Annotated in this window: 46 protein-coding genes and 1 tRNA gene (2 of these 47 only partly in view); 22 read left to right on the top strand and 25 right to left on the bottom strand. The window is 62.1% G+C overall.

All coding sequences use genetic code 11. The features are described 5' to 3' along the window. Positions 1–2 carry a 2-nt sliver of an LPS assembly lipoprotein LptE gene (gene lptE, locus ACI2I1_RS11325; protein ID WP_224812622.1) on the top strand. The gene continues 511 nt to the left of window position 1, outside the view, so a 2-nt sliver of its 513-nt coding sequence is all that appears in the window; its start codon lies off the left edge, out of view; the stop codon is cut by the window's left edge — 2 of its three bases fall inside, at positions 1–2. Continuing rightward, positions 1–1,042, top strand: the 3' portion of a protein-coding gene (holA, locus tag ACI2I1_RS11320; RefSeq protein WP_404679213.1) for a DNA polymerase III subunit delta. The gene continues 2 nt to the left of window position 1, outside the view; 1,042 of the gene's 1,044 nt are visible here — the last part of the coding sequence; its start codon straddles the left edge of the window (only 1 of its three bases is visible, at position 1); it ends in the stop codon at positions 1,040–1,042. Before lptE ends, holA begins: the two co-directional genes overlap by 4 nt. Before the next feature lie 33 nt (positions 1,043–1,075). Here the strand turns inward: holA and ACI2I1_RS11315 are convergent, their stop codons facing one another. From ACI2I1_RS11315 to ACI2I1_RS11305, 3 genes are read right to left on the bottom strand one after another with little or no spacing between them, the layout of a single operon-like run. Then, positions 1,076–1,630, bottom strand: a complete 555-nt coding sequence (locus ACI2I1_RS11315; protein WP_224812620.1) for an LptA/OstA family protein — start codon at positions 1,628–1,630, stop codon at positions 1,076–1,078. After that, on the bottom strand, positions 1,627–2,295 hold the full coding sequence (lptC, locus tag ACI2I1_RS11310; protein WP_224812619.1) for an LPS export ABC transporter periplasmic protein LptC: 669 nt from the start codon (positions 2,293–2,295) through the stop codon (positions 1,627–1,629). Before lptC ends, ACI2I1_RS11315 begins: the two co-directional genes overlap by 4 nt. A gap of 25 nt (positions 2,296–2,320) precedes the next feature. After that, the gene (locus ACI2I1_RS11305) at positions 2,321–2,938 is read right to left on the bottom strand and encodes a ribonuclease D (protein WP_404679212.1); all 618 of its coding nucleotides are present in this window, start codon (positions 2,936–2,938) and stop codon (positions 2,321–2,323) included. Positions 2,939–3,109: 171 nt separating this feature from the next. Between ACI2I1_RS11305 and ACI2I1_RS11300 the strand changes: the two genes are divergently transcribed. Together ACI2I1_RS11300 and ACI2I1_RS11295 are read left to right on the top strand one after the other, a co-directional pair. Further along, positions 3,110–3,808: a uracil-DNA glycosylase gene (locus ACI2I1_RS11300; RefSeq protein ID WP_404679211.1), complete on the top strand. Its 699-nt coding sequence runs from the start codon at positions 3,110–3,112 to the stop codon at positions 3,806–3,808. 123 nt (positions 3,809–3,931) lie between these two features. After that, positions 3,932–4,252 (top strand): WYL domain-containing protein, encoded by a 321-nt coding sequence (locus ACI2I1_RS11295; RefSeq protein WP_221544059.1) that lies wholly within the window; start codon positions 3,932–3,934, stop codon positions 4,250–4,252. Between the two features lie 192 nt (positions 4,253–4,444). Here the strand turns inward: ACI2I1_RS11295 and ACI2I1_RS11290 are convergent, their stop codons facing one another. The 3 genes from ACI2I1_RS11290 to ACI2I1_RS11280 form a co-directional block, all read right to left on the bottom strand. After that, the gene (locus ACI2I1_RS11290) at positions 4,445–5,881 is read right to left on the bottom strand and encodes a glutamate synthase subunit beta (RefSeq protein WP_404679210.1); all 1,437 of its coding nucleotides are present in this window, start codon (positions 5,879–5,881) and stop codon (positions 4,445–4,447) included. Next, entirely contained in the window at positions 5,881–10,554 is a 4,674-nt protein-coding gene (gltB, locus tag ACI2I1_RS11285; RefSeq protein WP_404679209.1) for a glutamate synthase large subunit, read from the bottom strand. The genes ACI2I1_RS11290 and gltB overlap by 1 nt, the downstream gene beginning before the upstream one ends. A gap of 234 nt (positions 10,555–10,788) precedes the next feature. Beyond that, positions 10,789–11,910, bottom strand: coding sequence for a hypothetical protein (locus ACI2I1_RS11280; protein ID WP_404679208.1), 1,122 nt, complete (start codon positions 11,908–11,910; stop codon positions 10,789–10,791). Between the two features lie 235 nt (positions 11,911–12,145). On the opposite strand from ACI2I1_RS11280, the gene ACI2I1_RS11275 reads away from it, so the two are divergent. From ACI2I1_RS11275 to ACI2I1_RS11260, 4 genes are all read left to right on the top strand, one after another. Beyond that, positions 12,146–12,595: a MaoC family dehydratase gene (locus tag ACI2I1_RS11275; protein ID WP_221544063.1), complete on the top strand. Its 450-nt coding sequence runs from the start codon at positions 12,146–12,148 to the stop codon at positions 12,593–12,595. Positions 12,596–12,649: 54 nt separating this feature from the next. After that, on the top strand, positions 12,650–13,828 hold the full coding sequence (locus tag ACI2I1_RS11270; protein WP_224812614.1) for an acetyl-CoA C-acyltransferase: 1,179 nt from the start codon (positions 12,650–12,652) through the stop codon (positions 13,826–13,828). A gap of 159 nt (positions 13,829–13,987) precedes the next feature. Further along, a complete protein-coding gene (locus tag ACI2I1_RS11265; RefSeq protein ID WP_404679207.1) occupies positions 13,988–15,067 on the top strand; it encodes a catalase family protein in 1,080 nt (359 codons plus the stop codon). Between the two features lie 68 nt (positions 15,068–15,135). Beyond that, positions 15,136–15,744, top strand: coding sequence for a DUF4126 domain-containing protein (locus ACI2I1_RS11260; protein ID WP_404679206.1), 609 nt, complete (start codon positions 15,136–15,138; stop codon positions 15,742–15,744). Here the strand turns inward: ACI2I1_RS11260 and metW are convergent. The 3 genes from metW to ACI2I1_RS11245 are packed head-to-tail and all read right to left on the bottom strand — an operon-like array spanning position 15,734 to position 17,840. Then, positions 15,734–16,318, bottom strand: a complete 585-nt coding sequence (gene metW, locus ACI2I1_RS11255) for a methionine biosynthesis protein MetW (protein WP_404679205.1) — start codon at positions 16,316–16,318, stop codon at positions 15,734–15,736. The two genes, ACI2I1_RS11260 and metW, sit on opposite strands and share 11 nt — an antisense overlap. Next, positions 16,315–16,740 (bottom strand): GNAT family N-acetyltransferase, encoded by a 426-nt coding sequence (locus tag ACI2I1_RS11250; protein WP_404679204.1) that lies wholly within the window; start codon positions 16,738–16,740, stop codon positions 16,315–16,317. The genes metW and ACI2I1_RS11250 overlap by 4 nt, the downstream gene beginning before the upstream one ends. Next, the gene (locus tag ACI2I1_RS11245; RefSeq protein WP_404679203.1) at positions 16,737–17,840 is read right to left on the bottom strand and encodes a homoserine O-acetyltransferase; all 1,104 of its coding nucleotides are present in this window, start codon (positions 17,838–17,840) and stop codon (positions 16,737–16,739) included. The genes ACI2I1_RS11250 and ACI2I1_RS11245 overlap by 4 nt, the downstream gene beginning before the upstream one ends. A gap of 69 nt (positions 17,841–17,909) precedes the next feature. Here ACI2I1_RS11245 and hisC point away from each other — a divergent pair, with 69 nt between their 5' ends. Further along, on the top strand, positions 17,910–19,007 hold the full coding sequence (gene hisC, locus ACI2I1_RS11240) for a histidinol-phosphate transaminase (RefSeq protein ID WP_404679202.1): 1,098 nt from the start codon (positions 17,910–17,912) through the stop codon (positions 19,005–19,007). Here hisC and ACI2I1_RS11235 read toward each other — a convergent pair. The 4 genes from ACI2I1_RS11235 to ftsE are packed head-to-tail and all read right to left on the bottom strand — an operon-like array spanning position 19,004 to position 21,927. Continuing rightward, on the bottom strand, positions 19,004–19,684 hold the full coding sequence (locus ACI2I1_RS11235) for a lysophospholipid acyltransferase family protein (RefSeq protein WP_224812608.1): 681 nt from the start codon (positions 19,682–19,684) through the stop codon (positions 19,004–19,006). The two genes, hisC and ACI2I1_RS11235, sit on opposite strands and share 4 nt — an antisense overlap. Further along, on the bottom strand, positions 19,668–20,270 hold the full coding sequence (locus ACI2I1_RS11230) for a YdcF family protein (protein WP_404679201.1): 603 nt from the start codon (positions 20,268–20,270) through the stop codon (positions 19,668–19,670). Before ACI2I1_RS11230 ends, ACI2I1_RS11235 begins: the two co-directional genes overlap by 17 nt. Continuing rightward, the gene (locus ACI2I1_RS11225; protein ID WP_404679200.1) at positions 20,267–21,199 is read right to left on the bottom strand and encodes a cell division protein FtsX; all 933 of its coding nucleotides are present in this window, start codon (positions 21,197–21,199) and stop codon (positions 20,267–20,269) included. The genes ACI2I1_RS11230 and ACI2I1_RS11225 overlap by 4 nt, the downstream gene beginning before the upstream one ends. Then, positions 21,196–21,927 carry a cell division ATP-binding protein FtsE gene (gene ftsE / locus ACI2I1_RS11220; RefSeq protein ID WP_221544074.1) on the bottom strand — a complete coding sequence of 244 codons (732 nt, stop codon included), beginning with the start codon at positions 21,925–21,927 and terminating at the stop codon, positions 21,196–21,198. Before ftsE ends, ACI2I1_RS11225 begins: the two co-directional genes overlap by 4 nt. A 159-nt stretch (positions 21,928–22,086) precedes the next feature. On the opposite strand from ftsE, the gene ACI2I1_RS11215 reads away from it, so the two are divergent. The 4 genes from ACI2I1_RS11215 to ACI2I1_RS11200 all read left to right on the top strand — a co-directional run bounded on the left by ACI2I1_RS11215 (position 22,087) and on the right by ACI2I1_RS11200 (position 26,877). Continuing rightward, complete coding sequence (locus ACI2I1_RS11215) at positions 22,087–23,103, top strand: zinc-ribbon domain-containing protein (protein WP_404679199.1); 1,017 nt, start codon at positions 22,087–22,089, stop codon at positions 23,101–23,103. Positions 23,104–23,220: 117 nt separating this feature from the next. Continuing rightward, a tRNA-Leu gene (locus tag ACI2I1_RS11210) sits at positions 23,221–23,307 on the top strand. Between the two features lie 128 nt (positions 23,308–23,435). Beyond that, positions 23,436–25,541: a glycosyl transferase family protein gene (locus tag ACI2I1_RS11205; RefSeq protein ID WP_404679198.1), complete on the top strand. Its 2,106-nt coding sequence runs from the start codon at positions 23,436–23,438 to the stop codon at positions 25,539–25,541. A gap of 163 nt (positions 25,542–25,704) precedes the next feature. Continuing rightward, complete coding sequence (locus tag ACI2I1_RS11200; RefSeq protein WP_404679197.1) at positions 25,705–26,877, top strand: hypothetical protein; 1,173 nt, start codon at positions 25,705–25,707, stop codon at positions 26,875–26,877. Positions 26,878–26,883: 6 nt separating this feature from the next. On the opposite strand, the gene ACI2I1_RS11195 is transcribed toward ACI2I1_RS11200, so the two are convergent. Then, complete coding sequence (locus tag ACI2I1_RS11195; protein WP_404679196.1) at positions 26,884–29,658, bottom strand: phosphoenolpyruvate carboxylase; 2,775 nt, start codon at positions 29,656–29,658, stop codon at positions 26,884–26,886. A 231-nt stretch (positions 29,659–29,889) separates the two neighbouring features. On the opposite strand from ACI2I1_RS11195, the gene mtnP reads away from it, so the two are divergent. The 4 genes from mtnP (at position 29,890) to ACI2I1_RS11175 (ending at position 36,050) form a co-directional block, all read left to right on the top strand. Then, the gene (gene mtnP / locus ACI2I1_RS11190) at positions 29,890–30,762 is read left to right on the top strand and encodes an S-methyl-5'-thioadenosine phosphorylase (protein WP_221544078.1); all 873 of its coding nucleotides are present in this window, start codon (positions 29,890–29,892) and stop codon (positions 30,760–30,762) included. Beyond that, positions 30,759–32,252: a glycerol-3-phosphate dehydrogenase gene (glpD, locus tag ACI2I1_RS11185; protein ID WP_404679195.1), complete on the top strand. Its 1,494-nt coding sequence runs from the start codon at positions 30,759–30,761 to the stop codon at positions 32,250–32,252. The genes mtnP and glpD overlap by 4 nt, the downstream gene beginning before the upstream one ends. A gap of 83 nt (positions 32,253–32,335) precedes the next feature. Next, a complete protein-coding gene (putA, locus tag ACI2I1_RS11180) occupies positions 32,336–35,476 on the top strand; it encodes a bifunctional proline dehydrogenase/L-glutamate gamma-semialdehyde dehydrogenase PutA (RefSeq protein WP_404679194.1) in 3,141 nt (1,046 codons plus the stop codon). Between the two features lie 46 nt (positions 35,477–35,522). Next, positions 35,523–36,050: a hypothetical protein gene (locus tag ACI2I1_RS11175; RefSeq protein WP_404679193.1), complete on the top strand. Its 528-nt coding sequence runs from the start codon at positions 35,523–35,525 to the stop codon at positions 36,048–36,050. Between the two features lie 134 nt (positions 36,051–36,184). Here the strand turns inward: ACI2I1_RS11175 and ACI2I1_RS11170 are convergent, their stop codons facing one another. From ACI2I1_RS11170 to ACI2I1_RS11130, 9 genes are all read right to left on the bottom strand, one after another. Then, positions 36,185–39,379: an autotransporter domain-containing protein gene (locus ACI2I1_RS11170; protein WP_404679192.1), complete on the bottom strand. Its 3,195-nt coding sequence runs from the start codon at positions 39,377–39,379 to the stop codon at positions 36,185–36,187. 85 nt (positions 39,380–39,464) lie between these two features. Continuing rightward, positions 39,465–41,771: a TonB-dependent receptor gene (locus ACI2I1_RS11165; RefSeq protein ID WP_404679191.1), complete on the bottom strand. Its 2,307-nt coding sequence runs from the start codon at positions 41,769–41,771 to the stop codon at positions 39,465–39,467. A 71-nt stretch (positions 41,772–41,842) separates the two neighbouring features. Next, entirely contained in the window at positions 41,843–42,772 is a 930-nt protein-coding gene (locus tag ACI2I1_RS11160; protein ID WP_404679190.1) for a FecR family protein, read from the bottom strand. A gap of 38 nt (positions 42,773–42,810) precedes the next feature. Further along, entirely contained in the window at positions 42,811–43,362 is a 552-nt protein-coding gene (locus tag ACI2I1_RS11155; protein WP_247710904.1) for an RNA polymerase sigma factor, read from the bottom strand. 200 nt (positions 43,363–43,562) lie between these two features. Beyond that, positions 43,563–46,343, bottom strand: coding sequence for a TonB-dependent receptor (locus tag ACI2I1_RS11150; protein ID WP_404679189.1), 2,781 nt, complete (start codon positions 46,341–46,343; stop codon positions 43,563–43,565). A 109-nt stretch (positions 46,344–46,452) separates the two neighbouring features. Continuing rightward, positions 46,453–47,187, bottom strand: coding sequence for a phosphatase PAP2 family protein (locus ACI2I1_RS11145; RefSeq protein ID WP_404679188.1), 735 nt, complete (start codon positions 47,185–47,187; stop codon positions 46,453–46,455). Positions 47,188–47,515: 328 nt separating this feature from the next. Then, positions 47,516–47,956, bottom strand: a complete 441-nt coding sequence (gene arsN2, locus ACI2I1_RS11140) for an arsenic resistance N-acetyltransferase ArsN2 (protein WP_404679187.1) — start codon at positions 47,954–47,956, stop codon at positions 47,516–47,518. Positions 47,957–47,959: 3 nt separating this feature from the next. Then, a complete protein-coding gene (locus tag ACI2I1_RS11135) occupies positions 47,960–48,496 on the bottom strand; it encodes a YceD family protein (RefSeq protein ID WP_404679186.1) in 537 nt (178 codons plus the stop codon). Beyond that, the gene (locus ACI2I1_RS11130; RefSeq protein WP_404679185.1) at positions 48,493–49,011 is read right to left on the bottom strand and encodes a ubiquinol-cytochrome C chaperone family protein; all 519 of its coding nucleotides are present in this window, start codon (positions 49,009–49,011) and stop codon (positions 48,493–48,495) included. The genes ACI2I1_RS11135 and ACI2I1_RS11130 overlap by 4 nt, the downstream gene beginning before the upstream one ends. Positions 49,012–49,194: 183 nt before the next feature. On the opposite strand from ACI2I1_RS11130, the gene ACI2I1_RS11125 reads away from it, so the two are divergent. From ACI2I1_RS11125 to ACI2I1_RS11105, 5 genes are all read left to right on the top strand, one after another. Next, complete coding sequence (locus ACI2I1_RS11125) at positions 49,195–49,671, top strand: outer membrane protein assembly factor BamE (protein ID WP_404679184.1); 477 nt, start codon at positions 49,195–49,197, stop codon at positions 49,669–49,671. Positions 49,672–49,728: 57 nt separating this feature from the next. After that, positions 49,729–50,289 carry an ATP-dependent protease subunit HslV gene (gene hslV, locus ACI2I1_RS11120; RefSeq protein WP_221544090.1) on the top strand — a complete coding sequence of 187 codons (561 nt, stop codon included), beginning with the start codon at positions 49,729–49,731 and terminating at the stop codon, positions 50,287–50,289. A 63-nt stretch (positions 50,290–50,352) separates the two neighbouring features. Next, positions 50,353–51,654, top strand: a complete 1,302-nt coding sequence (gene hslU, locus ACI2I1_RS11115) for an ATP-dependent protease ATPase subunit HslU (RefSeq protein ID WP_404679183.1) — start codon at positions 50,353–50,355, stop codon at positions 51,652–51,654. Positions 51,655–51,720: 66 nt separating this feature from the next. After that, on the top strand, positions 51,721–53,214 hold the full coding sequence (locus tag ACI2I1_RS11110) for a hypothetical protein (protein WP_404679182.1): 1,494 nt from the start codon (positions 51,721–51,723) through the stop codon (positions 53,212–53,214). 22 nt (positions 53,215–53,236) lie between these two features. Next, entirely contained in the window at positions 53,237–53,617 is a 381-nt protein-coding gene (locus ACI2I1_RS11105) for an ACT domain-containing protein (RefSeq protein ID WP_404679181.1), read from the top strand. On the opposite strand, the gene ACI2I1_RS11100 is transcribed toward ACI2I1_RS11105, so the two are convergent. Both ACI2I1_RS11100 and ACI2I1_RS11095 read right to left on the bottom strand, forming a co-directional pair. Then, the gene (locus ACI2I1_RS11100; protein WP_404679180.1) at positions 53,608–55,101 is read right to left on the bottom strand and encodes a SulP family inorganic anion transporter; all 1,494 of its coding nucleotides are present in this window, start codon (positions 55,099–55,101) and stop codon (positions 53,608–53,610) included. The genes ACI2I1_RS11105 and ACI2I1_RS11100 overlap by 10 nt on opposite strands. Before the next feature lie 109 nt (positions 55,102–55,210). Then, positions 55,211–57,031 (bottom strand): ABCB family ABC transporter ATP-binding protein/permease, encoded by a 1,821-nt coding sequence (locus ACI2I1_RS11095; protein ID WP_404679179.1) that lies wholly within the window; start codon positions 57,029–57,031, stop codon positions 55,211–55,213. Positions 57,032–57,671: the final 640 nt, after the last annotated feature.

The following is a 57,671-nucleotide window of genomic DNA, read 5'->3' as shown; positions in this document are numbered from 1 at the left end:
GAAACTGACCGGCAAGGATTTCGCTGCCAAGGCGCGCGATGTGGCCGCCAGCTGCGGCGTCTTCTTCTTCTGCGGGCAGGACGAGGCCGGCGCCAGCCAGGCCGCCAACGACATGGCCGCCATGCTGCCCGATCCGGGCGAACGGGTGGAAATCCCCGGCGCCGAACTGCGCGCCGATCCGGCGAAGCTGGGGGACGAGGCCCGCTCCAGCTCGCTGTTCGGGGATACGCGCCATATCTGGTGCCGCGTGGCGGGCGACGAGGCGCATGAGGCGATCAAGATCCTGCTGGAAACGGGCGACATGGGGGCGGGCGAGGCCTGCCCGGTGATCGTCGTCGCCACCTCCGCCACCGACAAATCGCGCACCGCCAAGCTGCTGGAAAAGCGGAAAGATGCGGTGGTGGCCATGTTCTATCCGCCCGATCTGCGCTCGGTCACGCAAAGCGTGCGCGCCATGGGCGATGCGGCGGGCGTGCGGCTGGATGGCGCCGTGGCCGAACGCATCGCGCGCGCGGCCAATCTCGACGTGCGGCTGGCGCAGAGCGAGGTGACCAAGCTCGCCACCTATCTCGACGGCAGCCCGCAATCGCCGCGCCCGGCGGAAATGGAACATCTCGACGCCGTGGGCGCGGCGAGCGAGGAGGACGGTTTCGCCGGGCTCGTCAACGCCGTGCTGGCGGGGCAGGGGCCCAAGGTGGCGCAGGAAATCGCGCGGATGAAACAGATCGGGCTGAACCCGGTCGGCACGCTGCTGGCGATCGAACGGCGCGCGGCGCAGCTGGCGCGGATTTCCGCCGCGCTGGGCAATCGCCGCTATCAGGATCTCGACAAGGGCGAGAAGGCGCGGCTGGGCATCTTCTGGAAGGAAGAACGCGACATTGCCGAACAGGTCCAGCGCTGGCGCGGCCCCAAGCTCGACCGGCTGACCCTGCGGCTCACCGAACTGCACCGCGAATTGCTGACCAACAGCCAGGCGTCGGAATTGCTGCTGGCACAGGGGCTGACCGGCATCGCCCGCGTGGCCGGAGCCGGTCGCCGCTAGAGCCCGGCGTTAGAACTGGCCGTTAAAGCGCGCTCAGTTTTCGGGGACGGAGAACGATCCGGTCACGCGCCCGCCCGAAGAAGAACTGTTGCCGGTCACGCCCGACGATCCGCTGGCGCGGCCATCCACGCTCGACACGCCGCTGGCCAGGTCGATCACCAGCCGCCCGCCGTTCAGCGTATCGCCGCCGCGGTTCAGGCGGACATTGCCCGCCATGGTTATGATCCGGCGGTTGAAATCGTAGACCGCCGTATCGCCGCGCGCGCGTTCGTTGCCGCGCGTCACATTCACGCCGCCGGTGGCCATGATCCGCTGGATCTTCAGGCTGCCCGCGTCGGAATAGTTCACGATGGTGCGCGCCGCGTTGAGATTGAGGCCGCCCTGCGTGATCTCGACATTGCCCGACAATACCACGCGGTTCTGCCGGTCCTGCAATTCGATCCGGTCGGCGGCATAGGATACCGGCGCGTTGGAATTGTGCCCGGCGATCGCCTGGGCGGACAGCTGGATGCCGCCCATTGCGGCCGCGGTCAGGGCAAAGCCCGCCAGTGCGCTCTTCGCCATGGTGGGGAACTGGCTCTTGATCATGGCATCCTCAGCTTTCCGGGTTCCATGCGCAGCCGCGCATTGCCGGTCAGGGTAACAGTGCGTTGGTCGAGATCGGCATCGAGCCGGTCGGCGCGGAACGTGCCTGCCGGAACCGCGCCTTCGACGCCGCCCGATCCCTCTAATGTCTTGTCTTTCAGGTCGAGCGAGACGCCGCTCGCGCGCATGCGATAGCCGTCGGCGGCGGCCATCGTCATGGTGCCGTTCACATCGACCACATCATCGCGGATATCGTATTGCCCGCCGGGCGCTTCCACCCGCGCGGGGCCTTCGCTCATCAGCAGGCGGGCGACCAGCTCGTCGAGCCGGACGATCCCCTCCACGCTCGATTTCTGGACCGCTTCCCCCGCCGTCAGCGAGAAGGGGCGGCCCTGCGCATCCTGTCCGCGATACAGCGCATTGTCGACGCGCAGCCGTTCCTGGATCACCGCCACTTCATTGCGGTCGAGCAGGAAGCTGATTTCGCCGCGCGGGCTCAAGGGGGTGATGATCATCAGCGCGGCAACGATCCCCACGCCCATCGGCAGGAACCGCGCGAGGAAGCGCACCAGCCGGTCATGGCTGCCGCCGGGCGCAGCGAAATGCTGGCGGCGCGAGCGTAATTGCTGCGCCTCCTGCGTTTCGATCCTGCGCTTGCCGATGGCCATGATGGGGTTGGTGCTCCGCTAAGCCTTACGCGTGGCTGAAGATGTCGTGATCGGCCCAGCCGAGGATATCGAGATGGGCGCGCGTGGGAAGGAAATCGAAACAGGACTGCGCCAGTTCCATGCGGCCTTCGCGTTCGAGGCGGCGATTGAGCTCTTCACGCATCCGGTGGAGGAAGCGCACGTCGGAGGCGGCATAGTCGCGCTGCGCCTGGTTGAGTTCCGGCCCGCCCCAGTCGGACGATTGCTGCGCCTTGGAGATATTCTCGCCCAGCAATTCCTCGACCAGATTCTTCAGGCCGTGGCGGTCGGTATAGGTGCGGACCAGCTTGCTGGCGATCTTGGTGCAATAGCAGGGCGCCGCCGTGACGCCGAGGTAATATTCGATCGCGGCCAGGTCGAAGCGGGCGAAATGGAACAGCTTGAGCCGGTCCGGATCGGCCAGCGCGGCCTGCAGATTGGGCGCGTCATAGTCGCTGTCCGGCGCAAAGCGGACGAGATGCTCGTCGCCATTGCCGTCGCTGATCTGGACGACGCACAGCCGGTCGCGCGTGGTGACGAGGCCCATGGTCTCGGTATCGACGGCAACGGGGCCATCGGCGAGGACGCCTTCGGGAAGGTCTTCTTCGTGGAAATGAACTGCCATGTCGGCGGCTTTAGGGTTCGCAGAGGGAACTGGCAACGGACCTTCGTCACTTCGCTCGCTGCTCGGGCTGGGGCTTGGGCGCCATAGCCCGGATGCCTGGACCCGGGTGATCGGGGATTGGTGGACCGGGGCGGCTGGTCCTGCCGCGCCGGGACGGGCAAACAGCATGTCATGACCGATCCCGTGCCCGATAGCTGGAAGCCCGCCCTCGATCCCGTTCTGGCCGCGCCCGAAGCGCGCGCGCTGGGCGGCTGGCTGAGAGAGCAGGAGGCATCGGGCAAGGTGGTCTATCCCCCGCGCGGATCGCGGCTGAAGGCGCTGGAACTGACCCCGCTGGACGCGGTGAAGGTCGTGATCCTGGGGCAGGACCCCTATCACGGGCCGGGGCAGGCGATGGGCCTGTCCTTCTCCGTGCCCCAAGGCGTGAAGCTGCCGCCGAGCCTGCGCAATATCTACAAGGAACTGGCCGCCGATCTGGATGTCGCGCCGCCCCAGGACGGCGATCTGACGCCATGGGCGCGGCAGGGGGTGCTGCTGCTCAACAACACGCTGACCGTGGAGCAGGGGCAGGCGGGCAGCCATGCGGGGCGCGGCTGGGACGCGATCACGGATGCCTGCGTGGCGGCGGTGGCGGCGCGCGATGTGCCCAGCGTCTTCATCCTGTGGGGGAGCCATGCGCAGGCCAAGGCGAAACGGATCGCGGGCCTTGGGGCGGCGCGCAGCGGGGCGGGGCCGCATCTGGTGATCGAAAGTGCGCATCCCAGCCCGCTGTCGGCGCATCGCGGATTCTTCGGCTCCAAACCCTTCAGCCGGGCGAATGAATTTCTGCAAAAGCACGGGCGGGGGCCCGTGGACTGGGCCGCCCGCTGATCGAAAATGGGCGCGGTCTGAGCGAAACTTGTGGTGGCCTGATGGAAACTATCGGCTGCATAAAATTGTGACCGCTACCATTAAGCGATTGCATTTTCGGCCCGGATGGTGTGGTTTTGTGCAATGCAGCATCAATCTTCCTTCGAATTCGTCCAGGCGGTGCTGGGCGAGGCCATGCGCGAACGCACCATGATCAGCGCCACCTACAACTCCAGCACGCTGAAGCTGGCGCCGCACCAGATCGTGCTGCGCAACAACGCTTTCTATCTGGGCGCGGTCAATCCGAACAAGAGCCGCCGGGTCGATGAAGATCCCGCGCTCGGCTATTTCAAGATCGATGGCCTGTCGGATATCGCGCTGACCCGGGAAGGCTTCGATCCGATCCCGGCGGAAAATTGCGCCCCGGTGCGCGAAGGCGATCAGGTCATCGTCGCCATTCACTGAGGCTTCGGCTGCTGGCCTGCCGATGGCGGCAGGTGGGTGAAGGGGGGGCGGCAGGGCCTTGGCTCCTGCTGGTTCGGCGTCCCGGCACGGGTGTCCGGCACTGCGACACCCGATCAAGTGGGTGTTCGGAGCCTTTTCCGGAACACTCCAGCGGCGGCAGAAGGGGCTGCCAGCGCAGGCCGCTTCCTGCCCTCAGCAGGGCAGGTCGCTCACGCCCATCAGCGCTTCGTCCACCGCCCGCGCGCACTGCCGACCCTCGCGAATCGCCCAGACGACAAGGCTTTGCCCGCGCCGCATATCGCCGCAGGCATAGACGTTCGGCTCGCTCGTGGCATAGCGATTGGTGTCGGCTTTCACATTGCCGCGCTCGCACAATTCCACGCCCGCCCGGTCCAGCAAACCCCTTCGTTTCGGCCCGGTAAAGCCCATCGCCAGCAGGATGAGATCCGCCTTCAACGTGAATTCGCTGCCCGCAACCTCTTGCATTTTCCCATCTTTCCACTCGACCCGCACGCATTCGAGCCCGGAGACCTGGCCCCCGTCCTCGACCACGCGCTTGGTCAGCACGGCCCAGTCGCGGTCCACCCCTTCTTCATGGCTGGAAGAGGTCCGCAGCTTCAGCGGCCAGTCGGGCCAGGTCAGCGCCTTGTCTTCCTTTTCCGGCGGCTTGGGCATGATCTCGAGCTGCGTCACGGATGCCGCGCCCTGCCGGTTGCTGGTGCCCACGCAGTCGCTGCCGGTGTCGCCCCCGCCGATGACGATCACATGCTTGTCCGTCGCCGTCAGGCTACCACGCGGCGCCGCGCGCACCTCGTCATCGCCCGCATTGCGCTTGTTCTGCTGGGTCAGGAATTCCATGGCCAGCCGCACGCCCGACAGCTCCGAGCCCGGAATATCGAGCTTGCGTGCCTCTTCCGCGCCGCCTGCCAGCACGACCGCGTCGAAATTCTCTTTCAGCGCCTCGAAGCTGACTTCGACGCCCACCTCCGCTGAGGTGCGGAACTGCACGCCCTCGGCTTCCATCTGCACCGCGCGGCGGTTGATGAGATGCTTTTCCATCTTGAAGTCGGGGATGCCGTAGCGCAGCAATCCGCCGATCCGGTCGCTCTTTTCGAAAACGGTCACCGCATGACCAGCGCGCGCCAATTGCTGTGCGGCGGCAAGACCTGCGGGGCCGCTGCCGATTACCGCGACCGACTTTCCGCTCTGCTTTTCAGGCACTTGCGGCTTGACCCAGCCTTCCTTGAAGCCGCGGTCGATGATGGCGCATTCGATGCTTTTGATGGTTACCGGCGCATCGACGATGTTCAGCGTACAGGCCGCCTCGCATGGGGCGGGGCAGACGCGGCCCGTGAACTCGGGGAAGTTGTTGGTCGAATGCAGGACCTCGAGCGCGCTCTTCCAGTCGTCTTCATAGACCAAGTGGTTCCAGTCCGGGATTATGTTGTTCACCGGACAGCCGTTGTGGCAGTAGGGAATGCCGCAATTCATGCAGCGCGCGGCCTGTTTCTGCAGCGCGCCGCGCTCGTGCGGAATCACGAATTCCTTGTAGCTTTTCAGCCGTTCCGCAGGATCGGCATAGGTGCGATCCTCGCGCTCGTATTCGAGAAAGCCGGTTTCCTTGCCCATTACTCTGCAGCCTCCATCGCCGCGTCTTCGCGTTCTTCCTCGAGTGCCTTCAGCGCCTTGGCGTAATCGCGCGGCATCACCTTGCGGAAGTTTTTCAGTTCGTTGGCCCAGTCGTTGAGCAATGCCTTCGCCCGGGCCGAGCCGGTGTGGAGGTGGTGGCGTTCGACCAGCACCTTCAGCCGCTCGGCATCGTGATAGAGCGGATCGCCCATGCCGGGATTATCGACGCTGACCGCGCGTTGCTGAGGCGTGCCCCAGCTCCTTTCCGCGCCTTCCCCGTCGCCGGGTGCGACATCGAGAATATCGACTTGCGCGTGGTTCACGAGGCGGTCGAACGCGCCATCGGGATCGTAGACATAGGCGATCCCGCCGCTCATTCCAGCGGCCACATTGCGCCCGGTCTTGCCCAGCACGCAGACCACGCCGCCGGTCATGTATTCCAGCGCATGGTCGCCCGTTCCCTCGACCACCGCGACCGCGCCGGAATTGCGCACCGCGAAGCGTTCGCCCGCGACGCCGGCGAAATAGGCTTCGCCCGCGATGGCGCCGTAAAGCACGGTATTGCCCACGATGATGTTGTTGGTCGGTTCGCGGGCCACATCCTGCGGCGGCTTGACCACGATACGGCCGCCCGAAAGGCCCTTGCCGACATAGTCATTGGCATCGCCGGTGAGGCTCATCGTGACGCCGTGCGCCAGCCATGCGCCGAAGCTCTGGCCCGCAACGCCGGTCAGGTCGATGCGGATGGTATCCTGCGGCAGGCCCTGATGGCCGTATTCTTCCGCGATCCGGCCCGACAGCATGGCGCCGACGGTGCGGTTCACATTGCGGATCGAGCGGTTGATCTGGACAGCCTGACCGCTTTCGATGGCAGGCTTGCAGGCTTCGATAAGCTCCACGTCCATCGCGGCCGCAAGGCCGTGGTCCTGGGTTTCCGTATTGCGCGGGAGCTGGCCTTCCTTGAGCGGCACGGCATGCAGGATGCGGCCGAGGTCGACGCCATGCGCCTTCCAGTGGCGGCGCACCCGGCGCATATCGAGCTTGTCGACCCGACCGACCATCTCCTCCACCGTGCGGAAGCCCATCTCCGCCATGATCTGGCGCAGTTCTTCGGCGACGAAGAAGAAGTAATTGATCACGTGTTCGGGCGTGCCGGTAAAGCGCTTGCGCAGCACTGGGTCCTGCGTGGCGACGCCGACCGGGCAGGTGTTGAGATGGCACTTGCGCATCATGATGCAGCCCGCCGCAATCAGCGGGGCGGTGGCAAAGCCGAACTCATCCGCACCCAGCAGCGCGCCGATGGCGACATCGCGGCCGGTGCGCAGGCCGCCGTCGACCTGCACCGCGATGCGGCTGCGCAGATCGTTGAGAAGCAGTGTCTGCTGTGTTTCCGCAAGACCGATTTCCCACGGGCTTCCGGCATGCGTCAGGCTGGTCAGCGGGCTTGCACCCGTACCGCCTTCATAGCCCGAAATGGTGAGATGGTCGGCCTTGGACTTCGAAACGCCCGCAGCCACCGTACCCACGCCCACTTCGCTCACCAGCTTGACCGAAATGCGCGCCGAAGGCTGCACGTTCTTCAGATCGTGGATCAGCTGCGCCAGATCCTCGATCGAATAGATATCGTGATGCGGGGGCGGCGAGATCAGGCCCACGCCCGGGGTCGAATGGCGCACCTTGCCGATGCGCTTGTCGACCTTGTGGCCGGGCAGCTGGCCGCCTTCACCGGGCTTTGCGCCCTGCGCCATCTTGATCTGGATATCGTCCGAATTGACGAGATATTCCGCCGTGACGCCAAAGCGGCCCGATGCCACCTGCTTGATCCGGCTGCGCATGGAATCGCCATTGTCCAGCGGCTGGAAACGCTCGGGCTCCTCGCCGCCTTCGCCGGTATTCGAGCGGCCGCCCATGCGGTTCATCGCGATGGCGAGCGTCGAATGCGCCTCGTGGCTGATCGAGCCGAAGCTCATAGCGCCGGTGCTGAAGCGCTTGACGATCTCGGCAGCCGGTTCGACCTCGTCCAGATCGAGCGGACGTGCGGCCTTCTGCAGTTCAATCAGCCCGCGGATCGTCAGCAGCCGTTCGGACTGCTCGTTGATGCTGCGTGCGTATTCCGCGTAATTCTCGGGGTTCGATCCGCGCACGGCGTGCTGCAGATTGGCGATGTTCTGAGGCGTCCAGGCGTGATCCTCGCCGCGGATACGGTACTGATAGATGCCGCCCACATCGAGCATGCCCTTGTAGAGAGGACTGTCGCCAAAGGCCTGCGCATGGCGGCGCACGGTTTCCTCGGCCACTTCCTTCAGGCCAACGCCCTCGATGGTGGTAGCGGTGCCGGCGAAATAGGCATCGACAAATTCGCTCGACAGGCCGACCGCGTCGAAGATCTGGGCGCCGCAATAGGACTGGTAGGTCGAAATGCCCATCTTGGACATGACCTTCAGAATGCCCTTGCCGATGGCCTTGACGAAGTTCTTCTGCACTTCCTCGGGCTCGAGATGCGGCAGCTTGCGGGCGCGCAAATCTTCCAGCGTTTCGATCGCGAGATAGGGGTTGATGCCTTCAGCACCATAGCCCGCCAGCGCGCAGAAATGGTGCACTTCGCGCGCCTCGCCGGTCTCGATGACGAGGCCGGTCTGCATCCGGAGGCCCTGCCGCACCAGCTGGTGGTGGACGGCCGCCGTCGCCAGCAGGGCAGGCATGGCAATGCGCCCCGGCCCCTGATCCCGGTCCGACAGGATCAGGATATTCGCGTCGCCCAGCACCGCCTCGGTCGCGGCCCAGCACATTTCCTTCAGCGCCATGGCGAGCCCGTCAGCGCCCGTGCTGGCATCCCAGGTGATATCGATGGTTGCCGTGCGGAACGCGCCGTCCAGCACCACTTCGACCGAGCGGATCTTGGCCAGGTCGATATTGGTGAGGATCGGCTGCGAAACCTCGAGGCGCTTGTGCGTACCGCCGTCGCGGCCCAGCAGGTTCGGGCGCGGGCCGATCATCGAGAGCAGGCTCATCACCAGCTCTTCGCGGATGGGGTCGATCGGCGGGTTGGTCACTTGCGCGAAGTTCTGCTTGAAATAGTCGTAGAGCAGGCGGCTCTTTTCGCTCAGCACCGCAATGGGCGTGTCGGTGCCCATAGAGCCGATGGGGTCTTCGCCATTGGCGGCCATGGGTTCGAGGAAGCGGCTGATGTCTTCCTGCGTATAACCGAAGGCCTGCTGGCGGTTGAGCAGCGGAATGGTGCTCTCGGCAATCTCGGACAGGTCGGGTTCGATATGGTCGAGATCGGCAAGCTTGTACTGTGCCTTCTCCAGCCACGCCTCATAAGGCTCGGCGGCGGCGAGATCGGCCTTCAGTTCCTCGTCCTCGACGATGCGGCCTTCTTCGAGGTCGATCAGCAGCATCTTGCCCGGCTGGAGGCGCCACTTGCGGGTGATGTCTTCCTCGGCAAAGGGCAGCACGCCGCTTTCCGAGGCGAGAACCACGAGATCGTCCTTGGTCGTGCACCAGCGCGCGGGGCGCAGGCCGTTGCGGTCGAGGCAGGCGCCGATCTGCTTGCCATCGGTGAAGCACACGGCAGCGGGGCCATCCCATGGCTCCATCAGCGCGGCGTGGTATTCGTAGAAGGCACGGCGCGCCGGATCCATCTGCTCGTTTTTCGCCCAGGCTTCGGGCATGAGCATCATCATGGAATGTGCAAGGCTGTAACCGCCGGTCAGGAGCAGTTCGAGCGCGTTGTCGAGGCAGGCGGTGTCCGACTGACCGTGCGGGATCAGCGGCCACATCTTGTCGAGGTCGGCGCCCAAAAGCTCGCTTTCCATCGTGCGGCGGCGCGCTTCCATCCAGTTCACATTGCCGCGGACCGTGTTGATTTCGCCGTTATGCGCCATGAAGCGGTAAGGGTGGGCAAGCCGCCAGCTGGGGAAGGTATTGGTGCTGAAACGCTGGTGGACGAGGCCCAATGCGGACACGCAATCGGGATCGCGCAGATCGTCGTAGAACGTGCCGACCTGATTGGCGAGCAGCAGGCCCTTGTAGACCACGGTGCGGCTGTTGAAGCTCGGGATGTAGGCCTGGCTGAGGCCCGGTATGTCATGCTTGGCTTCCAGCGCGGCGAGCGGGTTTAGCGTCTGCTTGCGGATGACGACCAGCTTGCGCTCGAACGCCTCGCGGCCGGCACAGTTCATCCCGCGCGCGATCACGCACTGGCGGATGACCGGCATGGAGGCGATTACCGCTTCGCCCAGTCCATCGAGGGTGGTGGGCACATCGCGCCAACCGACGACGCGCTGGCCTTCTTTCTCGGCAAAACGTTCCAGCTGGCTTTCGACGAACCGGCGCGCTTCGTCTTCCTGCGGCAGGAAGCACATGGCGAGCGCATAGTCGCCTTCTTCCGGCAGATCGTAGCCCTGCGCTTCGGCCCATTTGCGGATCAATGGATCGGGCGTCTGGATCAGGATGCCCGCGCCATCGCCCAGCAGCGGATCGGCGCCCACCGCGCCGCGATGGTCGAGATTGGCGAGGATGGTCAGCGCCTGTTCGATAATTGCGTGGCTCTTCTCGCCCTTGATATGCGCGACCATGCCGACGCCGCAGGCATCGTGTTCGTTGCGCGGATCGTAAAGCCCCTGTGACCGGGGACCGTTACCGGGTGTATGATGAGCCGGAACCTGCATTCGCCGAAGCGTCCTCCTCCAAGCCCGTTCCCCCTCAGGCCCAACGCCGGGCAGCGGAAACGGATTTTGTGCAGCGCCGCATGCGCGGCCGCAAAATGTCGCGAAAAGGCTTTTTGACGGCAATTAACCGGATTTGCAATGGTGGCCCGGCGAAGCAAAATTTCGCACAGCCCAAGATTTCTCGATTTTTGCCGCGTTGCAGCGGGACGAATTCGTATCCGCTTTCAGTCCGGTTCAGTCGTGCCGGTTGGAAAGTCCCATACGATCGAGCATCTTGCTGACGGCGGAATGGGCTGCGCTCGGCGTGCGTTCCCGGCTGGGCGGTTCGGCCGTATCGCCGGTGCCAGCGTCAGGCACCTGATCCGGCTTGGAGAGCCTGCGATTCGCCTCGCGTTGCAGGAAAGCGACCATGGGATCGTCTTCCGCGCTTTGCGCATCGGAGGCCATGCGCTGAAGCGCTTCATTCTGGATAGGCGCGTTCGGCAGCGGCACCGGCTGCAAGGCAGGCTGGCGCGCGGCGCGCTCGCTCCTCTCCACGGTCTGGCGCCGCGTATCGAGCGCGCCTTCAAGCCTTGCGAGCAGGGAGTCGAGGCTCATGTCGCCGAGCGGTTCGGCCTCCTGCGCGTCTTCGGGCTCTGCATATTCCACCTGCTCGGCGGCTTCGAAAGGGGCCGCTTCTTCCTCCGGCTGCACCTCGAATTCATGGAATTGCTCGGCATCCGCCACCCATTCTTCGGCCTCGGCCTCGAATTCGGGCACGTTTTCGGAAGTATCCAGCTCTTCTTCCGGGTCGCTCTGGATGATCGGTGCATCGAAAGAGGGCTCTTCGTCCTGCTCGATCACCGCCTCGACCAGCTCGAAATCCTCTTCCTCTGGCTCAGCTTGCTCGGGCTCAGCCGGTGCGGCTTCGGTTTCCGCGTGAAATTCTTCGGGTGCGTCGATCGAGGGGGGGATGCCTTCCTCGTCGATATCCTCGCGTGCGGACAGGACGCGGCGGCGGCGCGGTTCCATCGTTTCTTCTTCCGGGCTGCCCAAACGTGCGTTGTCGACCGGGCCGGCATCGGAGGTCAGGACTTTCTGTCTGGCCGGCCTGCCCAGGCGAGCGGCCAGGGCCCAGCCCAGCATTCCGCCGAACAGTGCCAGCGCGGCGCACAATATCGCCGTGCCTGCAGCGCCGATGGGGGCCGCGAACAGCGGCAGCATGCGATCGAGGCCGAGCAAGGATGCAAGCGAATCGTGCACCCGCGGCGGCATGAACCACAACCCGGCGCCCAGCAGCAGCGCGAACCACACGGCAACTGCCGGCCTGAACCATGCCCTGTCGGTGATACCGCTATCTTCCAAATCGTCGCCCATTCGGTTCCAGTCCGCCTCATAGATGCGAAGTCGCCCCGTCAGCTAGGGCTGCTTGGTTAATTTACGGATAATGATGCCCTGAAGCCGCAGCTCGTGCAATTGGCGAAACACTTTGCCCCGCTATGCCGTAACGGCAGATTTCGGGCGGTTGCGCACCCTCTTTCCATAGGCCATGTGTCTGCCCGCACGCGCGAAGAGTCGCGCATATTTGACGTATATTCGAGGAGAGCGAAATATGAGCCCCCAGGACATAGCAGCCAAGGTCGGCGAACAGGTCGGCACCAGCGAATGGGTCGAGATGAGCCAGGAGCGCATCAACCAGTTCGCCGAAGCCACCGGCGACCACCAGTTCATCCATGTGAACGAGGAGGCGGCCAAGATGACGCCCTTCGGCGGCACCATCGCCCACGGCTTCCTGACCCTGTCGATGATCCCCTACCTCACCGCGAACAGCGACGTGCCGCGGGTCGAGGGCATCAAGATGGCCGTCAACTACGGCGGCAACAAGACGCGGTTCATCAACCCGGTGAAATCCGGCAAGCGCATCCGCGGTCACTGGAAGATGCTGGAAATGACCGAGAAGCGCCCCGGTCAGTGGCAGCAGACCATGGAAATCACCATCGAGATCGAAGGCGAGGAAAAGCCCGCGCTGATCTGCGAATGGATGACCATGTATTTCGTCTGATTTTCTCTCCTCCCCGGAAGAAACAGACCATTCAGCTAATTCGAGGAAATTCCCATGCGTGACGCAGTCATCGTTTCCACCGCCCGTACCGGTATGGGCAAGGCCTATAAGGGCGCTTTCAATTCCACTCCGGGCGCAACGCTCGGCTCCTACTCCCTGAAGCCCGCGATCGAGCGTGCCGGCATCGATGCAGGCGAAATCGACGACGTGCTGTGGGGCGCCGCGCTCCAGCAGGGCGCGCAGGCCGGCAACCTCGCCCGCCAGGTGGCGCTGCGCGCCGGTTGCCCGATCGGCGTGTCGGGCATGACCATCGACCGCCAGTGTTCTTCGGGCCTGATGAGCATTGCCACGGCCGCCAAGCAGATCATCACCGACCGCATGCAGATCGTCGCTGCCGGTGGGCAGGAAAGCATTTCGCTGGTGCAGACCAAGGAAATGCGCGTGATGCCCGACCCTGAACTGATGGGCATGCACGGCGCGATCTACATGCCGATGCTGCAGACTGCAGAAACGGTCGCCCAGCGTTACGGCATCAGCCGCGAAGCGCAGGACGAATATGCCCTCCAGAGCCAGCAGCGCACCGCTGCGGCGCAGGAAGCGGGCATTTTCGACGACGAAATCGTTTCGGTGAGCACCAAGCACAAGGTGCAGAACAAGGAAACGGGCGACATCACCGACGAAGACGTGACCATCGCCAAGGACGAAGGCAATCGCCCGTCGACCACGCTCGAAGGCCTGTCCTCGCTCCAGCCCGTCATGGGCCCGGGCACCACGATCACGGCGGGTAACGCCAGCCAGCTGTCCGACGGTTCGGCAGCGGTCGTCGTCATGGAAGCCAAGGAAGCCGAAAAGCGCGGCCTCAATCCGCTCGGCCGTTACATCGGCATGGCGGTTGCCGGTACCGAGCCCGACGAAATGGGCATCGGCCCGATCTTCGCCATTCCCAAGCTGCTCGAACGCTTCGACATGAAGATCGAAGACATCGACCTGTGGGAACTGAACGAAGCCTTCGCGGTGCAGGTACTCTACTGCCGCGACAAGCTGGGCATCGACAATGACAAGCTCAACGTCAACGGCGGCTCGATCTCGGTCGGCCACCCTTACGGCATGACCGGCGCGCGCTGCGTCGGCCACATCCTGCGCGAAGGCCAGCGCCGCAAGGCGAAGTACGGCGTCGTCACCATGTGCGTCGGCGGCGGCATGGGCGCAGCGGGCCTGTTCGAAATCTTCTGATCGCAGCCGATCACGAACTCATTAAAAAAAGGGGCGGTGCCAGCGATGGCGCCGCCCTTTTCATGTCATGCCTCGGCCGGTCGGCGGAACCCTTCGCGCAGGCGGGTGCTTTAAAGCGCAACCATACCCGCATTTCCGCCCCCGCACGTCCGAGGTCTCATGACATATTCCGATCCCATTCCCTTTTCCGCCGAACTCGAAAATATCGAGCCGCAGAAGGAAGCCGATACCATTCTCGATCTCGACGACAAATTCGACGAGATCCTGGAGACGACCTATGAAAACTCGGGCCACGCCATTCGCAGTGTCCATGCCAAGTCGCATGGCATCGCCAAGGGTACGCTGACGGTCGAAGGCGGTCTCAGCCCCGAACTGGCGCAGGGCCTGTTTGCCCATGCAGGGCAGCACGATGCCTATATCCGCATGTCCACCAATGCGGGCGATATCCTGCATGACAATATCCATCTGCCGCGCGGCTTCGCGCTCAAAGTGTGCGATGTGAAGGGCACAAGGCTGCCCGATGCGGCTGGCGACACGCAGGATTTCATCTTCGTCAACGCCCCCGCCTTCGCCGCCCCCAATGCGCAGGCCTTCGCCAAGAACCTGGGCCTGCTCGCCAAGACGACCGACCGGGTCGAATGGCTCAAGAAGATCGCTGCCGACATGTTCAAGCTGGGCAATGACGTGCGCCAGAAGGTCGGGCTCGATCCCGCCCCGGCGCTCGCTTCGATGGGGGGCTTGCCGCAAAGCGAACCGCTGGCGCTCGACTATTTCTCGGCCACCCCGTTTCGCTATGGCCGCTATGTCGCCAAATTCCAGCTGCGCCCGGCGGCGGAGTGGATGAAGGCGCTGGCCGGCGAGACGGTGGAGATCGGCGATGATCGCGACGGCTTGCGCCACCATGTACGCGAACAGTTCATGCGCAATGACGCCGAATGGGATTTCTGCGTCCAGCTGCTGCGCGATGTGGACCGCCAGCCCGTGGAAGATTCCTCGGTCGAATGGCCGCAGGATGTCTCGCCCTTTGAAAAGGTCGCCACGCTGCGCATCCCGAAACAGGATAGCTGGGATGAACAATTGGTGCGCAAGGTCAATGAAACCATGCGGTTCAGCGTGTGGACCGGGGTGATGGATCACCTGCCCATGGGCAATACCAACCGCGCCCGGCAGGAAACCTATCGCCATTCGGCCCGCTTTCGCTCAGAAAAGAACGGGTGCCCGATGCACGAGCCGAGCTGATCCGGCCCGAAATGGGCTGGGCCGGTGCCGGTTGAGCGGCATCATCGCGCACTGACAGGAGGATGGATATGGGCGTGATGGAAATCATCGGGATAGCCGGCAGCGTCAGCCTGTTGGCGGGCTGGCGGCTCTATCTCAGCATCTTTGCCACCGGCCTTGCCATGCGGCTGGGCGCGCTGCCGCTGCCCGAACATCTGCAGAGCCTCGATGCGCTGGCAAACCCCTGGGTGATGGGCATTGCCGCCATTGCCGCGCTGGCCGAATTCTTCGCCGACAAGGTGATGTGGCTCGACAGCGCATGGGACGCGGTACACACTTTCGTGCGGCCGGTGGGCGGCGCGCTGCTGGCGCTGGCGATCGTCGACCCCTCCGATCCGGCCACGCAGGTCGTCGCCTTCCTGCTCGGCGGCGGCGCGGCGCTGACGGCCCATGCGGGCAAGGCCGGCGCGCGCGGGGTGGTCAATGCCAGCCCCGAACCGGTGAGCAATGTGGCGGTGTCTACCGTTGAGGACGTGGCGACCGCGGGCATGCTCTATGCCGCTTATGAATACCCCTATGTCGCGGGCGGTATTGCGGTTGTCCTGCTGGCCGTCATCGTCTGGATGATCTGGCTGGCGCGCAAGATCGTGCGTAGCCTGTTTCGCCGCAAACCCATGGATCCGCCCGTCAGCGGCTGAGCTGGAACACCGCGAATTCGGCGCGCAAATTCACCCCGGCGCGGACAGACGACCCATTGGCGAAGAACCATTCGCGTTCGATATGCGCGCCCTTCTGGCGGGCGAGCTCGCGAAAATCGCTGACCGTGACGTGGTGGATATTGGGCGTTTCGTACCAGCTGACCGGGATCGCGCGGGTCACCGGCATGCGCCCGTGCAGCATCAGCGCCGACCGGGTGCGCCAATGGGCGAAATTGGGAAAGCTGACGAAGGCCTGGCGGCCCACGCGCAGCAATTGATCGAGCATCAGGTCGGGGCGCAGCGCGGTCTGCAGCGTCTGGCTGAGCACGGCATAATCGAACCCCTTGTTGGGATAATCAGCGAGGTCGCGGTTGGCATCGCCCTGAACCACCGACAGCCCCTGCGCCACGCAGCGTTCGACACAGGTGCCGTCGATCTCCATCCCGCGCGCGTCCACCTGTTTGGTATCGCGCAAATTGGCGAGAAGGGCCCCGTCGCCGCAGCCGATGTCGAGCACGCGGCTGCCCGCACCGATCGCCCCGGCGATGGCTTCGAGATCAGGCCGCAGGCTCATTGGTATACGTCCGGGAAATGGCGCTGCATCATGATCGAAGGGTCCGGCACGTCGGTCCAGCCCATGCCGCGATAAAGGGTGTGCGCATCTTTCGTCGCCAGCAACCACCGGCGGAGGCCCTGAAGATCGGGGTGCTCGTGCAGGCGGGCGACCATGGCTTGAGCCATTCCCTTGCCGCGATGCGCATCGAGAACATAGACATCCGCCAGATATGCGAACGTCGCCCGGTCGGTGACCACCCGGGCGAAACCGACCTGCGCATCATCATGCCAGACCGCCACGCACAGGCTGTTTTCCAGCGCGCGGCGCACCGTCTCCAGCGGTATGCCGAGCGACCAATAGCTCTGCGAAAGGAAGGCGTGTGCCGCCACGGAATCGATCCGATCGAAACTGATGTCGTACCGGGTCCTGCTTTCGCTCATTCGATGAAGCCCTTCACCACGCGGTCGAGCGCGGGGACATCCAGCAGGAAGCTGTCGTGCCCATGCGGCGCCGACAGTTCGACGAAGCTGACCGCGGCGCCTGCGGCGTTGAGCGCGCGCACGACATGGCGGCTTTCCGCCGTCGGGTAGAGCCAGTCGCTGTCGAAGCTGACGAGGCAGAACCGCGCGGCCGTGCCCGCGAAAGCATTGGCCAGCTTGCCGCCATTTTCTTCGGCGAGATCGAAATAATCCATCGCGCGCGTGATATAGAGATAGCTGTTGGCGTCGAAACGCTGTGTGAAGCCGTTGCCCTGATAGCGCAGATAGCTTTCGACCTGGAAATCGGCATCGAAGCCGAAGCTCTTGGCCCCTCTCGTGCCATCCGGCCGGTCCTGCAGATTGCGGCCGAATTTCGCGGTCAGCGCCTCTTCCGACAGATAGGTGATATGCGCCGCCATGCGCGCCACGGCCAGCCCGTTGTCGGGCGCCTCGCCGCCGTAATAATCACCCTTGTTCCACCGCGGATCGGCCATGATCGCCTGTCGTCCCAGCTCGTGGAAGGCGATGTTCTGGGCGGAATGGCGGCTGGTCGACGCGATAACCAAAACTCGGGCAGCGCGCTCTGGCCAGTTGGCGGCCAGGCTCAGCGCCTGCATCCCGCCCATCGATCCGCCGACGACCGTATGCAGCTTTTCGATGCCCAGCGCATCGAGCAGGCCCACCAGCGCGCGGACCATGTCGCGGATGGTGATGACCGGAAAGCGCATGGCATAGGGCGTACCGTCCCCGGCAAGGCTGGCCGGGCCGGTGGAGCCCATGCAGCTGCCGATCACATTCGCGCAGATCACGTGATAGCGGTCCGTATCGATCGGCTTGCCGGGGCCGACCATGCGTTCCCACCAGCCCGGCTTGCCGGTGACGGGATGCGGGCTTGCGACATGCTGGTCGCCGGTCAGCGCGTGGCACAAAAGGATGGCGTTGGACCGGTCCTCGTTCAGCGTGCCGTAGGTCTGGTACGCCAGCTGCGCGCGCGACAGTTCGCCCCCGCCATCGAGGGGAAGGGCGTGCGGCAATTCGATGGTTTTCGACGTCCCGGCCATGGGCGATGCTCTAACGCTGCGCGGCGCGCTTGTCGAAGGGCTGTTTTGCTTTATTGGCCTTCAGCCGAGATGGCAGACAAACCGCAGATGAAACCCTGGATCGAAAAGATCCACGCCTATGTCCCCGGCAAGAGCAAGGGGGCCGACGGACGCGAGCTGATCAAGCTTTCGGCCAATGAGAACCCGCTTGGCTGCAGCGAAGCGGCGCTGGCGGCGCTGGCCGAACCGGCAGAGCCAGCGCGCTATCCCGATCCCGATTCCACCGGGCTGCGTGCGAAGCTCGGCCAGGTGCACGGGATCGATCCGGCGCGGATCGTGTGCGGCACCGGATCGGACGAATTGCTCAATCTCGCGGCACAGGCCTTTGCCGGGCCGGGGGATGAGGTGCTCTATGCGCGCTATTCCTTTGTGGTCTACGAAATCGCCGCGCGCCGCTGCGGGGCGACGCCGGTGGAGGCGCCAGATGTCGATTACGCCACCGATGTGGACGCGCTGCTGGAAGCGGTGACCGATCGCACGCGCGTTGTGTTCCTGGCCAATCCCAACAATCCGACCGGCACCTATCTGCCGCGCGCCGAGATCGAGCGGCTGCATGCCGGCCTGCCCGGCGATGTGCTGCTGGTGGTCGACCAGGCTTACGGCGAATATCTCGCGCAGGGCGAAGACGATGGGGCCATGGCACTGGCCGCGGCGCATGACAACGTGCTGGTTACACGAACCTTTTCAAAGATTTATGGTCTAGCGGGCGAGCGGATCGGCTGGGCAACCGGGGCCCCGCACCTTGTCGATGCGCTCAACCGCATCCGCGGCCCGTTCAACGTCACCGCCTCGGGCCAGAAAGCCGCCATCGCCGGGCTGGACGATCAGGCCTTCGTCGCCCGCTCGCGGGAAGAGAACCGGCGCGAGCTGACGCGCTTCGCCGAAGCGATCGCGGGCATGGGCAATCACGGGCTGCGCGCGATACCCAGCAAGGCCAACTTCCTGCTCGTTCTCTTCGAAGGCCGGCTGACTGCCGAGGCCGCGCTCGCCGCGCTGGCCGAAGGCGGCTACGCGGTGCGCCACCTGCCCGGCCAGGGCCTCCCCCAGGCCCTGCGCATCACCATCGGCACCGCCCGCCATATGGATGAGATTGCTGAACTTCTGCGCCGCGCTGCCGAAGCCGCCTAGTCGTTCAGCGCGTTGATCGCGTCGAGCACGCGGGCCTCGATCTCCGCGCGGGGCAGGCCCGGCGGGATCGGCTCGCCGAAGCGATAGGTAATCCTTCCCGGCCGTTTGAGACCGTGCTGATAAACCGGACCGCTATCCACCGCGACCGGGACCACTGGCAGTCCGAGCATCTTGTAGAGGCCCGCAAAGCCTGCCTGCAGCGGTCGCCGCTCGCCATGCGGGACTCTGGTGCCTTCGGGGAAAATGACCAGCGGCCGTCCGTCGGCAGCCATCCGCTTCGCGCTGCGGATCATGCCCATCAGCATCTTGGCGCCCTGATCTCGCGCTACGGGGATAAGCCCGTATGCGAGCGCTGCGCGGCCCCAGCCCGGGATGGAGAACAGTTCCTGCTTGGCAAAGACCGATGGGCTGTCCAGCAGGTTGGGCGCATCGATCGCTTCGAAGAAGCTCTCGTGCTTGATCGCATAAAGGGCGGGCTCGTCCAGCGGCGCGCCTTCGATGACCACGTCGGCCCCGATTATGTGCTTGAGCAACCAGCGCTGCCACTGCCCCCAGTTGCGCACCCGCCGACGAAAGGCGTCGAGCGAGAAAGGCGCGCTCGCAAGCGAGGCCGCGGTTATGCAGATGGAGCCCAGATAGAAGAGCGGATAGAATATCAGATTACGTAACAGGAGCATCCGGCATGTCCGATGTCGCTTCGGTGTTGTCCTGTCCGCCCGAGACGCTTGCAAAGTCGTCGGGCAGGCCCTGGGATATGACCGATGCGATCAGCTTGTTGTATTCAAGGAAAAGCGTGCCAAGCCTGGGGTGCGAGGTGACTGCATCCTTCACCACGCTGATGCTGTCGGGCAATGTTTCGGTGACCTCCGAAAAGGCGCGCGCCATGTGCCAGTCAGTGGTCACCAAGCGCGCCGAGGAGAATTGCTTCTCCTTCATCCACTGTGTTACCTCGCCCGCATTGCTGCGCGTGTCCACCGCCAGAAAGCCGAGCGTTACGCAGCAATCCATGGTGCGGCGCGGGACTTCGAACTGCGCGGCGAATTCTTCGGGTTTCACCTCTGGATCCACGCCGGAAACGAACATCTCTTCTGCCAGTCCCTGATCGACGACCTCCAGCCCCCGGGCGATCCGGCCCGGGCCTCCGGTCAACACGATGACAGCGTCGGTCTCGACCTTGGACGCGGGCTGCGGAAGCGTGACCGCGAAGGCGAGGAAGCCAAACGCATAAACCAGAAAAACGGTGGCAAACAGGCGCAGGATCACAGCGATTTCCGCAGGGATGAAAGCACGGTCATGCGCGCCGTGTAGACTGCAATCGCGACGGCGAAAAGCGGCACGAGGGCAATCAGCACCCAATCAATCGCTATCAGTTGCCCGCCAGCCACCATTCCCGATTGCAGGGCCGCAAACTGGCGCGCCAGCAGCGATGTCGCTCCAATCCCGACGATAAAGCCGAGAAGTCCCCCGATCATGGAGTCGAGCAGAACCGAACGCTGGAAAATGCGCGCGACCTGGTCGTCATTGCCGCCCAGCAAATGGACGATCTCGATGGTGTCCCGATTACCGCCCAACGCATTGCGCGCGGCAAGCCAGACTGCGGCAGCACCGACAATCCCGAGTGTGACGATGAGCGTCAGCGCCATCCATTTGAGCGCAGAGAGAGCGGAGAGGACCGGGGCGAGCCAATGAGCCTGGGCATCAATCCGCGCGCGCGGCGCCACCTGTTGCAGCGCTTGTTCGATTGCGGCATAGGTCCGCTCGTTTCCTGTCCCGCGCAGTTTCACATCGATGAGGCCGGGGAAAGGGACGATTTCGCTCTCGCTTGCCGTGCCCAGCCAAGGCTCGAGAGTGGCGGCGACCTCTTCCTCGGGCACCACTCTGAACCCGGCAATCGCCGGAAGCTGGGCAAGAACTTCGGTCGCCGCGGCCACCTGCCTCGATCTAGCTTCGGAATCCGGTTCAATAATCTGGACCGTGGCGCTACCGGCGACTTCGCCGCGTGCTGCGGAGACCATGTTGGACAGCGCCAGCGCTCCGCTGGCCGCCACCACGGTGAGCGCAACCATGACTGCAATGACCCAAGGCAGCGGCCCTCCAAGCCGGGCCTTGGGCAGCAAGCCCGAAGCTTTGCGGCCTCGGAACGGAGCAAGCCCGCGGTCGACGGCGTCACCTATGGCAGGAGGGCGTTTCATGGCCTCGCACCGTTTTGTTCGCGGCGCGGTGGGTAACGCAGGGCACCGGTCGGGTCGGACAACATGCCTTTCGACAGCCGCATGATCATGCTGTCGGGCACCTTCTGCAGCAATTGAATGTCGTGAGTGGCGACCACCACCGTCGTGCCGAGCCGGTTCAGCGCTGTGAACAACCGCAACAGCTTTACTGCCATTTCCGGATCGACGTTACCGGTCGGTTCGTCAGCGATAAGGATTTCGGGCCGCCCGATGACCGCGCGGGCGATGGCGACGCGCTGTTGCTCGCCGCCCGAAAGCGTCGCGGGGCGAGCTTCGGCACGATGCGCCAGCCCGACCCACTCCAGCATGTCGGCTACCGGCTCGCGAAGGTCCGCCTCGCGGACGCCGGAAACGCGCAGCGGCAGAGCCACGTTATCGAAAGCGGACAGGTGATCGACTAGGCGGAAATCCTGGAAGACCACACCCATCCGGCGGCGAAACGCTGGCAGCTTGTCGCGCGGCAAAGTGATCACGTCGCGGCCGAACATCCGGATGCCCCCGCGCGAAGGGCGCTGGGCTAGATAAAGTAGCTTGAGAAGCGAAGTTTTTCCCGCGCCGCTGGCGCCGGTGAGAAAATAGAAGCGGCTCGAAAAGAGCGTGAAGGAGATATTGGACAGCACTTCGCGTTCGGTGCCGTAACGCAAACCGACATTGTCGAATTGGACGATCGCCTCTTCGCGCATGCTCATCGCGGCAAATTCCGGGATGTTTCAAGGAAAACTGATGCCGCCATGGTTCGAGGCGAGCCTATAACGGGCCTTCGCTGGGGAAAAAAGCCATTCAGGGCTTTCGCGCACAGTTCCGCCGCTTGTGGTGATTCGCGGGTCACGATAGAGCTTCTTTCCACGATGATTATTGCCTGTCCGGCCTGCAATACCCGCTACGTCGTGCCCGACAATGCCATTGGCATGGATGGCCGAACGGTTCGCTGTGCCAAATGCAAGCATTCGTGGTTCCAGGAAGGCGCGGAAGAAGAAGGCGCTGTCCAGCCTGCAGCCTCATCCAGGGAGCCGGTGCAGCCCGAACCCGCCCAGGATGCCGGCGCAGCCTCGGTTGTCGGAACCGGTCCGGATAAGGAAACGTCGAGGCAGGAAAACCGCAACAGGTCTTCGTTCGGAAGCGAAGAGGATCAAGGAGCAGGCGCCAATCCCGAGCCGGTTTCGCTAGCAGCCAGTACGCCTGACACAGAGCAGCCGGAGCCATCGTCCTCCCCGCCGCCACAGCGACGTCGACCAGTCGGGCGCGCGCAGGAGAGCGAGGGCGAGACTGGCGCGAAGCAGGAGATGCGGCAGCCCGATTTCGATGAGCGCCCGCCTCCCTCATTCGGTGAGGGTCGACACGAAGAGAGGGGGCCGAATTTCGACGCTCCATCCGAAGATCAGGTCCATGAAGACGATCTGATTTCTCGGTTCGACCATTCGCCGCCGTTCGGCCCGGGCCGCAACCGGCTAAGAATGTGGACATGGGCGGCGGCGATCTTTGCGTTGCTGGCGGCAGGCGCAATTTTCGCCATGTCGCGTTACGGAACGCCCGAATGGTGGCCGGTGGAACAGCCGCTTTTCGGCGAGGCACAGCCCGACCTCTCGCTATCCTTCCCGTCAGATGCGCAGCGCTGGCGCGAGCTGGAAAACAAGACGTGGATGTTTACCGCGCGCATCGAAGTGACGAACAATGCGCGCGAAGCGCGGCGTCTGCCGCCGGTGCTGATCGTTATGCTCAACGAGCGTGAGGACCAGATTTACAGCTGGGTCGTCCAGCCGCCGCAGCCCACCCTTGCTCCCGGTGAAACGGTAACCATCGACGAGGCGCGAACCGACGTTCCGCGCGGTGCTGTCTATGCCGATGTCGGCTGGGCTCCTCTCTAGACGAATCTTTCGAAATAGGTGCTTGCCGCCCAGTCGGACCGCTGCTAGGGGCGCGCTCCTACCGGCGGAAGCAGGTGGTCTCACCCATGTGAGATTCGCTTCCGATACAGACTGTGTGCGGTCGTGGCGGAACTGGTAGACGCGCAACGTTGAGGTCGTTGTGGCCGAAAGGCCGTGGAAGTTCGAGTCTTCTCGACCGCACCAACAGTTTAAAAACTGTCCCAAAATCTTACGGCACCTAAAACGATCGGCGAAGTCGTTGGAATTTTGTCCGCCTCTAGTAAATCCAGTGTTCTAGCAAAATACGTTTAAGTATTAAGGGTCGCTAATACATGGATGATGGAGCCACTTTTTTACAGTGGGCGGCGCTTGCTGTCGCAACACTCATTGCATTGTCTTCCATCGATGATCTTTTTGTCGATGCCGTATTCTGGGCTATAGTCCTGAAGCGCAAACTATTGCGATTAGGCAGACCTGGCCCTGCTTCTGCAGAATCGATTGTCGAAAAGATCGAAGCTCCGCTGGCGATCATGTTGCCGGCGTGGAAAGAATTCGATGTAATCGAAAGCATGATCCAGAATGCGGTAAATGCATTGGCATACCGTAATTACTTTATCTTTGTCGGCACTTACGCCAACGACCCCGAAACAATCGAGGCCGTCGAGAGGGTCGCTCAGCGGTATAAGCAGGTTCGTCATGTAAAGCTTCCCCATGACGGTCCGACCTGCAAGGCAGACTGCCTCAACTTCATCATTGCAGACATTATCGCGTTCGAAAAAAGCCGGGAAATAGAGTTCGCGGGTGCGGTGCTGCATGACAGTGAAGATGTATTACACCCGCTGGAGCTGCACCTCTTCAATTATCTGCTGCCTTACAAAGACATGATCCAGCTGCCGGTCGTCAGTCTCGAGCAGTGTTACTCCGATTTCGTCGCTGGCACTTATATGGACGAGTTCGCCGAATGGCATGCCAAGGATCTGCTGGTCCGGCAGAGGTTAGCCAAGGTGGTGCCGTCGGCAGGTGTCGGCACTTGCTTTTCCCGCCGAGCGATCGGCGCACTTCTTGAAGCCGGCCAACCCTTCAATACCGATACGCTGACGGAAGATTACGATATCGGAAACCGGCTCGCGGAGCGGGGGATGAAATCTGTAATCGAATTCTATCCGGTGGAATTCAGGACGCGTCGCGGGGCTTTCTTCGGTTTCGGCCCGGATCGGATGGTCACATTCAGCATGCCTCTGTGCGTTCGTGAGCATTTCCCCAACACATTCAGGACGAGTTACCGGCAGAAGGCCCGCTGGATCCTCGGAATTACCATTCAAGGCTGGTTGCAGCTGGGATGGAACCGCTCGCTCACATCGAATTACTTTCTGTTCCGCGATCGCAAGGCGCTGATCACTCCTACCCTTACGATGACGGCCTATCTGCTGTTGCTGGCCTATCTCGGCGTCAGCCTTCACGCCTTTCTAGCAGGAAAACCGCCGGTTACGCTTTTCTCCGGGCATTGGCTCGAAACCGCTTTGTTGTGGTTCAATCTTGCTGCTTTGGGGGCGAGGATGGGACAACGCATTTTCTTCGTAGAACGGATTTATGGTTGGGGGCACGCGCTTATGTCCATCCCGCGTGTATTCGTGCTCAGCTTCATCAATTTCGCTGCCTCGATGCGCGCGATCCGCATTTTTATCGTCAGCCGGTTGCGAGGAAATTCGATCGCCTGGGACAAGACCATGCATCGCTTTCCTTCCGACGAATGGCTCGGCGAGGACCGGCGCAGGATTGGTGAAATCCTTCTTTCCTGGGAAGCGGTCACTCCGCCTGCGTTGGAAAAGGCTCTAAGGGCTCAGAAGCTCAAGGGCGGTATGATCGGCGACTTGCTGATCCTCGATGGCGCCATTGACGAGGAAATGCTCGCCGATGCGCTCGCCACCCAGAGCCAGTTGCCACGTGCCGAATTGAACCTGGAGATGGTCGAAGAGAATCTGCATCTCTTCAATGAGGAAATTATGGCAAGATACAGTGTCCTGCCATTCGGGGTTGCGAAGGACGGGCATGTCATGCTTGCCGTGATCAGGCCCCTTCCATCGGTTGAAAAGGACTGGATGCGGTCTCGCCTCAGTCGACCTTTTCGCCAATATATCGTCAGGGAAAGCGTATTGCGCGCCATAATGTCTAATTTGGTCGAGCAACCGAACTGGGCTGCCCCCATTCCGCCGGTGCCAAAGGTTCACGAATGGCTGGTCGACCAAAAGCTCCTGTCCAAACGTAAGCTACGCTCTGCCCTTCAGGACTACGATATCGCGAGCGACGGTACCATTGCGCAGTACTTGGTCGCAAAGGGCGTAATTACCCAACATTTGCTGAACGATGCGATGGCCGCGCGCGCAGAATTGATCGAGAAGCACCGCAAAGAAATTCAGAAGGATCTTGTCCGTGCGTAGCCTCTATATATTCGCCGCTTTAGCATGCGTTCTGTCAGCACCGGTACATGGTCAGGATGGCGGACCGTTCGCCGACTTTGACGCTGGGAGATTTGAGGAAGCTGCGAGCGGAGCAAAAGAGGCTTTGGCTGCCGACAGTAAAAATCCTGTCCTATGGGCCCTCTTGGCCGAAGCCAGAGCGAAGCTCAATGCGCATTCGGCAGCGGCTCAAGCTTTCGCCCTCGCTGCAGAGCATGAGGTCAAGGTCGACGCGCGAAGCTATTACCTGCGCGCGCAAGCGCTTCAACTGGTTTACGCCGGGCAGCACGCCGAAGCGCGCCGTGTCATTCGCACGGCCATGGCAGAAACGGCACTTACTTCAGTCGATACGCTCGACTGGGCGATGGTCGCAATCGCAGCCAAGGACGATGCGGCGGCGCAAGAGCTTCTCGGCGATGAGACCCTTTACCAAGGCTTCACGCGCCAGACTGCACTCGACGCTGGATACAGCGCCAAGCGCGAGGGGCTCGATAAGCGGGCGGTTCGGTTCTTTGAAGAGGGTCTCTATCTCGATGAAACCGAGACTGACCGTCTGTCAGACGAAGATCGTGAGAGCATTCGCCGTGAGATTCGCGAGCTGACCCGCGACTGGTCGATCATCGGCCAGATCAGCTACAGCACATCGGGGAGACCTGCCACGCTCGGGGTCTTGCCAGACGAGGATCAGCGCTCACTCCAGGTCGGCGCCGAAGTATCGCGCCGTATCGGCGGATGGCGCAACGGGCGACCGTTCAGCGTGTTTGGCCGCATTTACCATTCCGAATTTCTCGATGACGACGCTTTTGCAAATGATGCGACACAGGGCTGGCTCGGTGTACGCTACAAACCGTTTTCCAGTCTCAATCTGAATGTCGAAGGAAGCCGCCTCATTGGTTTGGACAAGGAGGGCATCGACGAATGGTCTGTGCGTGCTGCCATATCCGGCGGGGAAGGGATCGAACCGGAATTGGGCAGAAACAACTGGAGCTATGCCCAGTTCTACGGAGACATCTCATACCTGTTCGACAATGATGTGACTTACGGCATTGCAGAGGGCCGTTATGGCCGCGCGTTTGCAATCGACAACCGGTCGACAACTTTGACGCCTTATGCATTCGTCCGTGCCGGCCTGGATACCGGACGGGTCGAGGAGGGTTCACTGGGCGCCGGCGGCGGGATAGCCCTGCGACAATGGTTCGACGAAACCGAAACTAGTGCGTGGCGCGGCTTTATCGAGTTCGACATCCAGGCACGCGAACGCATCGCCGGCGACGAGAGCGCAGGCGGCGTGATCGCCAGCATTACGATCGGGCGTTGATCTCTCTTATCCGTGCGCCCCGAACAGGTTTGCAATGGCGGTCGAGATGCGCAGGCTGAGAGCATGCGCATCTTCGATAGGGTCGATGAAATCCCGGCGGATCGCATCGTAACCTTCGCCGCCCTCACGCGGATACTGGGCGTCTTCCTCCATGGCAAAATCGCCCGTTTCCGGGTAACTCGCGGGGAAGGCCCGGCGCATCTGAGCCAGCGCCTCATCAATCCGGAGGGTGAACACCATCTCCAGAACATCCCTGCGGCTGATGTCATTGGCCCGGCTAAAGGCAGGGACGGATACGGCCTTGAGGAACATGTGCTGTAGCAAGGCTAGCCGGAGCGATTGAAGAACGCCGATGGTGCGGCGGACCTGTTCGCGCTCTGGGTGGGGCTCCTCGTCCGGTACCAAGTCGAACAGGCGGTGGAGTTTCAGTCCGTCGACCCTCAGGCGTGAGGCGAGGCGGCGGAAAACGCCGTTACGATCATCCTGAATGAGATATTCTGCCAAGCTTTCGCAGGCATTCGCGAGGTGGTCTTCGGTGCCGCGATAGGGGCGGCTTGCCCAATAGGCCGAATTGAACAGCTCACCATAAGCTGCCACCGTCTTGATGCTGGCCAAGGCATTCGACGCCCGGACCAGACGCATGATCTGGCGGCCGCGGGGCGATTCCCGCAGCAATTCGGCGATATCCTCGTAATTTCCTTCGGCCGCACTGCCGATCCCTGCGATGATATTCACCGGGTAGCCGAGCTGCTGCAGGATGGAATTGTGCGGGATTGCCCGGATCTGGCGAAGACTCATTTCGCGGTCGGCCGAAAGGTCCGACTGGCGCCGCGACACACGGCTCCCGGTCGAATTGAGCAGTCCGAGTCCGAAAGCGGTTACTGCGCGGCTATATGTTCGGCTGGCGAGATGATCCTGCTGATGATCTTTCACCGCCCGATAGAAATCGAGGGACAGGTCGGTTCGCCGGTAGAAAGGATCGGTCGGAGCTCCCGGGTCGGTATCTGCCGGTGCCAGCTCGGCAATCGTCGAAAGTGTCGCCCGTGCCAGTTCCGGCGTCGAGAAGAACAGATAGCCGTCACCGCCCTGAAAACTCGCTTCGGGTTCGAGGCGAATGCCTGCCCGAGCGAAGCGTCGGCGTGCCCACGGGCTCATCGGCCATTCGAGCCGGTCCTTGAAGCTTGCGGGATGGGCGCCGCGGCCCATGCCTTCGCCATGTGTATTGAAGACCAGCGCAGCGACATCGGTCATGTCATTGGCCGCCATCGCATCCGATAAACGGCCCTGAAGACGCTCGATAGCCAGGCTGGCGGGAATCTGGCCGACAAAGCGGCCAGCATCGGAGAACCCGGTCTGGATCGCTACGCGGCCGCGCTTGCGGGCGTAATCCTGGAAGGCCTCTTCGGCGAGCAGGGCATCGAGGAATCGGCCGCCATGTTCCAACGCAGTTTCGGTTTCGAAAAGCGGCGACACGTCGACCTTGTCTTCTATCCCAAAGAGCTTTGCGAAATAGAGCGCGGCAAGAACTGTCGCGGGCTGTTCGCATTCGGCGACAAGCATACGGATCGGTGCGTCGGCATCGATGTGCTTGAGGATTTGCGTCATGGCCAGAAACTGGCGCACGGCGGTACTGCTCTCGACAGCAAGCGAGGCGAAGTTGGCCGAAAGCGGTTCGGCATTCTTGAGCAAGTCGCGCAAGGCACCGATGGCTCCCTGGCTTCCGAGGTCGAGATCCGCACCTCCATCAATACGCGACCGAATGGCGTTATGCAGTTGCTTCGCGTTCACTCGGAAATGAATGAGACCCATGCCCAGCCCGTCCGCCCTCATCGCGGCGGCGAGTCCTTTGAGCGCGATCGCCCTTTCCTGCTCGGCAGACAGTGCTTCTTCTTCCAGCGCCTCGATGATCGGGTGGAGACTTAAGAGCTTGTCGTCGCCATCCGCGGTGAGCCGGTTGGCCGCAGCCGAGAGATCGGCGCGGTCGGACAGGTCCCCCGCAAATTCTTCTGCACTCGCTTCGGTGCGTTTCTGCGCCTTGCGCAGCCTATCTACCAGGGAGTGGGAAGCATCGATCTGTGCCAACTGATCGGCATAACGTTCCAGTCGCTGCGCTTTTTCGGCGAGGCGGAAGGAAATCGAAGTATACCACTTGATGTCGGTGCGCCCGTCCATGTCGTAGCCCACCCAGCTTGCAAACCGGAAGGGCAGCGGCTCGAGTGAGCGCCACTGGTCGGGCCATTCGCTTGCCGCACATTCGAACAGGCTGGTGTTGATCGCATCGCGGGCGTCCTGAGCGTTGGCCATCGCCGCCATCGCCCGCGAATGTTCGTAACGCAGCGTAATCTCCAGGCGGCCAGCTTCGACTGGCGCCACCGCATTGCCGCCGCTGGCCGCTTCGGCAACGACATCGGTCTGCGCCGGCGTCAGCAGGAAGGTCGGATGAGCGGTAAAGACCACATGCAGCTGCGGATGCGACCATCGTTCGCGGAACGCTTCGAAATCGCTCGCCCCGGTACAGAAGCCGGCCATGCGCTTCGCGGTATTTTTGGGCGTTACGAGGTCGCACATCCGGTCGGCGCGCGCTTCGAGCGAGCGCGTTTCGAGTTCTGCGATAAGCGTTGCAAAGTCATCGAGAGAAAGCTCACCCGCCTCCAGTTCGCGGGAGAGATCGTGTGCGAGCTGGAACACGGGATTGAAAAGCGGGGTATCCTGAGTTCGCTGGTGCAAATCGCGCAGACGATGCGTGAGAGTTGCGAAAGTGAGCGGTTGCAGGCCTGGCACAGATGTTCCCCCGGGTTATGACGATGCGACGGTTCCTATACGATGAATGCGCGTAAAAGTGCCGCGCGTGTCAACCAGGCCGGCGGTGAAGAGAAATGAATAGGTTTGCAGACCTGGCAACTTTAGTTGTCGACCCGGCTTCCCCAAGCCCCTCCCCCTTGTTAACCCAAAATGCAAACCCGTCGGCGACCCCTCGAAGCCATGGGCGCGGCGGTTAATAAGGAACTGATTATGAGTGAATGGACCATCGGGATCATCGGCGGCTCGGGCCTGTATGCGATGCAGGCGCTCGAGGACCGTCAATGGATCGAGGTTTCTTCGCCGTGGGGCAAGCCGTCCGACAAGATCCTGTGCGGCACCATCGGCAACGTGCGGGTCCGCTTTCTGCCGCGTCACGGGCGCGGCCATCCCATCATCCCGGGAAAAGTCGATTCCCGCGCCAATATCGATGCCCTCAAACGCGCCGGCTGCACCGATATTCTGGCGATCAGCGCGGTTGGTTCCCTGTCGGAAGATCTGCCGCCAGGCCGCTTCGTCTGTGTCGATCAGTTCATCGATCATACCAAGGGCCGTCCGTCGACCTTCTTCGATAATGGTTTCGTCGCGCATGTCTCCATGGGCGATCCTGTCTGCGAACGGCTCTCCAAATACGCGGTGAAGGCGGTCGAGAAGGCCGGGGGCGAAGTGACGATGGGAGCAACCTATCTTGCGATGGAGGGTCCGCAATTCTCAACCCGCGCCGAGAGCCGACTTTATCGCCACTGGGGCGCCGAAGTCATCGGCATGACCGGAATGCCCGAGGCCAAGCTCGCGCGTGAGGCCGAGCTGCCTTACGCCATGCTGGCGATGGTGACCGACTGGGACAGCTGGCGCGAGGAAGAGGCGGCGGTCGATGTGGGTGTCATCATCGAACAGATGGGCAAGAATGCCGAACTTGCCGTCGCCACGGTCGAGGAGTTGTGCCTGAGTTTGCCCAAACGGCGTCCGCCTTCCCCGATCGATCGGGCGCTCGATTCTGCGATCATCACGGCACCGGAGAAACAGGATCGTGGCCTGCTAGCCAAGCTCGATGCGATCGCCGGCCGGGTGCTGAACGAGCGGTGAGCGATCCTTTCGATCTTCTGATCATCGGCGGGGGCATCAATGGCGTGGGCATCGCCCGCGATGCGGCAGGTCGTGGAATGAAGGTCGCGCTGGTCGAGAAGGACGATCTGGCTTCCCATACCTCTTCTGCCAGCACCAAGCTGGTGCATGGTGGTTTGCGCTATCTCGAACAGTTCGAATTTCGCCTTGTGGCGGAGTCTTTGCGCGAGCGGGAGGTTTTGCTGCGCAACGCCCCGCACATCATCTGGCCGCTGCGCTTCGTTCTCCCGCACGAAGCGAGCATGCGCCCGAAGTGGATGCTGCGGATCGGCATGGGCCTTTATGATTGGCTCGGCGGGCGCAAGAAGCTTCCAGGCTCCCGGCAGGTCGATCTCGGCGTCAGTCCGCACCGATCGATCCTGCGAGACGGTTATGAGACCGGGTTCGAATATTCGGATTGCTGGGTGGAAGACAGCCGCCTGGTGGTGCTGACGGCAATGGATGCTGCGGCCCGAGGGGCAAGCATTCACACGCGCACCGAATGTGTCGGCTTGGTACGGCAGACCGATCAATGGCTGGTCACCCTGCGCGACGAAAGTGGCGAGCGGCAAGTGGCGGCAAGGGCGGTCGTGAATGCGGCCGGTCCGTGGGTCGATCAGGTGGCGAAAACCGCGATGGGCCAAGGTACTCCTGCGCATCTGCGCTTGGTGAAAGGTAGCCATATCATCGTACCGCGCGCCTATCCGGGCGACCACGCCTATATCTTCCAGCAGGATGACGCGCGGATCGTCTTCGCCATTCCCTACGAGCGCGATTACACTCTCATTGGCACGACCGATCTGCTCTACGAAGGCGATCTCGACCATGTTCATATCAGTCGCGAAGAGCGCGACTATCTTCGCAAGGCCGCGACGAAGTATTTCCGAAGCGGCGTTACAGAAGAAGATATCGTCCATACATATGCCGGGGTGCGCCCGCTTTACGAGGACAAGGCGGCCAGCAATTCAACTGTGACGCGCGATTATGTGTTCGAGCTTGAAACAGAGGGCGGCGCGCCGATCCTGTCCGTCTACGGGGGCAAGATCACGACGTACCGCAAGCTTGCCGAACACGCTCTCGACAAGCTCGCACCGCATGCCAATGTTTCCCGCAAGCGCTGGACAGCAGATGCGCCTCTTCCAGGCGGTGACATGGCGGATAGCGATTTCGCCCGATTTCTCTGGGCAGCGAGCGAGCGGTATGAATGGGTTCCGCCTGAAATGCTGCTGCGCCTCGCACGCGCATACGGCACCAGACTTGATGCGCTGATCGGCAAGGCCGGGTCACTGGCCGATCTCGGCCAGCACTTCGGCGGCGATCTGTATGAAGTGGAGGTCGAATACCTCATCGCCAACGAATTCGCTCTCGGCGCCGAAGACGTGTTGTGGCGGCGCAGCAAGCTGGGTCTCCACCTTCCGGCTGAAGCAGTGCAGGCCCTGCAGCAGTGGTTCGCTGAGCGTGAGTTACGCTAGGGCCGGAATTCACAGAGCTTGAAAGCGGCCTGCATGAGGTCCAAGTGGCCATCATCCGTAAACCCTGTTTCCCCCGGAGTCGTATGGCTTTGAATGATCCTGTCCGTCTTTCCCCGATCTCTCGCCAGGCCGTGCGCGAAGCCTATCGCGAGGAAGAAAACGCCTGCGTCGCCCGACGGATGGAACAGGCCTCTTCATCCGCAGCGAAACACGCGGAGGCGGCGGATCTTGCCGGTCGGCTGATCGAAGGCGCACGAAGCCGCAAGGCGAGCGGGATCGACGCTTTCCTGCACCAGTACGGACTGGCCACCGAAGAGGGCGTGGCGCTCATGTGCCTCGCCGAAGCTCTTCTTCGCGTACCAGACGCGGCGACGGCCGATGCGCTGATCCGGGACAAAATCGGCGACATCGACTGGTCCGAGCATGTGGGTGAAAGCTCGTCGACCTTCGTCAATGCTGCGACATTCTCGCTGATGCTTACGGGCGAAGTGCTTGAACGGCCTGAGGAAGCCCAGAGGGGCATGGGTTCGACGCTCAAGCGCACGATCAATCGCCTCGGCGAGCCGGTCATTCGGAAGGCGACGTTGCAGGCCATGCGGATTCTTGGCGGTCAGTTCGTCTATGGGCGCACTATCGAAGAGGCGATGAAGCGCGCTTCGCCGGAACGCGCTCGCGGTCTTACGCACAGCATCGACATGCTGGGCGAAGCCGCGATGACCTATGAGGACGCCGATCGGTATGCCGCGGCGTATGAACGCGCCATCGACCGCCTGGCTCGCGAAGGAACTGGCAAGGTGTCGACCAGCCCCGGCATTTCGGTCAAGCTTTCGGCGCTGCATCCGCGATATTCCTTCCTCCATGCCGACCTAGCTGTCGGCGATCTGCTGCCGATCGTCCGCCACCTGATGACCAAGGCGCGGGATGCGAACATCCATTTCACCATCGACGCCGAGGAAGCCGACCGGCTCGAATTGTCCATGGACATCATCGAGGCGCTGGCACGTGACGACAGCCTTTTCACTCGCCCAGACGGTAGCCAGTGGGAAGGTTTCGGCCTCGCCATTCAAGCCTATCAGAAGCGCGGCGTGCCCATGTGCGAGTGGGCTGCGCGTCTGGCCCGCAAATATGACCGCAAGTTCTTCGTGCGGCTGGTGAAGGGCGCTTACTGGGACACCGAAATCAAGCTCAGCCAAGTTGGCGGGTTCGACGATTTCCCTGTTTTCACCCGCAAGCTCGGCACCGATGTCAGCTATCTTGCTTGCGCGGAAAAGCTGCTGGCCTGTGACGATGTCATCTATCCCGCCTTCGCCACCCACAATGCCTATACGATCGGTGCGATCAAGGCGATCGCGGGCGGCAAGGACTTCGAATTCCAGCGCCTCCACGGCATGGGAGAAGATGTCTACGGGACGCTCGCTCAGATCGAAGGCAATGCGCGCACCAATGTGCGGATTTACGCGCCAACCGGCACGCACAAGGACCTGCTGGCCTATCTCGTGCGGCGCCTCTTGGAAAACGGAGCGAATTCGAGCTTCGTCAACCGCATGGCCGATGCCGATGTGCCGGTAGAGGAGCTGACGACATGCCCCATCGCCGACATGAAGGCGCTCGAGCCTTATCGCAATCCGGCGATCCCGCTTCCCGCAGACATCTTCCCGAACCGCCGCAATTCGGCCGGTATCGACCTCAGCGATCCGCTGGTACGCGAACCGCTGCTTGAACGACTGGAGAAGCTGGATGCAAAACAGTGGCGGGCCGAACCGACTTTCATGTCGGGGGCCGACGGCGAGGTTGCGCCGATCAACAAGCCACACGATCTGTCGGCGCAGGTGGGGACTCGCCGCGACGCACTGGATTTCGAAGTAGAGGAAGCGATCACGCGGGCGCAGGCGATCCAGCCGGGCTGGAATGCGCTCGGTGGCGAAAAGCGCGCCGTGCTGCTCGAAGCGGCTGCCGACCTGTTCGAAGAGCATACGGACGAGTTCCTCTCGCTCTGCCAGCGCGAAGCCGGCAAGACCTTGCAGGACGCCGTGCTCGAACTGCGCGAAGCCGTCGATTTCCTGCGCTACTACGCCACCGAGGCGCGCCGGTTGTTCAATCAGCCGATTCCGCTGCCCGGACCGACGGGCGAAGAAAACCGGCTCACTCTCAACGGTCGGGGCGTATTCGCCTGCATCTCGCCGTGGAACTTCCCGCTCGCGATTTTCATCGGAACGCCTGCCGCTGCATTGGCTGCGGGCAACACCGTCGTGGCCAAGCCTGCTGAACAGACCCCGCTCATCGCGGCGCTGGCAGTGGATTTATGCCATCAGGCCGGCATTCCCGAAGAGGTCTTCCAGCTGTTGCCGGGCGCAGGCGACGTGGGTGAATTCATCACTTCCGATCCGCGCATTGCGGGCGTGTCGTTCACCGGGTCGACCCAGACGGCGCAGGCCATCAACCGCAGCCTGGCCGCACGCGACGGGCCGATCGCGACGTTGATCGCCGAAACCGGCGGCCAGAATGCCATGATCGTCGATTCGACCGCGCTGCCCGAACAGGTTACGCGTGACGTTGTGGCCAGCGCCTTCCAGAGCGCGGGCCAGCGGTGTTCGGCCCTGCGGGTCCTGCATATCCAGGAAGACGTTTACGACGAGATGCTGGAGATGATCCGCGGCGCCTTCAAAGCGCTGACGATCGGCAATCCTGAAAATCTCGCCACTGACGTCGGCCCCGTCATTGATCCGGATGCCAAGGCTGCGCTCGAGAGGCACATCGCCCGCCGTCAGACCGGTGGATCGCAGGTCTGGCGCCGCCGCCTGCACCGCGGTGCATCGGCCGGTTGCTATGTCGCGCCGACCATCATCGAGGTCAGTTCCATTCTCGACCTGAAACGCGAGAATTTCGGCCCGATCCTGCACGTCGTGAAGTACAAGGCATCTGAGATCGGCCGGGTGATGGATGACATCAACGCCACGGGCTACGGCCTGACCCTGGGCCTGCATAGCCGCAACGACGACATGCGCGCTTTCATCGAATCGCGCGCCAAGGTCGGCAATTTCTACGTCAATCGCAACCAGATCGGTGCGGTCGTGGAGAGCCAGCCTTTCGGCGGCGAGGGGCTCTCGGGAACAGGTCCCAAGGCCGGCGGACCGCACTATGTTCAGCGCTTTGCGACCGAACGCGTAGTCTGCATCGATACCACGGCAGCGGGCGGCAACGCCACGCTGCTGGCAAGCGGCTGAGGCCAGTCATTGCGAATTCATAGCGCGCCGGTGTAAAAGGCGCGCCATGGTTCGCATCTTCAGACATCTTGCCGTTCTGTTCGCCTTCGCCTGGGCTTCCATGGCGGCGGCCTCGGTCGACATCACTTTCCATTCCTTCAACGGATCGATCTTCGCGGGTCGCTATCCGCACACCTTCGTGTCCATGGAGGGCACGTTGGATGATGGAACGCAGGTGAAAGAGAATTTCGGTTTCTCGGCGAAGCGCGCTGGCCCGGCTGTTCTAGCCGGTCCGGTCGAACACATCGTAATGACCGAGAAGGAGAAATGGCTGACCAAGACCAATCGCCATTTCACTCTCAGCATGACCGACGCAGAATACCGCGAGGTGCGCAAAATGGTCGAGGACTGGCGCAATGCGCCGGGCAAATATTACGACCTCGACAGCCGGAACTGCATTCACTTCGTCGGCGAGATCGGACGCATCATGGGGTTAAGGATAGAATACCCCAAAAAACTGCTGCGTCAGCCCAAGAGCTGGCTGAACCATATCTCGACCCTCAACCCGCAGCTTCGGGCCGCGCAAGTCGATTGATCGGTGCCGGGTCTTTCCGTCTGCCTTTGAAAAGGGCGACCCGGACGCCGTGAGGCGCCCGGGTCTGGAGTCCGACAAACCCGTTGGGGTTGGGGCAGGGAGATCGAATTCGCCGGACCCGTTCGTGACGCTTCTTACAAAGCGAAATTGACTACAGTGCGCAGGGCATACCCGACCTTGTCGTTGCGCTGCTCTGCCGACAGTTCGCCGGTCACCGTGTAATAATTATCGCCGCCTTGGCCGCGTAGCCGGGCAAACCAGCCACTTTCCCGTTCGTCCGGAACCAAGGTGAACGCCTCGCCTTCACCGAAGCGTGCGGTCGTCGCGCCCAGCGCGCCGTCGAGGATTTCGCGCCAACCGCCCTCGGCTTCGAGGCGGAACCAATTGTCGTCTCCGCTGCTCATGCCCAGAAGGTCAAAACCAACTGCGGTGGCGAGGTTAAGGCCGAGCTCGTCGCTGGTGCGATCCTCGATCACGAGGTCGAGCGCCTTGCCGCCGCCGCTTTCCTCATATCCGTCTTCGCTCAGCCGCACGTAGTCGACGGTGACCGATGGCCGGATGAAGAAATACTGCCAGCCGCCTTCCATCGAGCCGCCTGCGATGAAGGAGGTCGTGTTGCCCGACCAATCGCGCTCGATCCGGCGTTCGATCTTCTCTTCGCCATTCATGCCGACGAAGTAACGCGATCCCTCGAAGTCGCTGAAGCCGTAGGAGCCGCGTGCGAAAGCCGAGAATGCGCCCCAATGACCGCGCCAGAACAGCGCGGCTTCATACGTGTTCGAGATGATCGAATTCTCGACGCCGGTTTCATGCTCGTTCCACAGCCAGTTGGCGGTGGCACCGACCTTGCCCAGTCCGGTGACCAGTTCGAGACCGCCGGAAAAGCCAAGGCCGTCGAGATCATAGGTGGCGGATTCGTCTCTGCCCTTGCTCGAATCCCACCCGGCTGCATCGAGGATGACCCGTAGCTTGCCTTCCTGCTCCATCGGGCCTTGCGGCGCGGCGAGGGAGCGCGCGAATGTGCGCATGCCCAGGCTAATGCCTTCGAAGGCTCCGCCTGCATGATCGGGCAGCGTCTGGGCGACCGTGGCAGCGAACAGCTTCGCATCGGTGATCCCTAAGAAAACGCCGGCAACATCATCGTCGGCGGACAGGGCCTTGTAGAGCGCGTCATAGGTACCGGCCTCGGCCCGGTTCAGGCCCAAATCCTTTGTATCCTTGCGGGAAATCGCGACGTTGACTTCGCCGGCCGACTGATCGACTGCCAGTGCCGCCTTGAAGATGAAGGGCACGAGCGTGCTGTCGGTATCGAGATCGCCTGCGCCGGTAAGGCTGCCAGCGCGGATGACGGTATAGCTGCCTTCCGCATTGTCGATGTCGGTGAGCCTAAGCTTCAGCTTGGCACCATCGGCGAAGCTGGCATTTCCGCCCACGGTCAGCGCGCTGCCGGCACCTGCATTTTTGCTCAGCGTAGCGACGATGGTGCCGGTTGCGCCAACGTCGAGCGAGGCGATCGACGTCGGCGATGCAAGGTCGAGAGTGCCTCCATTGACCGCCACGGCGACGTTCTGGCCCTGCAGCAGCTTGCCGCTGAAGACGGCCTTGTCCGTCAGCGTCAGCGATCCCGCTGCACCGCCGAAATCGGCCTGGCCAGAGAAGGTGGAGGTGTTCGAGAGAGCGAGCGCGCCGATTTGGGTGACGTTCCCGGCATATTGGCCATCGCCGGACATGGTCAGGCGATTGGTCCCGGCCCCGAAGGACACGTTGCCGATCACCTTGCCATCCGCAATCTTCAGCACGTCGTCACCGGTACCAAAGCGAATGTCGCCCTCGATCAGAGGGGCTTCGACGCCCGAGCCAACCGCCGTTTGCGAGATAGTGGCGCCCGAAGTGACACTGGTCAGATCAATCGCGATTTTGCGTCCGGACGCGGCTTCGGGGCCGCTCGCCACGATCTTTCCGCTGTTCTCGACCGAAGTGAGCGTACCGCTGCGATCGACGATGGCGATGGCGGTGCCATCCTTGCCGCCCGCAGTCGCCCGGATGGTGCCGCTGTTGCGCAGGACGGGCAGGGTCGCGCCGCTGTCGATCGCGACTGCGGTTGACACTGCGCCGGTCGCCTTGCCGCCCGCTGCCGTGATGCTTCCCGCATTGCGCAGTTCGCCGGTCGACGCGCCTGCACCAAAGCGCAGGGCAGTCGCATCTGCATCTTTCGAAGTCGCGGCAATGCTGCCTGAAACGCCCATGCCATTGGCGATCGATACCGCACCGCCGCGGCCGCCGATGACCATGCCGTTACCGTCTATTCCGGCGTAGACACCCTGGCCTGCAATAGCGCCATCGACGATGAGGCCGAAGCCCGTGCCGGTTGCTGCCACCGGTCCGATCGCAATATCGCGGTCGGCGGCGCCGATCACGACGGCAGGAGCCGCGCCATAGGATACGACCTTGGCGTTTCCTTCCTTGGCGTCCTCGATCCCGTCCTTGTCTTCATCGGGATTGTCCTTGTCGGCATCCTTGGGCGCGACGGCGAAGATGATGCCCTTGGCCACATCGCCTTCCACCACGACGGCGCTGCCGCCCTGGAGAAGGTCGTCCGCATCCAATTTCGAGGCATCTCCAGGTGCGGTGGTATAACGGTAGCCGGTGCTTCCGATGTCTCCCTGAACCACCAGCGCGCCGTCGATGTCGCCCGCAAACTTGGCGGCCGTCGCACCCTGACCGATCGCGGTGACGGTGCCGGCCAGTCGCACATCGCCCGTGACGTCATGCAGGCTTACGCCCACAGTTTCGTTGCCGAGCACGCTGGTCTTGCCGTCATGCACGAACTTGCCGTCCAGCGTTCCCGCGACTGAAATGCCGGCGGACTGGTTGCCTTCCACTGCAATGGTGCCTGTGTGGCGGATGTCCCCGGTCAGATTGCCGCGGACCCGGATACCGGCGCGGTCGGTCCCGACCGCGAAGGGGCCATCAAGATCGCCGTCCTTGTCGCTGTCGGTCGGGGTGTAGGTTTCATCGATCGTGATGCTGCCGGAATTGACGATGCTGCCCTGCCGGTCGCCCGTGACTTCGATGCCGCTCGCCCCGTCGGCATTGCTGACGACAAGCTTGCCTTCATTGGTGGCGCTATGGTCGGAATCCACGATGATCGCCGAACCGGCAGTCAGTTCGACCAATCCGTCCTTTGTGACCTTTACCGCGTCTCCTGCGCCGTTCTTCAGCTGCGAAGTGCGGATGGGCTGCGTGCGTTTCGCGTCGACGACTGTCTGGGCGGCAAGCGGGGTAGCCAGGGCAGCAAGCGCGCTGCCGGCCAGAAGGGTACGATACATGAAGTCCTCCGTCTGTGTCAGAGAGGGGGACGGAGACCTCGGCGGATTGCCTTGGCCCGGTGCGACATTTTTTGATCGCAGAACGTCAGAAGGAAAAATCGACGCCCAGGCGGATCGAGCGCGGGCGCAGCGGCGTCACTTGTTCGCGCATGACGGCAAAGGGCGTTCCCAGCGCGAAGCGATTGCCTACGGTGTCTGCGAGATTGGTAATGGCGAGAGTTGCTCCGACCCGCGGATTGCCGAGGCGCACTGTGGCACCGCTGTCGAGATAGTCGCCTTGCAGATCGCCGAGTTCGGGCCCCATGCCGAGCCGGGATTTGCCGATATAGCTTGCCCACAGCCGCGCATCGAGATCGAGATTCCGGCTGATCGGATACGAATATTCGATCCCGGCTCTGCCCGAAAACCGCGCGATGTTCGGAACGTGGCTTACACGCGAAGCGGCCAACAGCCGCGGCTCATCGATATGGCTTTCGTTGACTGTCAGGCCGCCGCTCAGCCGCAGGCCCGGCGCTAGGCGCGCGCCGCCCGTGGCACTGATGCTCCAGACCCGGCCATCCCCGATATTGGCGGTGCTGGGCAGGCCGAAGTCATCGATGAAATCCGCCTGGATGTCCTCCCATCGCGTATAGGACAGGTTCACCGCGAGATCGAACGGATCTCGCCCCGGCCGGCCGTTGCGGATGCCAAATTCGATCGCGCGGGCGTGGTCCTGTTCGAACCGTCGGACGAATTCTTTTTCGATGGCGAGACCGCCGGGCCGAAAACCTTCCTGATAGCGCGCATAAAGGCTTGTGGAGGGGCCTGGATGGGCGACCAGAGACAGGGACGGAAGGAAGGCCGATTGCGTCCGGCTCTCGGTAACTTCCGCCCGCGCGATCATCAGCGCGAGGGGCACGTCTTCGGCACCCCCGCCAAGCCGCACCGTGGTGTAGCGCGCGCCTGCAGAGGCGATGAGGCCATTGCGAAGCTGCACGGACACTTCGCCATAGGCAGTCGCTTCGGTCACGGTATTCACGACGCCCGGTGTCGCGGCGCGCAGGATCTGCTGCTGGAGGGAGCGACTCAGCTGGGTCTCGTTATCGATCAGGCTGACCCCGGTCAGCCATCCGAGCGTCTGCGTGTCGTCGAGCGGTCGCCACAGCCGGGTTTCGTGCGCCAGCATGTTGGTGTGATTGCGCTGCGTGAAAATCCGCTCGTTCTGTTCGACCGTGGTTGCGTCGTAGCGCTCCTCCAGGTCCTGGCTGACGATGCCGGTGGTAGAACGTAAGTGGACCGTGCCGAGTTGTCCGGCGACGACGAGCTGGCCGTGCCGGTAATCAGCGGCGGAGCCTTCCTGTACGCGGGCCATGCTTTCGTAAGGCGGACCGTTCCTGGCGGTATACTGGCTGTCGTCGGCCCGGGTCGATTGCGCCAGCCCGATGACATCGACGGTCCAGTCGGGCGCAAGTTGCAGCCGAGCCATGGCCCGCCCGGAAAGGATTTCCGTCCGGTTGACGTTGTCACGGCCGAGCATCGGCTTGTCGATATAACCGCCCTCGCTTGCCGCATCGGCGACCACCCTGATGGCGGCCCGATCGGTAAGGAGCGGGATATTCACCATGACGCCGGCATCGGCGCTGCCGGTGCCGCCCTGGGTCAGCCCGCGGCCGAGCGAACCGCGCAGCGATGCGTAATCGAGGTCGGGGGAGTTGGGCACCATCCGGATGATGCCGCCGAGCGAGCCGGCCCCGTAGAGCGTGCCTTGCGGCCCTTCGAGCACTTCGACACGCTCGAGATCGGACAGGCGGAGATCGGGGTCGGGCGCGTTATAGCTCAGCCGCATATCCCCCAGGTACTGCCCCACGGTCGCCTGCGTCGGCCCGGTGAAACTGGAATCGGCGATGCCGCGAATGAACAGCTTGTTGCGACCGCTCCCGAGATAGGTGGATGCCACCGTCGCAATGCGCTGGGTGATCCGTTCGGTCCCGCCGACCCCGCCCAATTCCAGCTCTTCGCCCGTCAGGATAGATGCCTGCGCGGGGAGATCCTGCAGCTTGGTATCCCGCTTGCTGGCGATGACGACGATTTCTGGCATGGGCGCCGGTGGGGGAAGCGGCACCGCGGGCTGTGTCTGGGCGGTTTGCCTCGACTGCTTTTTCGGCGGCGATCTGCGGGAGAGCTGGCGCGGAGCCGGTTCGATCCGCCAGGCGCCGCCGCGCAAGGGCACTGCCCTCGCATTCACGCTGCGTGCCAGACGCTGCACTGCCTCGCGCGGGCTCATCCGGCCGCTTATGCGCGGCGCGCGGCGCCTGGATACCGCGCTGTCGGCGATCACGATGCTCGTGCCGGTCTGGCGGGCGATGGCGATGGCCGATTCCGCGACCGGTCCCGCCGGCGCATCAATGGCCATATCCTCTGCGGCAGCTGGCGATGCCAGCGCGCAAATCATGGCAAGCGTGCAGGCAGGCCCGGTCCGCATCGTCACTCGGAGTGGAGGACCCAGCCGGTCTCTTCACGGTCGACCCGGATGCCCAGCAATTCGCCGAGCACTGCCGGATCCGATTTCAGAGGATCGAGCAGGACGCTGCCTGAAACCGGACGCTCGCGGCTGCCGGGCGATACCCGGTAATCCACCCCGGTCGCGGCAGCGATTTCGGCCGCGACGTCTGCCAGAGATGCATCGCGGAACGTCAGGCGGCCGTCCTGCCATTCGCCCACCTGGTCGGCGGAAAGCTGATCGAGGCGGTAGGACCCGTCTGCGCGGGCGATGGTCAGCAACTGGCCGGGATTGACCATCCGGTTCTGCTGTTCGGGATTGTAGATCACCGCGCCTTCGGAAACGCCCACGCGGATCTGGGCCGACCGGATCGCTACGTCGAACACCGTGCCCGCATCGACCAGGGTGGAGGAACCGACATCCAGATGAAACGGCGCGCGTTCGTCATGTTCGATGCGGAACAAGGCACGGCCCTGATCGAGACGCGCATAACGCGTCTGATCACTTTCCAGCGTCAGCGCGCTGTCACCGCCGAGCAGGATCGAACTGCCATCGCCTAGCTGCACCAGCTGCGTTTCGCCGGGAGCGGTACGGTAAATTTCTTCGCCCGCGCCCGGCTGCCACAACCACAGCGCACACAGCAGGGCGACACAGGCGGCCAGCGCCGCGCCATACCAGCGGTAATTCCGGCGCGGGGTGTCAGAATCTTCAGGCGAGGGACCGTCATTGGCCGGGGCCAGGCGCAGCGCCTCGGCGCCCGTTTCGGCGGCCATCACCGCGTGATCATAGGCGGCGTTATGCGCCGGCGATTGCTCCAGCCACAGCGTGAAGTCGTCCCATGCTGCGAAGTCGGGCTCGGCCGTCCGCATCGCCCAGTCAGCCGCCTCGGCCAGTATTCGTGAATCATGCGCCATGCAAAATCGCTCCTGTCCCTAGGACGGAGTCCTCGCGATCATTCCTCATCGAACCGCTCCTTGAGCTGGGCGAGGACGAGGTAAACCTTGCGCAAATCGCTTTCCACCGTGCTGACGCTGATACGCATGTCGCGCGCGATCTCGCGCTGCGGTTGGCCGGCGATCCGGCTGCGCTGGAAGATTTCCCGCGCGCGCTCGGGCAGGTCCGCCAGTGCGGCATCGACCTGCAGCGCCATCTGCCGCCCGATAACCAGTCTCTCCGCCGATGGCGCTTCGGAGACGCCGCCTTCCGGATCGCCCGTCGCCTCCGACCAGGCTGCCTCGCGCAATTGCGCCTGCCGCGCGGAGCGGAAGCGGTCGATCATCACGGTGTTGGCGATGCGATAGAGGTAGGACATGGGTGATGCCACCGGCCCCGGCGCGCTGCGCTCGAGCTTCAACCAGACCTCATGCAGCACATCCTCGGCATCGCCGCGAGCCCCGCGCGCTTCGAGAAAACGCAGCAATGCCTGACGGTTGGCCAGAAATACCGCCTGTAGTCCTTCGTCCGGTTCATGCATTACTGCCGGCGTTTCTTCCTGAGTATCCAAGCAAGCGACTGCGCAGAGCTGAATGTGAAGCAATTCAAATAAACGCGGCAATTAGTCTTTCAACCGGCAAAGGACAATCGGCAGCGTTCCTTTTTACAATAAGAAACGGGCCGCCTGAACATATCAGACGGCCCGTTTCGTCGTGGTATTATACGCTGGCTGGCATCCCGATCGAGATGCAAAATTGCACCGAGTGGACGTTAGAACTGGGCGCGAACACCCAGGCTGATTCGACTTCCGGAAAATTCGTAAGTCGTCGGGAAGGACGGATCGATCGTGTAACCGGTTGTTGGCTCGTCGGTAAAGTTGATAGCCTGAAGCTCGACACGCAAGCTCGGGGTCATCTGATAGCTCGCCGAGAAGTCGAACTGGCCATAGGCGTCGCGGTAGACGGGGTACATGTTGCGCTCGATGCGCTCGACATAGGCGCCCTTGCGATTGAAGCTCACCCGGACCTGGAATGGACCTTGGTCGTAAAAGCCGGTGATGTTGTAGACGCTGTCCGCCAGCCCGACCGGTGATGTCGGGACATCGATATCCGATTCCCCGGTCAGCGAGCTGTCCAGGAAAGTGACGTTGGCGTTCACCCCGAAACCTTCGAAAGTGCGGCTGAACATGCCAAAGGGGAGGACTGCCACCAGTTCCACGCCGCTGACGTCGTATGACCCTTCCGCATTGACGGGTTGATAGACGTCGAAATCGTAAACGCCGTCGATCGTGCCATTGGCGTTATATTTAGTCACATCGCGCACGACGCCGGTCAGTTCGTTCTGAACCACGCCTTCGATGTTCTTCCAGAAATAGGACGCCGCCAGCAGCCCGCCGGAGCCAAAGTAATATTCTGCGCCTGCTTCCCATTGATCCGCATAAGTCGGCTTCAGGCCCGGATTGCCATCCGTGAAGCGGAAATCGTTGAAGCTGGCGGTCCGCTTGTAGGCCAGATCGGTGAGCGCCGGGCGGATCAGCGTCTGCGATGCGGCACCGCGCAGGATCAGGCCGTCGGTCACCTCGATCGTGGCGTTTATAGCCGGCAGCAGTTTGTCATAGTCGCCATCGCTCGAAACCGGCTCGTCCGTGTAGCCGGTGGTGCCATCGGAATTCTGGATCTGGAAGAAGCCCGACGACCGGATATCGGTCTTGATATACCGCGCGCCCGCATTGAGAAGCACCGGCATTGAGCCGAGATCGAAATCGAAATTGACCATGCCATAGGCAGCCCAGGTCTTTTCCTTCACCCGGTAGAATTGCCCGTCATCAAAGGGCGAGAGGAAGCCGTCCGGCCGGAAGAAATCGCGGGCATAACCATTGGAAATCTGCTGCCACGTCAGGTCGCGGGCCTGATAGTCCTTGCCGCCGACGATATCGATGACATCCATCAGATCGCTGTCGGCAAGGGTGCGTTCGTTGACATACGAGCTATCCCCCGGCGTGGGGCCCTGTATCTTCTCCTCGCCGTAATTCCTCTCTTTGGTCTTGTCGGTATAGCGCGCACCGATGTGCACCGAACTCAGGCCCAGCAGGCTGCCGCGATCGAAGCTGCGACCGATGTCGATCTGCGCGGCATATTTGTCGTCCGAGATCTCCTCATAGGTCGTCTCATAGGCCTCGAACAAATAGGACGAGGGCGAATTGTACATATCGAAGGATGCCGGGTCGTCGCTCGGGATCGTTTCGCCTCCGGTCTCCGTGTAGCGCGTGCGGGAGGGCGCATAGGCGACATGCTTGAGATTGGCATAATCGCTGGACTTATCGGCGCCCGAATAACCGCCGAGCATGTCGATGGTCCAGTTTCCGGGCGCCCAGTTCAGTTCGCCTCCGAACTGACGATAATTGGTTTCGTTGACGCGTTCCTTGCTCAGGAATTCGTGCTGCGTCGCGGTGTAGGATACATCGCGCAGGACCACGATGCCATAATCGGCGAGCGTCGTATCGTCGTAATCGTGAATGACGTCGAGCGTCGACCGGCTCGATGCGGAATAGGCTGCGGCGTCATATTCATCTTCAGTGGAATCGTATGAGCCGAGAAAGGCGTCAAACGTCACGCTCAGCTCGTCGCTGGGCTTGTATTGGAGCGAACCCGAGAAGCCGAGGCGTTCCTGATCGTTGAGGTAGATGCGGTCACCGACCTTATCGAGGAACACAATGCGGCTCGTCTGGTCGTCGTCCGCCGGGTCGAGAATGATGCCGGCGTCGCGTTCCAGAACCGCAATTGCCTGATCCGTTTGCGCGTTTCCGCGATCGGTCCAGCGCGAAATCGGCCGAAAGTTTATGCCGGAATTTGAATCGGTACGATTGGTCCGCTTGCCGTAAGCTGCCGACAGCAGAACACCGAAGGGCCCCCATGTCTGGCTGACCAGCAGCGAGGCCTGCGGATCGATTTCCTCCGAAATGGAATTGTAGGCTCCTTCGACGGAGCCAACTATGCGCGAGCCGGAAAAATCGAAGGGGCGGGCAGTGCGGATATCGACGATCCCGGCGATTCCGCCCTCCTCCTGCGCTGCCGTGGGCGATTTGTAGACCGTGACGGTCTGCACCAGTTCGGAGGCGAAGATGTCGAATTCGACATCGCGCCCGCCCGAACCCGAAGCGGTTGCAAGATCGTTGATCTGCACATGGGTAAATTCGGTCGGAAGGCCGCGAACGTTCACCCGGGTTCCCAGGCCCTTGTCACGTTCGATCGTCACGCCGGGTACGCGCTGCAGCGCTTCCGAAAGGTTCTGCTCGGGAAAGTCGGCGATGTCGGTGGCGACGATGGAGTCGGAAAAGCCGATGGTGTCGCGCTTGATGTCGATCGCGCGTTCGAGCGACTCCCGGTACCCGCTGACGACGATAACGTCGCCTTCGCCCGCGTCATCCGAAGTTGTCTGATCGGCTCCTTCCTGAGCCGTCTGGGCTGCGGCGGGTATGGCCAGAAAGGCCGCTGCTGCCGCACTGGCGAGGAGAATGGACTTGCGCGCCGTGACGCTGGAATTTCTTGTCATGTAGATGATCCCTTCATGGTGAGACGGACAGCGCCCGGCGCAGCCCGCGTCCCCTCCCGAATGTGCGTTCGTCCCGCTCGCCCTGCGTGGGTGCGGCGGTGATCTGTTTTTAGGATTTGGTGCAGTTTTTCGGCGCATCAGCCGCAGCGCGGGCAGCACGAAGCTCCTTGCGGGCGACCTCAAGATCCTGCCGGAATTCCTCGGAGTTCATTTCAGCCGCGAAGATCACCGCTCCGGCCAGCGTGCCCGCTTCGGCGGCGCTCTGACTGTGCGACCCGCAAATCCAGCGGCTCTCCCCGAATTCCCGCCCCCGGGCGAGCAATTGCGTGACACGATCCGGAGCCAGCGCGGCCAGGATCATGGCGACGTGCTGGCCGTGCGCGGCATGACCGGAAGGATAATCGCCATTTCCGGCCAGATGCTCGGTGCGCGGCTCGCAGATCGGCAGATCGTTATCGAGCCAGGGCCGCGCCGTCTGGTAATGCTTTTTGGCATCGCCAACCACTCGCCGGTCGTTGCCCGCCCGGTCGAGCAGGCGGCTCAGCGCCGGTACGTCGTCCTCTTCCAGCGTGGCGCCCAGGGCGCAGGAAAAATGATCGAGCATGCCGCCGGTGACGTCACGCGTGGCGAGGTCCCAGCGCGGGCTGTCCTTCATCTCGCGGCTTTCACGATAGATTGCCCGGTCGGATAGCGCGCGCGGCGATCCCGGCTCCGGGGGCGGCGGCAAGATCTCCACGAGATTCGGGCGATCCTCAGGTTCGAGATAGCCGCTGCTTCCGCTCTGCGAATCTGCCGGCATCGCGGCGCCCGCAGCCAGCAGGACTGCCAGTGTCAGTCTTTTCATCATGTCCCTCCGACGATCCCAGTCAGTCGGGCGGCGTATGATGTGGGCCGGTTACCCCACCGTGACGGAGAATGGTCGGTTCGGTGACAATGAGACGATATTGGGACAGCTGGGGGCGAGGCCTGTTGAGCCTTGCCGATATCCCGCAGGCTTTTCACGCAATTTCACGATAGAAGCAGGCCTTGTCAGAGCATATCTAAAATTTTCCGTTCAACGCTATCGGGGGTAGCATACCCAATAAAGCGAGCGGAAGCGCTCGACTGGCATCAGGGCCACGTATCTCTTTGACCGGTTGGACGGAGTATAAGCCGTCTTTGTGTCGGACTTATCACAAGTTCTTCACAAGGTATTCGGCACTCGCCGAGCAGAGCATCGTAAACTCCCGCGAACGGGCAATGGTATCGGGAGCTTCGTCTCGGCTGGCAGGCTGGTAACCGTGTCTGCGAAAGAACTTTGCGGCCGTTGTGGTCAAGAGATGCAGCCGTTTGGCATTGTTTTCCCGGACCCGGTTTTCCAGAACGGCGAGGGCTCTGCTGCCTACTCCTGCGGCACGGTGATCCGGCGGGATGACAAATGATCTTAGCATACGGTCGCTCCCACTTCCCTCGACACCGATAAAGCCGAGCTGGCGATCTGCGCGGCGGATACTGTAAAACTGGCGGCCCGGTTCCGAAAGGTCGTCATGAGGTAAGCCGCTGGCAGCGAGCGCCGCGGCAAGGTCTCGCATTTCGCTGGCATCGCCAATGGGGCGGAGCGAAACCTCGTCCACCGCTCAGCCTTTTTTCAGCGCCGACAGGGCTTCGGCGAGCGGCCCGCTGGGGGCGCGTTCCTCGTCGCTTTCGATGCCAGCTTCGGCGCGCCTTTCCTCGGCGCCCGGGCCTTCGCGATAAGGGTCGATGGCAAGGCCGAGTTCCTGTGCGATCGCTTCGCCGAGATCGAAGGTCTCGCCTTCATATTCGATCTCGTCCAGATCTTCCTCGGTCAGTTCGAATTCCTCGTCCTCCTCGTAATCCGCCATGGTTCCGGTAGGCACGAAACGGAGCGCGAAGCTTTCGGAAATATCGTAGGTAATATCCTCGCGCGTGACCGCGCAGGGTTGCTCGATCCGGGCCGACAAGGTGCCATTGGCGAGGACTGCCTCATCCTTCTCGCCGAATTCGACCGTCGCGGTGAGCCGGTGGATGGCGGTAACCGAAAACCGGCGGGCAAGCGCGCTGCGTTCGGTGTCGCTCGCCTCTACGCTCATCTCTCCGGCAGGAAGGGCGCGCGGCTTAACCAGCCGGACCAGTTCGTTGTCCTGCCCGCTCATGCCGCAATCTCCCCGGCGCGCAGCTGGTCGGCGCTTGTCCGTCCCAGCCGTTTGTGCAGGCGGATCATCCGTTCGGCCAGCGCGTAGCTTTCATCTTCCTGTGCCATGGTCACATTGCGCCTGAGGGCTTCGGCCAGGGCGGCGCGATCTTCATTGCCCAGCGCTGTGCGATAGCTGCCGAGGCGGCCGCCCATGCTGCTCATCAGATTGCCGATATTCTTGCCCACGGTGGGATCGCCGATCCCGGCTTCGCGCAGCTGGCCTTCCATATCCTCCACGAAAAGCTCGGTTACCAGCGCCGTGTGCGGGGCCAGATCCTTGTCCGCCTCCATCCGCAGGAGCACCAGGCTGAGGACCAGCGTGACCATGTCGAACCGGCCTTCCAGCGTGTCGGCCACGCCGCACATGCGATACCAGTCGGGTTCGCGCGCCTGTTCCACGATCGTGTGCCACAGCGGGCGCCACTCTTCGCGCGGGTCGGGCTGCGTGCCGAAAAGGCGGGTGAGGAAGGACATGAATCGGGTCTCGTTTTGCGAAATCGTTCAGCGGCAATTCAAACCGCCGCGGGCAGGCCCATCCCCTGTTGCACGCAAAGCCAAGTTGCATGGACGCGCGCGGCGGTTTAGGGCCTCGCTCGCGCATATAGGGCGCGCAGGCCAGCAGGCCAAGCGCCTCGGAAACGGAGTAAAGCAGTTCCCATGAGGACCACGAAAATCCTTGCCACGTCCGCACTGGTTGCAGCCGGCCTCTCCCTTGGGGCTTGCTCGTCGATCCGGGAGAACCGCGGTTATGTCATCGATTCGGTGCTGCTGAATTCGGTCCAGCCGGGAATCGACAACCAGCGCAGCGTCGAAATGACGCTGGGCCGCCCGACTTTCACCAGCCAGTTCGGCGATCCGACCTGGTATTACGTGTCGTCCACCACGGGCCGGAAACCCTTCGTGCGCCCGCGGGTCGAGGCCCACCAGGTGCTGGCCGTGAAGTTCGGCCCTGATGGCGATGTCCTCTCGGCGGATCGCACGGGTATCGAAGACGTGGTCTATCTCACGCCCGATGGTGCCGAAACGCCCACGCTGGGCCGCGAGCGGGGCTTCCTCGAAGATCTGTTCGGCAATATCGGTACGGTCGGCCAGCCGGGCCTCGGCGGCACCGGTCCGGGCGGTCCGGGACGCTGACGTCAGGCTTTACCGCGTCGCCTTGACCCCTCTGCCGCGCACCCCATATCGCGCGGCATGAGTGATCAGGACAATCGCCACGGCCTCGTCCAGTGGCACGGAACAACCATCATCGGCGTCCGCAAGGGCAACCGCATCGTCGTCGCCGGCGACGGGCAAGTGTCCATGGGCAATACCGTGATGAAGCCTAATGCCCGCAAGGTCCGCCGGATCGGCGAAGGCGGCAAGGTCGTCGCCGGATTTGCCGGCGCCACGGCCGATGCCTTCACCCTGTTCGAACGGCTCGAAAAGAAGCTCGAGCAGTATAACGGGCAGTTGCTGCGGGCTGCGGTGGAACTGACCAAGGACTGGCGCACCGACAAATATCTGCGCAATCTGGAAGCGCTGATGATCGTGGCGGACAAGGACAACCTCCTCGTCCTCACCGGCAATGGCGATGTGCTGGAACCCGAAGCGGGCATTACGGCCATCGGCTCGGGCGGAAACTACGCGCTTGCCGCCGCCAAGGCCATCGCCGAATATGAAGACGATCCCGAAGTGATCGCCCGCAAGGCCATGCAGGTCGCCGCGGACATCTGCGTCTTCACCAACGGCAATGTCACAGTCGAAGAGGTCTGAGGAATCCCTCCAGGCCAATCCTGCACTGCCGTCCCTCCTATGCGTGAAATTGGATAAGATAGCTTGATCGAAAATCTGACCCCCAAAGCGATCGTCGCAGCTCTCGATGAACACATCATCGGCCAGAAGGAAGCCAAGCGCGCCGTCGCGGTCGCCCTGCGCAATCGGTGGCGCCGTCAGCGGCTTGACCGTAATTTGCGCGATGAGGTGACGCCGAAGAACATCCTCATGATCGGACCCACCGGTTGCGGCAAGACGGAGATTAGCCGCCGTCTCGCCAAGCTGGCCGAAGCCCCGTTCGTGAAGGTGGAGGCGACCAAGTTCACCGAGGTGGGATATGTCGGCCGCGATGTAGAACAGATCGCCCGAGACCTGGCCGAAGAAGCTATCCGCCTAGAAAAGGACCGCCGCCGCGAAGCGGTTCGTGAAACCGCCAGCCATGCAGCGATGGAGCGTTTGCTCAACGCGCTCGTCGGCGAGAATGCCAGCGAGGCCACGAGAGAAGCCTTTCGCCAGCGGATTGTCGAAAATGCGATGAACGACACCGAGGTCGAGATCGAGGTGAAGGACCAGCCGCAATCCAACATGGAGATACCTGGCATGCCCGGCAATGTCGGCATGATCGACCTGTCAGACATGCTCGGCAAGGCGATGGGCAAGTCCAACCTCAAGCGGCGCAAGTTGAAAGTTCCCGATGCGTGGGATCGCCTGGTTGAGGAAGAGGCTGAAAAACGCATGGACCAGGACGACGTGAACCGCGTGGCGCTGGAAAATGCCGAGACCAACGGCATCGTGTTTCTCGACGAGATCGACAAGATCGCGGTGAGCGACGTCCGCGGCGGATCGGTCAGCCGTGAAGGCGTCCAGCGCGATCTTCTACCGCTCATCGAAGGCACGACAGTTGCCACCAAATACGGTCCGATGAAGACCGACCATGTACTCTTCATCGCCAGCGGCGCGTTCCACGTATCGAAACCATCGGACATGCTGCCTGAATTGCAGGGCCGCTTGCCAATCCGGGTCGAACTGCGCGCGCTGACAGAGGAAGACTTCGTCCGCATCCTCACCGAGACGCGCGCGAACCTCGTACAGCAGTATAAGGCGCTGATCGGGACGGAAGACGTCATGCTCGAAATCACCGATGATGCGATTGCCGAGGTCGCAAAGATTGCCGCTCGCGTGAACGAGAGCGTCGAGAACATCGGCGCGCGTCGTCTCCAGACTGTTATGGAGCGCTTGCTGGAAGACATCAGCTTCGAAGCCGAGGAGCACAGGGGCGAAACGATAACCATAAACGCGGACTATGTCCGCGAACGCCTTGACGATCTTTCTGGCGACACGGACCTTTCCAAGTATATTCTCTGACGAACGTCACCTTGACCGGATGATTCTACTCTCCGGCCAAGGTGTTCGTGGGTTGGAGGATAAATAGTGAGAAAGTTCATGGTGGCTGCATTGTTCGCAGCCATGATTTCATCGCAGGTCAGTGCACAGGATAGCGCGCCAGAAGAATATGCGAATTGGACGGCAAATGACTGGTCCGAAGCTGCGGGTACGGACGTTCTCGCCGCCTATCGCGAGTTTGTAGAAAACCATCCTGGCATCTATGACCTCGCCAATCCCGGTTTTCTCAAGCAGCTTGGCGAAGCAAGGTCCGCCGGACTGGCCGCTGCGAAAAAGGCTGAAGATCAGTCTGGCTATGCTTTGGCCTTGGCCAGTTTCAGCTCGATCCTGTCGGATGGCCATGCGCAGGCTCAAGCCTTCTCTCCACCCGTCCCCTCGGACGCGCCGCGATATTGGCCGGGTTTTGTCGCCCTTTGGCGCGGTGACCGTCTCATCGCCAGCACGCCAGATCCGACTGCAATGTTGAATGGCAGCGAAATCACTGAATGCGATGGCACGCCGATCAGGGAATTCCTGACGGACCGGCTACTGGTCCGTAATTTTCGTCCGAATGAAGCCGGCCAATGGTGGGTTCGCCCCTCACAGCTATTCTATTCGATCGGCGAGCTCTCGAGCAGCCATCCTCGCAAATGCACGTTTTCGTTAGCGGATGGCGAGAAGCTGACACAGGCCCTGGATTGGTCCGCCGCTACCGAAGAACAGCGCGATTTCTACGGAGAGAGCGTTTTCCCTGCTGCAGAACCGACTATCCTCAGTGAACCTCGCGACGGGATTTTCGTGATCGGATTAGGAGATTTCGATCCCGGCGATGACGTGCGTACGCAATACGCAGCGCTCTATTCAGCGGTCGAGAGGAGGAGAGAAGAACTCCTGAGGGCGAGAGCCGTGGTATTGGATCTGCGTGGAAACAACGGCGGGTCGTCGGAATGGTCGCGCAGGCTGGCTTCGATACTATGGGGTAAAAGCGCCCTTCAGTCTCGTTCTCATCAGAGCGAGGCTATCGACTGGCGTACGAGTCCTGATACGATTGCGTATCTGAAAGAAGCGGAAATCGAATTTCGAGAAAATGGCGAGCTCGAAATCGCCGACTGGTTGGCGGCGACCACCGAGAGCATGTCCGCAGCATATAATGCCGGCCAGCCGCTGTGGCGGGAAACCCAAGATCAGGCGCCCGTCGAAACAGGTAGCGAAGCGCCAACACCGACCGATTTCACGGTGCCAGTTTATGTGATCAATTGGGGACTGTGCGCCAGTGCATGCCTCGATGCGAACGATGTCTTCATCCGGTTCGATAACACGAAGCTTATCGGTGCACCCACTTCCGCGGACTCAACCTACATGGAAGTGCGCACTGTTCCGCTTCCGGCAGGTCCTGGACAGCTTGTGATACCGAACAAAGTCTATATCGGACGGTCGCGCGCGTGGGGAGAATTTTACGAGCCCGACATCATAATGGACCAAGTGGACTGGTCGACCGATGCTTTTCTGGACAGGATCGAGACCGATTTGGTGGCCGGATGAACGTGGGATCACGCTCGTTTCAATGACCTCCTGGTTAAAACCCAAGTTGGACGAGCAAACTTGGCGGTTTGTCCTGCTCAATTCCGTCAATGCCGTTCAGCTCTTAGGTGCGGCAATCGGGACATTTCGGGAAGACGAAGGGGTGACAGCAATCGTCCCCGTCGATGTGGCTGATGAGCTGGGAATTGGCGGCCCGGATTTCGGCAGGATATCCCTAATGGTTCACTCCGATCTCGAGGAGGTCGGCCTCACCGCCAAAGTGGCGACCGAACTCGCCGAAGCGGGCATCGCGTGCAACATGGTCGCAGCTTTTTATCACGATCATGCTTTTATTCCCGCAGCGCGTGCCCACGAAGCCTTGGATCTGCTGGAAAGACTTGAGGTGCCACCCGATCAGGGATGAGGTGCCAGTCCGATTTCGACACCTGTCTTGTCGGTCAGAGCAAACTTGTCGACAAGGTCGCTGCTTGCCCTGTTCAAGCCACGAACTTGAACGCTGCGGCCGTTGCGGCGCATCCGTTCCACTACCTTGTCGAGTGCTCCGACAGCCGAAATATCCCAGAAGTGAGCCTCACGCACGTCTATTATCACATGGTCGGCGGGATCGGGCTGAGTACTTTCAGGGCCGAACGCGGCCTCGAAACGTTCGACGCTGGCGTAGAAGATCTGGCCCTTGGCGCGATAGACAGCGGTATTGCCATCCCGTTCGCGAACGACTTCGAACATCGTCATAACCTTGTGGGTGAAGAACACTCCGGAGAGCAGGACGCCCGCAAGGACGCCAAGCGCCAGATTATGCGTTGCCACAACCACTACGACCGTCGTCAGCATGACCACGCTGGACTGCCAGGGATGCTTGGAGAGATTGGGTATGGAATTCCAGGAGAAGGTCCCGATGGACACCATGATCATGATCCCTACCAGAGCGGGCATGGGAACCTGGCCCACCAAATTGCCCAAAACAGCCAAAAGGATGAGCAGGGCCAGACCAGCAGTGAAGGTCGAAAGGCGCCCGCGCCCACCGCTGGTCACGTTGATGACCGACTGGCCGATCATTGCGCATCCGCCCATCCCGCCGAAGAATGCCGCAACGACGTTTGCCACCCCTTGGCCGGCACTTTCCCTCCGCTTGTCGGAACCGGTATGGGTCATGTCGTCGACGATCTGTGCAGTCAGCAAGGATTCCAAGAGGCCGACGGCCGCCATCGTGGCCGAGTAAGGGGCGATGATCGCCAGTGTTTCCCAAGTTAGCGGTACGTCCGGAAGCACGAAATAAGGAAGGCCCTCTGGCAATTCCCCCATGTCAGCCACAGTGTATACCGGTGCGTTGATCCAGATGCTGAGTGCCGTCAGAACGATGATGGCCACCAGCGGACTGGGGACCGCCGTCGTCACTTTGGGGAAAAGATAGATGATCGCCAGAGCGGCAGCGACCATTGCGTAGGTTTCCCATCCGACATTGGTCAATTGCGGCAGTTGGGCGGTGAAAATAAGAATGGCCAGAGCGTTTACGAACCCGGTAATTACCGAGCGTGAAACGAAACGCATGAGAAGATCGAGGCGCAACAGGGCAGCGATGCCTTGAAACACACCCATGAGAATGGTCGCAGCTAAGAGATATTCCACGCCGTAATCGCGCACGAGAGGGACCACGACTACGGCCACGGCGGCTGTCGCGGCGCTGATCATGCCGGGCCGGCCGCCTGTGAATGCAATGACCATCGCGATCGCGACTGAGGCATAAAGGCCGACGCGCGGGTCCACCCCTGCAATGATCGAGAAACCTATCGCTTCGGGTATCAAAGCAAGCGCCACGACGATCCCGGCAAGAACGTCCGCACGGATGTTGGAAAACCAGTCGCGTTTGATCGCGCCGAGATCAGGCATGTTGTCTATCCAGCATTGGAGGAAAGGCGCGGTTGCGCCGAAAAACTGCGTGCCCCTTTAGCAATTGTGCAATGCAGCACAACCCTGGTGCCCGATAGCGTCGCCGCGATTAGGCAAGCGCGCCTTCGTCCTCGCTTTGCTCCGCCTGCTGGCGAGCCCACATCTCGGCATAAAGTTCGCCCTTGCGGAGCAGTTCAACATGGGTGCCGATTTCGGCGAGGCGCCCATGGTCCAGCACCAGGATACGGTCCGCATCTGCGATAGTCGAAAGACGGTGCGCGATTGCAAGTGTGGTTCGGTGCTCGCTGACACGCTTCAGCGTACGAAGAATGTCCTGTTCGGTCCGGCTGTCCAAGGCGCTGGTGGCTTCGTCGAGAAGCAGGATGGGTGGATCCTTGACTAGAGTTCGGGCGATTGCAACGCGCTGTTTTTCTCCGCCGGACAGTTTGAGACCGCGTTCCCCCACTTCTGTATCGAAACCGTCCGGTAATCGTTCAATGAACGGCAAGATCGCGGCGGCATCGGCTGCTGCTACTATGTCGTTGTGATCCGCGCCTTCTCGGCCATAGGCAATGTTGTAGCCGACCGTGTCGTTGAACAGCACGCTGTCCTGCGGGACTATGCCGATATGCGAGCGCAGGCTCTGCTGAGTGACGCCCGCGATATCCTGCCCGTCGATCAGAATGCGGCCGCGTTGGGGGTCGTAAAAGCGGAAGAGCAGGCGGGCGATGGTGCTCTTGCCCGCTCCGGAAGGTCCCACAATGGCAACATTGCTGCCCGCGGGCACCTCGAATGTGAGGCCATGGAGGATGGTCCTGTCCGGTTCGTACCCGAAGTGCACGTGATCGAAGGTGATAGTCGGGCGTTTGACGACAAGGGCGGGCGCGCCCGGCTTGTCCGCCACTTCGACCGGGGTATCGATGAGGTTGAACATGTCGGCCATGTCGATGATCCCCTGCCGGATCGTGCGATAGACCCAGCCCAGCATATCGAGCGGGCGGAAGAGTTGGTTGAGGTAGGTGTTTACGAACACCAGATCGCCGGTCGTGAGTTGCCCCTTGCTCCAGCCCCATACAGTGTAGGCCATGGCTCCGCCCATGAGCAGATTCATGATCAGGGCCTGCACCATATTGAGCATGCCGAGCGAGTTTTCGCTCTTGATGGCGGCCTCGGCATAAGAGCGCGCCGCGCGGCCATAGCGGTCCCGTTCCCGCTTCTCGGCGCCGAAATATTTTACCGTTTCATAATTAAGCAGGCTGTCCACTGCTCGCGACAGAGCCTGACCGTCGAGATCATTCATCTGCCTGCGCAGCTTCGTCCGCCACTCTGTGATCCAGCGAGTGACGGCAATGTAGGTGATGACGGTCATCCCCGTTGCCGCCACAAGTTCCCATCCGAAATTCAGATAGAAGATAACCGCGACAGCCACGAGCTCGATCACGGTTGGAGCGATATTGAACAGCAGAAAATAAAGCATCGAGTCGATGCTTTTCGTGCCACGCTCGATCGTTTTAGTGACTTCTCCCGTACGACGCGAAAGATGAAATCTCAGCGAGAGATTATGCAATCTTGCGAAGGTGTCCTCCGCCAGATGGCGGGTGGCTTCCTGGCCAACTCGTTCGAAAACGATATTGCGTGTGTTATCGAAGACCACACTGGCGAGCCTCCCGGCGGCGTAAGCCACAACGAACGCGATCGCCACCATCGCCGCCTCGTTCGCGGGCGTGGTCATCGCATCGACTGCCTTCTTGTATGCGTAGGGAAGTGCAAGGGTGGTGGCCTTTGCTAGGAGCACCAGCCCCATGGCAATCGCGATACGCCGCCTCAGGTCGGGATGCTCTTTCGGCCAGAGATAGGGAAGAAAGCGTTTCAGCGTCTTCCAGCTATCGGCGTCCGGACGCTGGTCGGAGGTGATCGTATTGGGCGGCATGCGCCGTTATTTGGGATGCGGGACTGCTCGGGGCAAGGTCAGGAAGCGGAGCGGCTAGGATGGAAGACGCAGACCGAGTGGTCCGTTGCGCTTAGATTTGATGGGTAATCGAAAGTCCACAAAACACCGCGGACAACACCGGATGCAATTGGAAGAAGGAGGCAGTAACCTGGGTAGGCCGTGATATTCCAGTTTCTGCACTGGCTGTAGCCAAGCCATCAGGCAGTCCGCGAAACCTGCGCACGGAACCAATTGCCAATACTAATGTCGGCCTGATCGAAAGATGGATTGTGGAGCCCTTGAAAATTTGGCGCCGGTCACCATTTGGGAAAGGCAGAAATGTAGCGGAAACGGTCGGTTCCAAAAAAGTTCAAAAAACTTTTAAAAACCCATTGACTGAATCCTGGGTGGGGCCTAGATGGCCCTCACCGACGCGGCGCTGACGGTTTCTACCGGACGCTGGGTTGGTCGCCAACATAGACGGATAGCCGGTCCCCCGGTGTAAATCGGGGAGTGATTAGCTGTCCGGTTTTACTGTCTGGTGAGTTCTTTGACATTGTTAGTTTTTGATGAAGGGACATGTGGGCGACGGCGCCTGGTCCGGGGGTTTTAAGGCTCCGGAAACCAGTAACCAAGCCGA

It is taken from the genome of Qipengyuania sp. NPDC077563 (assembly GCF_044901345.1).
Taxonomy (GTDB): domain Bacteria; phylum Pseudomonadota; class Alphaproteobacteria; order Sphingomonadales; family Sphingomonadaceae; genus Qipengyuania; species Qipengyuania aestuarii.
Note: the sequence above shows the minus strand (reverse complement) of the source record. Positions and strands in the feature narration are given on the sequence as shown.

What these genes read in the sequence shown, in the direction of transcription:
- ACI2I1_RS11315 (WP_224812620.1), bottom strand. Translation starts at nt 1,630, where the DNA reads ATGATCAAGAGCCAGTTCCCCACCATGGCGAAGAGCGCACTGGCGGGC.
- lptC (WP_224812619.1), bottom strand. Translation starts at nt 2,295, where the DNA reads ATGGCCATCGGCAAGCGCAGGATCGAAACGCAGGAGGCGCAGCAATTA.
- ACI2I1_RS11305 (WP_404679212.1), bottom strand. Translation starts at nt 2,938, where the DNA reads ATGGCAGTTCATTTCCACGAAGAAGACCTTCCCGAAGGCGTCCTCGCC.
- ACI2I1_RS11300 (WP_404679211.1), top strand. Translation starts at nt 3,110, where the DNA reads ATGACCGATCCCGTGCCCGATAGCTGGAAGCCCGCCCTCGATCCCGTT.
- ACI2I1_RS11295 (WP_221544059.1), top strand. Translation starts at nt 3,932, where the DNA reads ATGCAGCATCAATCTTCCTTCGAATTCGTCCAGGCGGTGCTGGGCGAG.
- ACI2I1_RS11290 (WP_404679210.1), bottom strand. Translation starts at nt 5,881, where the DNA reads ATGGGCAAGGAAACCGGCTTTCTCGAATACGAGCGCGAGGATCGCACC.
- gltB (WP_404679209.1), bottom strand. Translation starts at nt 10,554, where the DNA reads ATGCAGGTTCCGGCTCATCATACACCCGGTAACGGTCCCCGGTCACAG.
- ACI2I1_RS11280 (WP_404679208.1), bottom strand. Translation starts at nt 11,910, where the DNA reads ATGGGCGACGATTTGGAAGATAGCGGTATCACCGACAGGGCATGGTTC.
- ACI2I1_RS11275 (WP_221544063.1), top strand. Translation starts at nt 12,146, where the DNA reads ATGAGCCCCCAGGACATAGCAGCCAAGGTCGGCGAACAGGTCGGCACC.
- ACI2I1_RS11270 (WP_224812614.1), top strand. Translation starts at nt 12,650, where the DNA reads ATGCGTGACGCAGTCATCGTTTCCACCGCCCGTACCGGTATGGGCAAG.
- ACI2I1_RS11265 (WP_404679207.1), top strand. Translation starts at nt 13,988, where the DNA reads ATGACATATTCCGATCCCATTCCCTTTTCCGCCGAACTCGAAAATATC.
- ACI2I1_RS11260 (WP_404679206.1), top strand. Translation starts at nt 15,136, where the DNA reads ATGGGCGTGATGGAAATCATCGGGATAGCCGGCAGCGTCAGCCTGTTG.
- metW (WP_404679205.1), bottom strand. Translation starts at nt 16,318, where the DNA reads ATGAGCCTGCGGCCTGATCTCGAAGCCATCGCCGGGGCGATCGGTGCG.
- ACI2I1_RS11250 (WP_404679204.1), bottom strand. Translation starts at nt 16,740, where the DNA reads ATGAGCGAAAGCAGGACCCGGTACGACATCAGTTTCGATCGGATCGAT.
- ACI2I1_RS11245 (WP_404679203.1), bottom strand. Translation starts at nt 17,840, where the DNA reads ATGGCCGGGACGTCGAAAACCATCGAATTGCCGCACGCCCTTCCCCTC.
- hisC (WP_404679202.1), top strand. Translation starts at nt 17,910, where the DNA reads ATGGCAGACAAACCGCAGATGAAACCCTGGATCGAAAAGATCCACGCC.
- ACI2I1_RS11235 (WP_224812608.1), bottom strand. Translation starts at nt 19,684, where the DNA reads ATGCTCCTGTTACGTAATCTGATATTCTATCCGCTCTTCTATCTGGGC.
- ACI2I1_RS11225 (WP_404679200.1), bottom strand. Translation starts at nt 21,199, where the DNA reads ATGAAACGCCCTCCTGCCATAGGTGACGCCGTCGACCGCGGGCTTGCT.
- ftsE (WP_221544074.1), bottom strand. Translation starts at nt 21,927, where the DNA reads ATGAGCATGCGCGAAGAGGCGATCGTCCAATTCGACAATGTCGGTTTG.
- ACI2I1_RS11215 (WP_404679199.1), top strand. Translation starts at nt 22,087, where the DNA reads ATGATTATTGCCTGTCCGGCCTGCAATACCCGCTACGTCGTGCCCGAC.
- ACI2I1_RS11205 (WP_404679198.1), top strand. Translation starts at nt 23,436, where the DNA reads ATGGATGATGGAGCCACTTTTTTACAGTGGGCGGCGCTTGCTGTCGCA.
- mtnP (WP_221544078.1), top strand. Translation starts at nt 29,890, where the DNA reads ATGAGTGAATGGACCATCGGGATCATCGGCGGCTCGGGCCTGTATGCG.
- putA (WP_404679194.1), top strand. Translation starts at nt 32,336, where the DNA reads ATGGCTTTGAATGATCCTGTCCGTCTTTCCCCGATCTCTCGCCAGGCC.
- ACI2I1_RS11175 (WP_404679193.1), top strand. Translation starts at nt 35,523, where the DNA reads ATGGTTCGCATCTTCAGACATCTTGCCGTTCTGTTCGCCTTCGCCTGG.
- ACI2I1_RS11170 (WP_404679192.1), bottom strand. Translation starts at nt 39,379, where the DNA reads ATGTATCGTACCCTTCTGGCCGGCAGCGCGCTTGCTGCCCTGGCTACC.
- ACI2I1_RS11165 (WP_404679191.1), bottom strand. Translation starts at nt 41,771, where the DNA reads ATGGCCATTGATGCGCCGGCGGGACCGGTCGCGGAATCGGCCATCGCC.
- ACI2I1_RS11160 (WP_404679190.1), bottom strand. Translation starts at nt 42,772, where the DNA reads ATGGCGCATGATTCACGAATACTGGCCGAGGCGGCTGACTGGGCGATG.
- ACI2I1_RS11150 (WP_404679189.1), bottom strand. Translation starts at nt 46,343, where the DNA reads ATGACAAGAAATTCCAGCGTCACGGCGCGCAAGTCCATTCTCCTCGCC.
- ACI2I1_RS11145 (WP_404679188.1), bottom strand. Translation starts at nt 47,187, where the DNA reads ATGAAAAGACTGACACTGGCAGTCCTGCTGGCTGCGGGCGCCGCGATG.
- ACI2I1_RS11135 (WP_404679186.1), bottom strand. Translation starts at nt 48,496, where the DNA reads ATGAGCGGGCAGGACAACGAACTGGTCCGGCTGGTTAAGCCGCGCGCC.
- ACI2I1_RS11130 (WP_404679185.1), bottom strand. Translation starts at nt 49,011, where the DNA reads ATGTCCTTCCTCACCCGCCTTTTCGGCACGCAGCCCGACCCGCGCGAA.
- ACI2I1_RS11125 (WP_404679184.1), top strand. Translation starts at nt 49,195, where the DNA reads ATGAGGACCACGAAAATCCTTGCCACGTCCGCACTGGTTGCAGCCGGC.
- hslV (WP_221544090.1), top strand. Translation starts at nt 49,729, where the DNA reads ATGAGTGATCAGGACAATCGCCACGGCCTCGTCCAGTGGCACGGAACA.
- ACI2I1_RS11105 (WP_404679181.1), top strand. Translation starts at nt 53,237, where the DNA reads ATGACCTCCTGGTTAAAACCCAAGTTGGACGAGCAAACTTGGCGGTTT.
- ACI2I1_RS11100 (WP_404679180.1), bottom strand. Translation starts at nt 55,101, where the DNA reads ATGCCTGATCTCGGCGCGATCAAACGCGACTGGTTTTCCAACATCCGT.
- ACI2I1_RS11095 (WP_404679179.1), bottom strand. Translation starts at nt 57,031, where the DNA reads ATGCCGCCCAATACGATCACCTCCGACCAGCGTCCGGACGCCGATAGC.